Here is a 55,031-nt window from a genome sequence, read left to right on the forward strand (position 1 = left end):
CGGAGGCGACGAGCGCGGCGGCGGATGCGCCGGGTATCGCGCGGTCGGCGGGGAGCGTGGCGAGCCACAGGACCGTCTCGCCCCGCGCCTCGGCGCGGGCGGCCGCGGCGACGGCGACCTCGGTCTTGCCGACGCCGGCCGGGCCGGTCAGCAGCGCACGGCCCCTGGTCTGGAGAACGCGTTCGAGCCGGGCCAGGAGCTCCTCCCGGCCCACTGGCGCAGGCCGGAGCGGCGCTGTCGTCATGTGTCCACCACCCCTCCGGCGCTCGGGCCCTGCCCGTGAGCCCGTTGCGCAGAGAATACGGAGCACGGCGCCCCAGTCCAGGGGTCTTGTCCGGCATACGGACGGCGAGCCCCGGTCAGCCGCCGGGGGGACGGGTGTCCCCAACTGCCGGAAGCGCCCGTGGTGTAGACCACGGGCGCTTCGCTGACCAGCGGTGATGCTGGTGTGTGGGGGGTGATCAGGAGGCGATTCGCGAGCGAATCAGCCGGTTCAGAAGGTCAGGCTCCACGAGTCGATGTAGCCGGTGTCACCCCGGTACGCGTCGCGGACCCGGAGCCGCCAGGTGCCGTTGGCGACCTCGCTGGACGCGTCCACCGTGTAGGTGGCGAGCACGTTGTCGGCGCCGTCGGAGCCGGAGGAGGCCTTCAGGTTGCGCACGGTGCCGTCGGGGGCGATCAGGTCGATGACCAGGTCGCCGCGGTAGGTGTGCTTGATGTCCACGTCGACCTTGAGGGCGGCGGGGGCGTTGCCGGTGCGGCCGGTGACGTTGATCGAGGAGGACACGGTGGCGTTGTCCGCGATCGTCACGTTGTTCGCGTTGGTGAAGACCGTGCCGGTCGGCGGCGTGGTGGTGCCGGTGACCGCCTCGACCGTCTTCGCGGCGTCCGCGATGCCGGTGCCGCAGCCGCCGGTGCAGGTGCCGGGCAGCGGGCGGGCGTTGGTCTTGATGGCCGACTCGATCTCGGCCGGGGTCAGGGTGGACTTGGCCGACTTCAGGAGCGCGGCGAGACCGGCGATGTGCGGGGCCGCCATCGACGTGCCCTGGTAGGGCTTGTAGTTCTCGAGCGACTGGACCGTCGCGCCGGAGTTCAGCGTGGAGTAGATGCCGTTCTCGGGCGTGGTCACGGTGCCGGGCGTGTCGGTCGCGCGGCGGGTCTCGCCGCCCGGGGCCGCCACGTCCACGATGGAGCCGTAGTTGGAGTAGTACGACCGGTTGCCCTCGCGGCTGGTCGACGCCACGGTGATGACGTTCGAGCAGTTCGCGGGCGTGAAGCCGGAGGTGTTGGCGTTGCTGTTGCCCGCGGCGACGACGACGGTGGTACCGCGCGAGACGGCGCCGTTGATCGCGTTCTGGTAGACGCTCGGGCAGGTGGAGCTGGCGCCGCCCAGGCTGAGGTTGATGACCTTGGCCGGGGTGGGGTTCGCCGGGACGCCCGGCACGGAGCCGCCGGAGGCCCAGGTGATCGCGTCGGCGATGTCGGCGGAGGAACCGCCGCACTTGCCGAGCACGCGCACGGGCTGGATCTTCGCGTTGTACGCGATGCCCGCGATGCCCTTGGTGTTGTTCGTGACCGCGGCGATGGTGCCGGCCACGTGGGTGCCGTGCCAGGAGGAGTTGGAGGCCCTGGAGCCGGTGCCGCACTCGCCGTCGGTGGCGTTCCAGTCGCCCTCGTCCTTGGCGTCGGCGTCGCGGCCGTTGCCGTCACGGGCGTCGGCGGAGGTGGAGATGAAGTCGTAACCGGAGACGACGTTGGTCGCCAGGTCCGAGTGGGCGGCGTAGCCGGTGTCGATGACGGCGACGGTGACGCCGGAACCGGTCGTCTTGTCCCAGGCGGCGGGGACGTTCATGCCGCCGGTGGGCTCGAAGAGGTCCCACTGCTTGGCGTAGTCGGTGTCGTTCGGCGCGACCGCCATGGCGTACGCGCGGATGTCGGGCTCGACGGAGGTGACCTGCGGGTCGGCCTTGAACGCGGCCATGACCTCGGCGACGTCCTGCTTCGAGGCGGAATCGCCCAGGTCGACCAGCGCGGCACCGCCGGCCAGACGGCGCTCGAAGGAGAGCTTCTCGCCGGTCTTGGCGGCCTTCTCGGCGGCGTCGCTCTTCGCGGCGGTGTTGGAGGCGGCCTCGGCGGACGAGGACTTGTAGGTGACGATGACCTTCTCGACCGGGGCGCTGGGCAGCGCGGTCATGGCCTGGGAAGCCGGAGCCGGCTTCGGGGAGGGTGCGGCCGGGGCGGCGGCGAACGCCCCGGAGGTGGTGGCAGCGGCACCGAGGATCGCGGCGCTCGCGACCACCACGGATATGACTCTCCGCCTGGAACCGTTCAAGGTGTGGCCCTTTCGAGTACGACGTGAGTGGAGCAGTGGCGGCGGCGCGGGAGACCGCGGGGCGAAGTGGGGTCACGATCCGCCGTTCCCTGGGCGTGGGGGCCCGTGCGCCGCCACCGGCGCGACGGCCCGGGTCAAGGCCGTCCCCGGCGGACACCACCCACCCGTCCTCATGGACCTGACAGGTTGAGATGGGGGAAAGGATCCGCCGGTGCGGCAGACAGTAGGGAACGCCGAGGTGAACTCGATACGGGGAAAACCCTTGTCACCCTCACAGGGAGGGAGGGGGAGGGAAGGGGGAGGGCGTAAGCCCTGGTGACAGGGGTGGCGGGACCACCCGGACCGGGTGCCGCCCGCACCCCGCGCACGCCTTCGCGCGGCCGCCGCGCTCAGTCGATTGGCGAAGAACGCACCGTTCAGCCGAGTTCGAGGGTCGTCACGCCGAAGACCCGGTCCTGGGCGAGGGGCCGGATCGGACCCGTGTACATGCGGGCCGTCTCGAAGGTGGGCTCCAGACCCCGCGACAGGGCGAGCCGGGCCGCGGCCGGATTGGCCTCGGGCATGTCGACGGCGATGCGCGGAGCGCCGAACGCACGGGCCTCGGCGGCGAGGGCGTCGAGCAGCGCGGAGGCGTCGGCGGGCGTGTCCGCGAACAACGGCCCGATCCTGGCCTCCTGCTCGGCCGGCCGCACCACGCCGTAGCCGCTGAGACGTCCGTCGGTGAGCCGTGCCAGGGCACGATGACCCGGCGTGCCCAGCCAGGCGGCGAGGAAGCGGGGCCGGTCGGCCGGATGACAGGAGCTGTCGTACGCCGCGAGCTCGGCCGGATCCACCCGTTCCGCCGCCACCACACCCGTCACCGGACGGTCCGGAAGCGGCACTTCGCCCACGTAGCGAGCCGTGCGGTAGGCCGGCGCGAAGCCCGAGCGCCGGTAGTTGTCCTGCTGGGCGGGCACCCCGTCGAGCCCCACCGTCCGCCCGCCGGCGTGCGCGAGCGCCGCCCGCCAGGTCGCCAGGCCGTGCCCGCGACCGCGCAGATCGGGGCGAACCAGATAGAACCCCAGGAACGCGTAGTCGTCGTCGTAGTTGACCACCGAGACCGCGGACACCGGATCTCCGTCGATCCGTCCCAGGAAGAACCCCTCGGGATCCTGCGCGAAGAACGCCGCCGCGTCCGCCGCTCCCGGATTCCAGCCCTCCGCCGCGCACCACTCGCGCACCAGCGACCAGTCCCGGAGGGAGGCGCGGGAGACGTGGAGGGTCATGGAGCTCCCTTCGACGACACCGGAGCGCCCGAGCATAGCCCCGCGACGGCGACCTCCCGTCCCGCTGCGTCGCTTTCCGGCCGCGTGCGCGCGGGGGACACCGTACGGACCGGGCCCGCCTTCCTCCCGGCTCACCCCACGAGCCGCAGGCCCACCCCGGCGACCCCCACCCGGACCGACCGCCCCCACGTCAACTCCAGCGCGTCCGACTCCATCCCGTCCCCGAACGCCACGAGCCGGTCCGACTCCACCACCAGCCCCAGCGCGTCCCCCGCCGCCAACAGCCCCTCCACGCACGACGCCCCCGTCACCGGCGAGGGCCACGCCTCCCGGACCGTCCAGGCCAGCCGTGGCGAGGTCGGCGCGGGCAGCGGCAGGGCGCTGCCGCGCTGGAGCCACAGCGAGCGGAGCCAGCCCGTGGCCCCCGTGCCCGTACCGACGAGCACCCCCGACGAGGCCTGCGCCTCGGGCTCCGCGGCCGGGGGCCGCAGCGTGTAGCGGGCGGTCTGGTGGCCGGGCGGGCCGATGTAGATCTCGTTGAGGGCGAGCAGCCGCTGCGCGTCGTCCGTGACGGCCTCGACCATGGTGAGGAGCTCCGCCGTCGCGTCCGCGGCCGACGGCAGGAGCCGGCGCGCGTCCGCCGGCCGGTGGCGCACGAGGACGCCCGGATTGCGCCCCGGAGCGTCGTCGATCCCGACCACCGGCTGCCCCGACAGGTACTTGGCGACATTGGCCACGAGACCGTCCTGTCCGACGACCACGACGACGTCCTCGGGACCGAACAGAAAGCGGTCGAGGTCCGCGCGCTCGACCCGGGCCCGCCGCCAGCGCAGCGGCACCGCCGCGGTCACCTCGGCGAGGGCCCGCAGGTTCCGCTCGTGCCGCTCCCGGATCTCCGCCACGGAGCGCCCCCGGGCGGCCAGGTGGAACGCGGCCTGGCCGTGGGTCCCGTACCGGGCGAGCAACTCCTCGTACTCGGTGGTCCGATGGACCACGACGGCCCGTGGTGCGAGGCTCACGTACCCGTACCCGTACCCGTATCCGTGCCGCCGCCGAGCTTGGCCAGCAGTCCGGTCACGACGTCGGGGGAGAGCGTCAGGTGCTGGATGCGCGGGAGCTGTTCGGCGGCGCGGGTCGCGGCGAGCGCGTGCAGCGTCGCCGGGGCGACCTCGGCGTGGGCCCGCAGCCATGCGCTCTGCGCCTCCGCGCGCGCCGCGCCCACCTCGCGTGCGGCTTCCGCCTCGGCGTGGGCGAGCCGTACCGTACGGGTGGCCTCGGCCTCCGCGCGTACGGCGTCGGCGGCGGCGCTCTCCTCGGCCTCGCGGCGGGAGTTGATGCCGCGCTGCTCGACCAGACGCTCCTCCTGCCGGGCGAGTTCGATCTGGCTGGCCAGCTCGTTCTCGGCGATGGCACGCTCCCGTTCGACGGCGACGGCGCGCCGTTCGTACGTCGCCCGGTCCGCCTCCTGCTGTATCTGCTCGCGCGCGGGAGTGCGCAGGGCACGCTCGACCTCGGGCTCCGGACGTACGGCAACGACGCGTACCGCCACGACCTCGATCCCGGTGTCGGGCAGCCGGGGCTCGGCCGCGAGCCCGGCCGCGATCCGGTCCCGTACGGTTCCTACGCCGTCGACGAGCGCCTCGGCGAGCGGGATCCGGGCGAGCACGGCGAGGGCGTGCTGCTGGGCGGTCTCGGTGAGCAGGGTGCCGATCTGCTCGAGCGGGGTCCCGCGCCAGGCGCCGGTGTCCGGGTCGACGGAGAAGTCGAGCCGCGTGGCCGCGGCGGCCGGGTCGCCGATCCGGTACGTGACGGTCGACTGGACGCTCACGTCCTGGAAGTCGGCGGTGCGGGCATGGAAGGCCATCGCCAACTCCCGGTCATCGACCGGTACTTCGCTCAGCGCCGCGGAGAGCGGGCGGAACCAGAAGCTCAGTCCCACGCCCTCGTGCACGAGCTGCCCGCGCCGCTGGTGGCGGATGTGCGCGGTGGGCGCGGAGCGCAGGTGCCGCCAGCCGGCGCGGCGGGTGATGTCGGCCATGAAGCCTCCTTGTCGTCAGTTTGACGATAGGTGGCCAAGGGGGTTGTCGTCAAGGTGACGAATTTGAAGGGGGTGGTGGTCGGGGGGTGCCCCTATGTCGTCGGTCAAGGTGGTCGGGTGGCAGTGTGGCTGTCATGAGTGATGACGTGCCTGCACGGGAGTCGGCGGGCGAGAGCATGCGGCCGTGCGACTTTTGCGGTCATCCGGTTGTGTTGGACTCGGTCGACGAGCGGGACTGTCCCGTGTGCGGTGAGGCCTCTGACGATCAGCCGGCCGAGGCTGGCCGGGGTTCGTAGAAGGTGCCGTCGCGGAGCATGGCGAAGAGGACGTCGGCCCGGCGTCTGGCGAGGCAGAGCAGGGCCTGGGTGTGGTGCTTGCCCTGGGCGATCTTCTTGTCGTAGTAGGTCCGCGATGCGGGGTCGGCCAAGGCTGCAAACGCGGAGAGGAAGAAGGCCCGTTTGAGCTGACCCTGGTCGCCTCGCCGGCCAGGTCGTCGTCGAATCCGACGATCATCTCCAGCTCGGCGATGGTCTCGTCCTCGCCGTCGATCGCCCGCAGCGTGTGGGGCATCACGCGGGCGGCGTCCGCGATGATGAACGCGTCCTTCGCGTCCGTCTTGGCCTCGCCCGGGTAGAGGTCGGCGATCCGCCGCATCGTCAGGCCCGGAAGGTAGGCGACCGGGCAGCCCATGTCCCTTGCGACCGCCGGCGGCAGGGCGCCGATCGAGGCCGGCTGGTCGACCACGACCAGCACCGTTCCGTGCTTGGCCTGCAGCTTGGCGAACAGCTCGCGGAGCTTGTGTTCGGTGTTGGGTAACCGCTTGTCGAAGGCCTTCTTCCCGGCCGGGGTGACGGCGGTGGCGTGGTGTTCGCACTTGCCGACGTCCAGGCCGAGGGAGACGTTGATGTCGCCGGTGTCGATCACGTCAGGCCCCTCCGCTCACGCTTTCGTCCGGCCTTGCCTCGGCACCGAGCTGCCACATCCCCGTTACGGAGAGCTCTTCCGGCCTGGGTGAAGCCGGTGCTCAAGCCTCTCATCAGCGGTCCGTCGATGCCTCCGGGCCGGTGACACCACCCCCCGGATCATGAACAACAAGGGGGGAAGTCATGCCGGACCCGAAGGCCGGAGGCCCCATTGCGGAGCCGACGAAGACGGTAACGGGGGGGGGAGGGAAGGGCGGCGGCAGAGTCGGGGTGCAGCGGTCCGGGTGTCCGAGCGGGGGCGCGGCAGCCCCAAGACGGTCGAGTCGACGGGCGCTACCCGGGTCGCCGGTCGAGTCGGCAAGCGCCGCCCGGGCCGCCCGGTCGGGGTGTGCCGTCACTCAGACGACCGGCAGCCGGTCCCGAAGCAGGCAGAACTCGTTGCCCTCCGGGTCGGCCAGGACGTGCCAGCTCTCGTTCCCGGTCTGGCCGACGTCGGCGGGCCTGGCGCCGAGGGCGAGCAGCCGCTCCAGCTCGGCGTCCTGGTCCCGGTCGGTGGCGTTGACGTCGACGTGCAGCCGCAGCTTTCCCGTCCGGGGGTCGCCGCTGGGGCTGAGGACGAGCGTGGGCTGCGCGCCGCCGAAGCCGACGTCCGGCGGCCCGATCTGGATGCTCCCGTCGGCCTCCCGGTCCAGCTCGGCATAGCCGAGGACCTCGCGCCAGAACGCGGCGAGCCGTTCGGGGTCGGCGCAGTCGATGACCAGCTCACTGATGCGGCATGCCATGTCCGTCACTGTACGAACGGGGCCGGCGGAGCGATCGCCGTCCGCGTCCGGCCGGGTGACGGCTCAGGCCGTCGCCGTCGGCCGTCCGCCCTCCTTCGCGCCGCCCGGCCCGCCCTCGTGCCGACGGGCGGAGGCGTCCTCGTGGGCGAGGCGGCGCAGGGCCAGGAGGATGGGTTCGTAGAGCGTCGTGTAGGCGACGGTCGCCTCGATGGCCTCCTCCAGGACCGGGTACCCGTCGATCACCGCCACCTCCTCCTCGGCGATCGGGTGCAGCGCCAGCGCGTACCGCCGGATGTCGGCCATCTCGCCGCGATAGCCGAGCGAGCGCACGCTCGTGATCGCGCGGACCAGTGCCGCGAGTGCCGGCGCCTCGTCGTAGACGCGCCAGTCGAGCTCGGTCAGCAGCGCGCGCACCTCGGCCGCGACCTCGTCCCACAGCTCCCGCTCGGGCGCGCCCTCCTCCGGCGGTTCGACGCGCGGGCCGAGCATGTACGTGGCGATGCCGACCCGCTCGTGCCATCCGAACGCCGGGTCGTCCGCGACCGCGAGCACGTCACGGGCCTGCTGCACCGTCATGCCGCCGACCGTGAGCAGAGCCCGGACCAGCCGCAGCCGGCGCAGGTGCTCCTCGCCGTAGTCGGACTGCCGGGCGGTGACGGGTGCGCCGGGCGCGAGCAGGCCCTCGCGCAGGTAGTACTTCACCGTCGCGACCGACACGCCGCTACGGGCGCTCAGCTCGGAGAGGCGCACCTGAGATCCACCGTTCCCGTTCTCGCTCGTCGCTCCCGCCGTCTCGACAGGGCTTTCGGGGAGTTCTACTCTGCGACCCAAGGATAGTCGAGCTATCCATGACTCACGCGTGACGACGGACGACCGACGACGGATGGCCGGCGGCGGTGACGGACGACGGACGACGGACGGCGGATGGCCGGCGGCGGTGACGGACGACGGACGACGGATGGGGGACGGACACATGGCACGACTCGGTCTGGGCGACGGGATGCGGCTGGTCACGGTGCCCGAGTGGTATGGCGGGAGGCCGTCCGGCGCGGCGGGCGCCTCCGGGGCGCTCGCCGGCGAGGCCGCTGGCGAGGCCGTTGGAGACGCCGCTGGGGAGGCTGCGGGAGAGGCCGGGGGCGGACTCGGCGGAGGGCAGGGCGGCCCGGGTGCCGGGGAGGCGGAGGCGGAGGTCCGCCGGCGGGGCGGGAAAGCGGGGCGCGGGAGTCATGCCGAGCGACGCCGGCCGCGGCGGGGCCGCTTCATGGCGGTCAACACCGAACCGGTCGCCGTGTTCCTGATCGGCGCCCGCATCAACCGCTGGCGCTCGGTGCGCGGTTGGCTGCCCGTCGTCATGGCGATGCCCGGCATGATCAAGGAGCTGAGCGAGGACCCGGCCAGCGGCTTCCTCGGCTACCGGATGCTCCTCGGGCCGCGCTTCGGTGAGGTGACGATCGTCCAGTACTGGCGGCGCGCGGGCGACATCCGCGCGTACGCGGGCGACACCGGCCGCCGTCACCACCCGGCCCAGAACGCCTTCTGGCGCCGCTACTTCAGCAGCAACGGCGCGGTCGGCATCTGGCACGAGATCTACTCGGTCCGCCCGGGCGCGTACCAGGCGCTCTACGGCGACATGCCCCCGACGGGCATCGGTGCGATCCACGGCCTCGAACCGGCCGTCCCGCGCGAGAAGGGCGGCTACGAGACCTCGACAGACCCGGTCTACGCGGCCCAGCTCGGCACCCACGACGGAGCGGCCGGCGCGGCGAAGCCCGCGTAGGGCCGGCGTGGAGGGCCCGGCGCCGGGCCTGCCCGCGGTTCGGGGCGGGCCGGACGCGCGACCAGCCACTGTCGGGCGGGTCAGGGCAGCCGCTCCGGAGGGTTCGGACAGCCGCTACCGGGCGGGTTCGGGCTGTGTCTGCGGAAGGGAGTGAGACACGGCGGACGGACGTGGACGCGGACGCGGAGGTGCCGGGGCCGCGGTCGGGGCTCCGGTGCCGGTCGTCGGCGACTCAGGCGCGGGTGACCGCTCCGGTTCGAGGCCCGTGGTCAACAGGACCACCCCGCGGGCCGCGACCAGCGCGGCCACACCGGCGACCGTCCAGCCCCAGACGCCCGCGCGGAAGGTCTCGCCCAGCAGGGCCACGCCGATGACCGCGGCGGCCGCCGGGTTGGCGAGGTTGACCACGGCGAGCGGGGCCGCGAGCCCGCCGCGGTACGCGGCCTGCGAGAGCAGCAGCCCGCCCACCGCGAACGCGGCGATCAGGAACGCGAGCAGCGCGGTCGCCCACCAGCCGACCGCCCCGTCCGTCGCTCCGCCCGGCAGGTCGCGGGCGAGTGCGACGGTCAGCGTCTGCGTCAGCGCCGAGCCGACGGCCGAGGCCACCCCGGAAGCCGTCGCGTGCCCGAGGCCGCTGCCCCGCCTCCCGTCCCTGCCCCGTTTCCCGTCCCTGCTCCGCCCCCGCGCGGCGAGCAGGGCGATGAGCAGCAGCGTGACCGCGGTGACGAGCAGCGTCTCGCGCAGGTCGAGCACCTCGCCCGGCGCGACCGGTCCGGTCACGGCCACGAGCCCGACCAGCCCCGCCAGGGTCCACGCCGCGCCGCGCCACTCGACCCGGCTGACCCGCCGGTGCGCCCCGTACGCACCGATCGGCAGCGCCGCGACGAGCGTCAGCGCGCCGAGTGGCTGGACCAGCGTGAGGGGCCCGTAGTGCAGGGCGGCGACGTGGGCGAGGGCGCCGGCGGCGTTCAGACCGACCGCCCACCACCACTGCGGGCGGGCGAGCAGTCGGCGCAGCGCCCCGCGTCCGCCGGCGGACGCCGAGGCGAGCCGCGACTGGGCGACGGCGGCGAGCGCGTAACCGGCGGCCGAGACGAGCGAGAGCAGGACCGCCACCGCGGTCCCGGCGACCCCGCCGACGGCGCTCATCGCAGCGCCCCCACGGTCAGGGCGGAAGCCGCCTGCTGGTCGCCGAGGGGTCCGGGCCGCCGGCCCTCCCCTTCGGCGCCGGGGTCGGCGTATGCGTCCGCGTCCGTTCCCGTTCCCGCTCGCGTCCCCGCTCGCGTCCCCGCTCCTGTTTCCGCTCCCGTCTCCGCTCGTGCCGGTGCCGGTGTGGGTTCCGGTGCCGGTGCCGGTGTGGGTGCCGGTGTGGGTGCCGGTGTGGGTTCCGGTGCCGGTGCCGGTGCGGGTGCCGGTGCGGGTGCCGGTGCGGGTGCCGGTGCGGGTGCCGGTGTGGGTTCCGGTGCGGGCGTCGACGTCGGCCCTGGTACGAGCAGCAGCGCGAGCGCCAGCAGGGCGGCGGCCACCAGTGCGTCGAACCAGTAGTGGTTGGCGGTGGCGACGATCACGAACAGGGTGAGCAGAGGGTGCAGCAGCCACAGCCACCGCCCGCGCGAGCGCGTGGCGGCGATCAGCCCGATCGCGACCATCAGCGCCCAGCCGAAGTGGAGCGAGGGCATCGCCGCGAACTGGTTGGCCATCGAGTCCGCCTCCGGCGTCGCGCCGTACACGGAGGGCCCGTACACCCGCGCGGTGTCGATCAGGCCGCTCGCGGCCAGCATCCGCGGCGGCGCGAGCGGCAGCAGCAGGTGCAGCGCGAGGGCGGCGGCGGTGAGGAGGGCGAGGACGCGGCGCGACCAGAGGTAGTAGGCCGGGCGGCGCCAGTAGAGCCAGACGAGGAAGGCGACGGTGGCCGGGAAGTGCACGGCCGCGTAGTAGGTGTTCGCGACCCTGACCAGGCCTTCGCCGTGCAGCAGCAGATCCTGCACCGCGCCTTCGCCCGGCAGGTGCACGGCGCGCTCCAGGTCCCAGACGCCGTCGGCGTTGCGGAAGGCGCGGGTCTCGTGGCCGTTCGCGAAGAGCCGGCCGAACTTGTAGACGAGGAAGAGCGCGGTGACGAGCAGCAGCTCGCGCACCAGCGGCGGGCGCATGGGGGTAGCCGTCGCCCCCGGTCCTGCAGGACGAGTTCTTCGTATCCCGCGTATCCCGGAAGCCATGGCGCGGCCCTCGTTTTCCGTCGAATTCTCCGCCAAAGCGGACAGCAAACGGAGGAACTCTAGATCCGAATCTATCGAGACGCAAGCGTCTCGATACGTTTGCGTCTCGATTGTGCGCCCCCTACTCTCGGATGTGCGGAACTCTCGGATGTGCGGAAACGGATCCGCTGGGGTACGGAGTGTCCGGGAGTCCGGAAGTCCGGGAGGAAGCCGATGTCCACGCAGGCCGCGACCGCCGCAGCCCGTCGCAGCAAGCTCACCCCCGAGCGGGAGGCCGAGCTGTACGAGGCGGTCATCTGCCTGTTGCGCGAGGGCGGCTACGACTCCGTCACCATGGAGGGCGTCGCCGCCCGCACCAAGTGCGGCAAGGCCACGCTCTACCGCCAGTGGGGGACCAAACCCCGGCTCGTCACCGCGGCCCTCGACAAGCGGCGCCGCACCGTCTTCACCGGCATCGACACCGGCTCGCTCGTCGGCGACCTGCGCGAGGCGGCCCGCATCGCCGCCTCCCGGCGCGAGCGCGACGCCGAACTGATGGAGGCGGTCAGTCAGGCGTACATCCAGCACCCGGACCTGCGGGCGGCCCTGCGCGAGACGGTCATCGAGCCGGAGGTCGCCGCCATCGACGCGATGCTCCGCCGGGCGGTCGAGCGCGGCGAGATCGCCGCCGGCAACCCGGCGATCGGCTTCGTCGCCCCCTGCTTCCTGGGCATGCTCCGCATCGAGCGCCTCTTCGAGGAGCGGTTCACCGACGAGGCGACCATGCGCACCTTCGTGGACGCGGTCCTCCTGCCGGCCCTGCGGGTGGACGCGCCCGACCGGGAGACGACCGGTGACTGAGCGTCCCCGGATGTGAAGCCCGTGCCCGTCCGGCACCCTGAAACCATGCCTCACACCGCATCGCCGTCGCCCCGGCTCCGCGTCCGGCGCGTCTACGAGCCGCCCGAGCCCGACGACGGCCTGCGGGTGCTCGTCGACCGCCTCTGGCCCCGCGGCCTCGCCAAGGCCGACGCACACGTCGACGAATGGCCCAAGGCCCTGACGCCCTCCGACGAACTGCGCCGCTGGTACCACGGGCCCGAGGGCGACTTCGAGGAGTTCCGGCACCGGTACGAGCAGGAGCTGGCCGAACCGGCCGCCGCCGACGCCCTCGCCGAACTGCGCGCCCGCGCCGCCGAGGGACCGGTCACGCTCCTCACCGCCGCCAAGGATCCGTCGGTCAGCCACACAGCGGTCCTGACCGAGCTCCTGGGAGACACGCCGTAGAGGTGGCCGGGGAACCCCCGCCCGTCCGTCGCTTTCCCGCCACCTCCCGGCACGGCCCTGTTCAGCCGCCCCGGCCCGCCCCACCATGGCCCTGACGGACCCATGGACCCACGGACGCGGCGAGCACGACGGACCCTCTCAGGACCGACCGCCCCGGCGAGGAGGCGCACATGGACCAGGCCCGACACCCGGAACAGCCCGAGCAGACGGCCGAGCAGCCGGAGGCAGGACCGGCGCGGGCGATGGCCGTGGCGCCGGGGAGCGCGCGCGACGAGACGCTCGAAGGGTCTCCTGAGGAGACGCGCGAAGGGGCCATCGAGGAGACGCTCGCAGAGGCGTCTGGAGAGGCGCACGGAGAGGCGTCCAAAGAGACGTCGACGGGGACGCCTACGGAGGCGCCTACGGGGACGCCCGTCGAGGCTGCCGCGGGGACGGCCCAGGCAGGGACGGCCCAGGCGGGGACGGCCCCGGCAAGGACGGCCCAGGCAAGGACGGCCCCGCCAGGGGCGCCCGCCGGCACACCCGCCGACGCCGCCGAACAGGCCCGCCTCGACCGCCGCGAACACCACACCCGCCGCGCTCACCACACCCCTCTCGCACACCACACCCACCTCGCTCACCACACCCCCCTCGCACACCACACCCGCCTCGACCGCCTCCAGCGCGATCCGTACCCGCTCTATGAGCAGGCCAGGCGCGCCCCCGGCCTCACGTACGTCCCGCTGCTCGACGCCTGGCTGGTCTCCCGTGACGCCGACGTCCGGGAGGTGCTGCTGCGGCCCCAGGACTTCTCCTCGGCCCAGTCGCTGCGCCCGGACGTCCGACCCTCGCCCGCCGCACTCGCCGTCCTCGGCGCCGGTTTCGCGCCCCGTCCCACCGTCGTCTCCACCGACGGCCCCGCCCACCGCCGCCACCGCGCGCCGCTCAACAGCGGCCTCTCCGCCACCCGCACCGCCGCGCTCACGGCATACGTCACCGAGCAGGCCGAGACGCTCGCCGAGGCCTTCGCCGGCGCCATGGCCGAACACGGGAGGGCGGACCTGATGGCCCACTACGCGCGCCCGCTGCCGGGCGCGGTCGTCGGACGGCTGCTCGGTCTCGACCCGGCGGACGTGCCGACCGCCGTCCACTGCTCGTACAGTGCCGAACGGCTCCTGTACCGACCGCTGTCCGAACCCGAGCAGATCGCCGCGGCCGAGGACGTCCTCGCCCTCCAGCACCTGCTCGACCGGTACGCCCGTGACCGCCGGGCCCGCCCGAGGGACGATCTGATCACCGGCCTCGTCACCGCGTTGGCGCCCGACGCGGGGCTCGGGCCGGGGCCGCGTGAGCTCACCGGCGACCAGCGCTGCGAACTGGTCGCCAACCTGCAGAACCTGCTCATCGCCGGCCACCTCACCACCACCGCAATGATCGGCACGACGGTGCTCCACCTGCTCCGCCACCGGGACCAGTGGGAACGGCTGCTCGCCCGGCCCGAACTCATACCGGCGGCCGTCGAGGAGGCCGCCCGCTACGACAGTGCCGTCCAGGGCTTCCGTCGCACCACGACCCGCCCCGTGACCCTCGCGGGCACCGAACTGCCCGCCGGCGCCACCGTCTTCGTCGCGTACGGCTCCGCCAACCGCGACCCGGCCCGCCACCCGGACCCCGAGGTCTTCGACATCACCCGCGAGCGGCCGGACGCGCGCCACCACGTCGCCTTCGGCCACGGCCCGCACGGCTGCCCCGGCTCCCAGCTGGCCCGGGCCCAACTCCGCGCCACGCTCGCGGTGTTCACCCGCCGACTGCCCGGGCTGCGGCTGGTGGACGACGGTCGGATCCGGATGCGGCCGACCTTCATCCACCGCTCGCCCGAGGAACTCCCGCTCACCTGCTGAGCCGACGCAGCCGCGGCGCCTCCGCCGCCGCGTCGACGACACCGCCCCCGCCGCCCGCCTCCACACGGGCGGCGAGGCCGCGTGCCCAGGCGACGACCCCGGCGACGTCGATCCCGTACGTCTCGGCCCCGCCCCGCGCATATTCCTCGACCCGCCCGGCCCCGCGCCGCAACAGCCGCGCCCCGCCCGCCGCGTTGCCGCGCGCGGAGTGCGTCAGCCCCACCGCCGTCTGCGCGAGCCCCTGCCACAGATCCCGCTCGCCGGCCGGGCCCGACTTCCAGGCGTCCTCGAACACCTCGTGCGCGTGGAACGGCATCCCGGCGTCCAGCAGCCGCTGCGCCTCCCGCACCGTCCCGTCCGGTGACCGCACGACCCCTTCCGGCTGCCGCGCCACACCCTCCGCCCCGTACGGCAGGGGCCGCCCGAGCCCGTCCCGCGGCCGCGCGCTCCGCGCCCGCCCCTCCGCGTCCCGGTCCCTGCCCCGCTCTCGTCCCGCGTCCGTGTCCATCGCCCCATTCTCCGCCCGGACCGCCGGTGACACCCCGTGTGGTGATCCACCCCGTGAAGTGAGGTAATGTTCTCTTGCACGCCGCCGCCGGGGCCGAACCGGGGTGGACGGGCATCGGGACGTGGCGCAGCTTGGTAGCGCACTTGACTGGGGGTCAAGGGGTCGCAGGTTCAAATCCTGTCGTCCCGACTCGAAAGAGTCGCAGGTCAGAGGCCGTTTCAGAGAAATCTGAAACGGCCTCTGACTCGTTCTCGGGGACCAGTTGGGGACCAACTCGCCTTGACCGGTCAGCGGGCGGCCACGATCGGGCTCGGCAGGGACCGCGGCGCGCGCAGCACGCTGAGGTGCGCCGAGAGCGCGGCGCCGGCAGCAGTGATCTTGTGCACGTCGGGGTGCAGGTACCGCTGAGTGGTGGTCAGCGACCCATGGCCGGCGATCTTGCGTAGGACGTGCACCTGGACCCCGGCGTCGGCGAACCAGGTGAGTCCGGTGTGACGGAGGTCGTGGCGGCGCAGGTGCTCGTAACCGAGCTTCAGGACGACGTCGTCCCAGTGTGTCGCGTCGCGCAGGACCGCGGTGGAGATACGGCCGCCCCGGGGTCCGGTGAACATGCGCGCGTCAGGATCGGGGCCGGCGGCCAGGATGCGCTGGGCGACGAGGGGGCGGATCTCCTCGATGATGGGGACCTGGCGGGCCCGCTTGCCTTTCGTCCCCTTGTCGACGAGGCCGCCGGGAGCGGGGGTGGTCTGGCGCCGGACGGTCCAGATCCAGTTGGTGGTGTCGATATCCCCGACCCGGCAGCCGGAGACCTCACCGATGCGCGCGGCCGTGCACGCGGCGAAGAGGACGACCTCGCCCCAGCCCCGGTACTCGCCGTGAGATGCGGCCACGAGGGCCTCGGCCAGCTCGACGAGTGCCTCCCAGCCGGAGAGGGCCAGTGCCCGTGGGTCGAGGAGCTCGTCTTCGGCCTGCTTGTAAAGCTTCTGCCACCCCGTCACGCGGGCCGGGTTGATCTTGATGATGCCGTCCCGGACCGCCTGTTCCATGACGCGGACGAGGACGGCGATGGTGTTCTTGACGGTCGAGCGGCCGTGCTCGTCGGCGATCCAGTTCTGCACGGTGCGGTCGACGGCGCCGTTGGTGATCATCCGGACCGGCAGGTGGCCGAGGGCCGGGACCACGCGTACTCGCCAGCCTGAGAGATAGGGGTCGCGCGTCTTCAATTCCAGGCCGCGTAGGGCGAGTTCCATGTTCGTGTCGCCGTAGTCGGCGAGCTTCATGGTGGCCACGGAGGGTGCGAGGCCCGCTTCGGCGGCCTCAATGATGGTCTGGATCCACGCCTGAGCTTCTTCTTCGCTGTCCTTCCCCTCGGACACGGATTTCCGGCGCTTGGTCGTCGGGTCGAACCAGCGGACGCGGGCGCGGTACGGGTTTGCTCTGTTGGGCCTGTACTCGACATCCGTGGAGAGGCGTACGCCGACAGGGACGGTTTCTATATGGGCCATCAAGCCGCCCGGCTGGGGGCGATGCGGCGGCTGTGCAGCCATTCCTCGATGTCGGCCGCGCTGTACATCACGACTCGCTCCGAGATGGAGACGAAGGGAGGGCCCTGGGGCGGTTGAGCTGTTCGCCATCGGCGCAGGGTCGAGGTGTCGACGCGGAGGCGAGCGGCGAGGTCCTTGGTCGAGTACCAGGCGCTGGCGAGAAGAGGTGTACGGCGGTCAGCCGGGTCGCCTTGGTAGTGGAGCGTGGGGTGCGCGGTGGCCTCCATGTCGGCATGCGGTGCGGCGAGGTTTGTGGGGGATGTGGGTTCGTGGGGCAAGGGCGAACGATCTCCGGGGGGACGGAACACTAAACGGATTCGTGCAAGAGTCCAGAGGCGGAGGGCACAGTTCGCGAACGGAGAACGAATCGTGTGCGGGCGTGAGCCTGTCGATTCGGACTTCCTTCCCGGCGCCATCCGCTAGTGCTCCGTGGATGGATGAGGGGAATCAATCGTCCTGTGAAACCCCGGTTTCCCTAGCCGGGGCTTTGCCGCTATAAACGATCGCTGCGGGCACTCTCGGGATCTCGCGGAAGTCGGTCATGCCCGTTGGCCGACGTGTCTGCGTCGCCATCGGCTGGCTATCCACTCAGCGCAGCTGGTCAGACGGCGGGGCGTGGTGCTCCCGGGCAGTGGGCCACACGGCGGGCGGCATGCCGCGGTTGCGAGCAGGCGCGCAATGGCCTGATCGGAGTGTTGGGCTGACCGAGACGCGGGGCGTGTCGCGGGCTCAGGCCGGTGGTGCCGTTCCAGCCGTACGGAGAGCGATCACACGCTGGAACTCAGGGCAGGTGACGATGTCGTCGTGGTCGCATTCAAGGGCCCCTTCGACGAGTTCGAGTTGGGCCTCGGCCTTCTTGATGACGTCACGGAGAGATGCTCGCCGGTCGAACAGGATTTGTCGGTGGCGGTCGGAGTCCCGTGTCGCGAGCATGGCGCGGATCTCTTCTAGGTTCAGGCCGGCCTCCTTGGCCCGGAGGATCATCGCCGTGCGCACCACGTCGTCGTGACCGTATCTGCGGCGCCCGTTCCCGTCTCGCTCGGGCGAGAGGAGCTCCATCGATTCCCAGTGGCGGAGCACATGAGTGGCGATCCCGAAGCGCTCGGCGAGGGCTCCGATGGGCATCGGCCGGTCGGCCCGATCGCTCTGACTTGACTTCATGCCGACATTAAGCGGCAGCCTGCCAGCCATGTCCAACACACAGGTGCAAACGGAAACGGACGGTTCGAAAGTGCGGCTCATCGCTCTGCTGGACGTGGTGGACGACATGCCGGATGTGCGGCAACTCCGCCAGGACTCGTATGAGTTGCTCAAGGTGGGTCGTGGCACGACGGTCGTCGACGTGGGTTGTGGAACAGGTCGCGCCGTCGCGGAGATGACCGATCGCGGCGCGCGGGCAATCGGGCTGGACCTGAGCGAGGAGATGATCGGAGAGGCGAGTCGGCGCCGGCCGGACGCCGACTTCAGATGCGCCGAGGCGTACCAGCTGCCCTTCGGGGACGGAGAGGTGGACGCCTACCGGGCCGAGAAGCTGTATCACGAGCTCGACGACCCGGTACGGGCACTGAGAGAGGCGCGGCGCGTCCTGGTACCTGGAGGCCGCACCGTGCTGATCGGCCAGGACTGGGACACCTTCGTCATCGACTCCGACGAAGCCGCCCTGACCCGGACGATCGTTCATGCCCGGGCCGATCTGGTGCCGGGGGCCCGTACAGCGCGGCGCTATCGGAGCCTGCTGCTTGACGGCGGCTTCCGTGACGTCGTCCTGGAGGTACGCACCGGTGTGTTCACCGGTGCCGCCATGCTGCCCATGATCATCGGCCTGGCCGAGGGAGCCAGCGCCGCCGGCGCGATCACTCGTGCGGATGCCCGGCGATGGATCGCGGAGCAGCGGAGGCGAGCGGAGGGCGACCGGCTTTTCCTGGCGATCCCGCTCCTCATCGCCTCCGCAACCCGGACATAGCCGACGGCCGCGGCCGAGCTCGGCCGCGCCGATAGCCGCCTGTCCGTCGCGGCGGTGGCCACCGTCACGAGCCTCGATCACGGATGTGGCCCTCGCACTGCTCCTTGCTCTGGGCCGTTCCGTGCCGTCATGGCCCGGGGCGGGCAGCAGAGGCATGAAGCGCGACCATCGCCGCCCGTACACTCGACGTGTGCGTATGACACCGTCCGTTCGGCTGGGTCTGCTCGTCGTGATCCTGGCAGCGGCGGCTGGTTCCCTGTTCCTGTGGAGCCCTCAGCGCGTGCTCACACAGGGACTCGCCTCCGATACTCCGCCTGTCTGGGCTGGGCTCGCCTTCGTGCTCGTGTTCGCGATCGGCACTCTGGCGTTCTTCCCGAAGCCCGTGCTCAACGTGGCCGCCGGGGTCCTCTTCGGTGCCCCAGAGGGGTTGCTGCTGGCCGTGGCGGGGACGACGCTCGGCGCGGTCCTGGCCTTCGGGCTGGGGCGGGGGCTCGGGCGCGAGGCGCTGCAACCGTTCCTGAAGGGGAAGGTACTGGCCGCGCTGGACCGGCGGCTCACCCAGCAGGGTTTTCGCAGCGTGTTCCTGCTGCGGGTCGTGCCCGGTGTTCCCTTCCCGGCCGTCAATTTTGCCGCCGCCTTCTCCGGGGTACGGCTGCGTTCCTTCGTCGCCGCCACGGCGCTGGGCGTGCTGCCCGGCACGGCCGCCTACGTCGTCGCTGGAGCCTCTGCCTCGTCGCCGACCTCGCCGGCGTTCCTGGCCTCGGTCGGCGTCATGGTGGCGCTGACGGCGCTCACCGTCGTCTCGATGTGGCGGTCCCGGCGGGCGGTCGCCACGACGACCGCCCCCGTTGTGGCCTGACGAGGCGGATCAGCGGGTCGCCGCAGCCTCCGCGAGGTCCGCTTCGAGGATCCAGCTCCGGAGGAGCCTGGTGCCTCGATGATTCCCGCTCCCACGGGGCAGTGAACCGACGTGCGCGTTCAGTCCTCGGTGAGGAGCGGCCCGAAGGTCGACGCTCCGATCGCCACAGCCTCGACCTGGCCGGTGATCCGGCCGTTGATCTCGGGGTGCTGCCGCGCCCATGCCTCGGCCGTGGACCGGTCGGCGAAGAAGTTCAGGGCGTCGCAGCACACGGCGGCCGCCGGCCCGGGTTCCGCCCGCCGGCCGACGAACACGACCGCGCTCGGTGGCTCCCACCGTGGGGCGCCACCCGTGAAGGCGATGGTGACAGGGCGCTCGTCAACCGGGTCCGAAGACGCGACCAGGACGTCCTGGCCGAGCATCGCCGCGATGCCGAGGGCGTCGATCGCGCACATCGACCACATCTCCACCCCGTTCCCGAGGCGGACCCGGTGCCGGGTCGCCACCGCGGAGAACGGGTACGCCGCCAGCACCCCGCCGTCGGCGTCGAGCGTGAGGAAGTCCTCGCGGTCCAGCTCTTCCAGGATGTCCCCAGCCGGGCGGCCCGCCTCGGCCGCGACCGCTTCGAGATCCGCCGTGCTTGGTGCCGAACCGGTAGCGGCGAAGTGGCGCAGAACCGCCTGATGGACAGCCCGCAATCCCCGATCGGCAGGGGCCCGCCGGCCACGGCCTGCCCGTCCGATCGGATCGAGGACATCGTCCGCGCAGCATTCCGCCACCTTCGTGAGGGCCTGACGCAGCGCCTCGACGCTGGGCGCCCCCTCTGCTCGGCCCTCCTCGTCCCGATACAGGCGGCAGGACACGCTCGCCGGCGCGCCGGTTACCGCGAATGGATCGACGCCGTCCAAGAGGACGGTCGGCGATCCGGTCATGCCCCAGCGCGCCGCCTCCTCTTCCCCGCTCACCTCGATCAGGTCCACCTCGGCCTCGTGGCCTTCCAGCGCGGCGGTGATTCGCTCGCGCACCACGTCGGCGTTGGGGCAGTCCGGAACCGTGAGCACAGTGATCCTCGTGACGTTCATAGGCCGAACGTAAACCTTCCAGCGCACTAGAAGGTCAAGGCGTACCCTGGCCGCATGCGCATCGGAGAGCTCGCCACCAGGGCAGGGCTGAGCACCAAGGCGATCCGCTTCTACGAAGAGTCGGGCCTGCTGCCTGAGCCCCCGCGCACCCCCGGCGGATACCGGGACTACCCGGAGCAGAGCGTGGTCCGGCTCTCGTTCGTCCGTGATGCCCAGGCTGCCGGACTCACTCTCGCGGAGATTCGCTCGGTCCTCACCCTGCGCGACAGCGGCCAGGCACCCTGCGGGCGGGTCGGGGCCCTCATCGACCAGCACCTGGCCGACATCGACCGGCGTATCGCCGAACTGGGCGAAGCCCGCTCCGCCCTGCGGGAGCTGGCCCGCCGAGCCGCGGCGACCGACCCCGACACCTGCGCAGAGGGCGACATCTGCACGATCCTCAAGACGTCGTGAGGAGCTCGCCGCGGGGCGCCTGGGAGGGGCGGAGGGGCGGTCGATGTCCTCACCGTCTCGAAGGCGGTACCGGGACAGAGGGGTCTGGTGCGTGCCCCTACCGTCCGCAACCGGCTCACGACGCCCTATGGCGCCACGAGACTCCTCTGCTGCCGGCGCTGTCCATAGCGGGTCCGTCCCTGCGGCTTGTACATCGACAGGGCGGTCGCCAGCAGGAGCACGACCAGGGCCGCGGCGGACTGGACGACGAGCTGTGTCCGCAGACCGGTCAGGGCGTCGCCGGACCAGTCGGGCGCTGCCGCCGCGCTCGCGATGTGGCTGATGGGTGGCATATGCAGGAGCAGGGCGCCGGTCGCGAGGACCGTGATCGCGAGCTTCACCGTCACCCAGTAGTAGCGCAGGAGGCCCCACGTCGTCCCGAGTGAGGACACGACTCCGGTCGCCAGCGAGGCGAAGCAGAGAGGGACGATCACGTACCAGCCGGTCACGCCCATCGTGACGTACACCGATCGCACCGTCAGCGCGTCCTTCGCGGTCAGTCCGGTCACGGCGAGGGCGAGGAAGACGGCGACCGCGCCGAACCAGCCGACGGAGGCGGTCACATGGGCGGTGAGGGCGAGCTTGCGCACGCGCGGCGACATCGCCATCAGCCGTGGCCTCGCATGCCGCCGCCCGCGAGGTGCAAAGCGAGGAAGGCCACGACGAGGATCGCCGCGCCGATCAGGAGCGCGGTCACCCAGCGGGGGCGGGGAGCGTGCGGGGTGGGGGTCTGGTCGGACATGAGGAGACTCCGATGCGTGCGGGAAGGTGACAGCCGGGTGGTGCCGGTCGCCGGCCGTCCACTTTTTCGAGACAGAGTGTCTCTGTCAAGGCATGGTGTCACGCCATCGTCATCCCGTACATTGTGGGAATGCCGAAGCTGTGGAACGAGACGATCGAGGCGCACCGCAACACCGTGCGGGACGCGACGCTCGACGCGACCGCCGCGCTCGTCGCCGAGCACGGCCTGATGTCGGTGACCATGTCGCGGATCGCCCAGGAGACCGGCATCGGACGGGCGACGCTCTATAAGTACTTCCCGGACGTCGAGTCGATCCTCGTCGCCTGGCACGAGCGGCAGGTCGCGCACCACCTCGAGCAGCTCGAAGCCGTGCGGGATCGCATCACGGACCCCGGCCGGCGGCTCCATGCCGTCCTGGAGACCTACGCGCTCATCTCCTACGAGCGCCACGAGCGTCATGGTCACCACGGAACCGACATGACCGCCCTGCTCCATCAAGGGCCGACCGTTACCCAGGCCCACGAGCGACTCCTGGGGCTCGTCCGGGACCTCGTCGCCGAGGGTGCCACGGGCGGCACGCTGCGCGCCGACGTCGCCACCGACGAGCTCGCCGCGTACTGCCTCCACGCGCTCGGCGCGGCTGCGGGGCTCCCGTCGAAGGCGGCGGTGCGGAGGCTCGTCGCTGTGACACTGGCTGGGCTGAGTGCTGAGGCTCATCCCGTCCCAGCGGCCCCGGCGGAGGCGGAGGACAGCCTGGGCCGTGGGCGCCACCATGGGCACCACCGCCACGGCTCCCACTGACGCTCCGCATACCCCCTCTCCGTATGATGAGCGGATGGTATCCGAGGTGAAGAGGCGCCCGAGGGCGGCGACGTGGTGGGGCCGGTTCGTGCTCGCCGCCGCGCTGCTCGTCGGCATCGTGCTCATGCATGTCCTCGGCCACCCCGGCGAGCACGCGGACGCCACGCACGTCTCCGGCGGGCATGTGGCCGCCGCGATGGAGCACGTGGTCGCCGATGCGGGCCACGCGACGGCCCCGGCACCCGCCCACGGGGCCGGCGTCGCAGCTGTGTGTCTGGCCGTGCTCGGCGCAGGGATCGGCATCCTGCTGGCGCTCCGTGGCGCGCTCGTACACCGACGCCAGCGAGCCGCCGAGCCTTCGGCGACACGGCTCGCCTACGCCCTCTGTGCGATTCCGCCGCCCGAGTCACCCAAGTCCCTCCTGACCCGCCTCTCGTTGTTGCGCATATAGGCAGACCGGCCGCTCCACGTCGTGAGCGGAAAGCCGCCTTGTTCATGCAACGACCACGTCAAGAGGTTCCACAGTCATGCCCCGAATCACCCGTCGTACCGTCCTCGGTGCCGGCCTCGCCGCCGCCGGCACCGGTCTGCTGACCGCCTGCTCCGGCTCCATGAGCGGCATGGACCACTCCTCCGGCGGGGGCGGCATGTCGCCGAGCGCCGACTACCTCACCCCGGACAGCAAGCAGGTCAGTGCGGCCGAAGCCCTCCGCAAGCCCGGCCCGGAACGGCGGTTCAAGCTCACCGCCGTCGAGACCCCGCTCGACCTCGGCGGCGGACGGACCGTCCGCTCCTGGGCGTACGGGGACGACCTCCCCGGCACGGAGATCAGGGTCACCGCCGGTGACACCATCGCCCTCACCCTTGCCAACAACCTCCCCGAGGCCACCAGCGTCCACTGGCACGGACTCGCCCTGCGCAACGACATGGACGGGGTCCCCGGCCTCACCCAGCGCGACATCAAGCCAGGCGGTTCCTTCGACTACCGCTTCGCCGTCTCCCACCCCGGCACGTACTGGTTCCACCCGCACTCCGGCGTCCAGCAGGACCGCGGCCTGTACGCCCCGCTCATCGTCGAGGACCCCAAGGAGCCCCTGAAGTACGACAAGGAGTGGGTGATCGTCCTGGACGACTGGGTCGACGGCGTCGACGGTTCCACCCCGGACGCCGTGCTCGCCGAGCTCAGCAAGGGCATGGGCGGCATGGACCACGGCGGCTCCGGTTCGGGCGGCATGGAGGGCCACGACATGTCGAACATGTCGATGACCACCGGGAAGTCCCCGTCCCCGAAGCCGTCCGGGCCCTCGCGGATGCTCATGGGCGCCACGAGCGATCTGCTGGGCGGCGATGCAGGAGACGTCGGCTATCCGCACTACCTGATCAACGGCCGTACCCCGGACAAGCCGCAGACCTTCGCCGCCAAGCCCGGCGACCGGATCAGGCTCCGGATCATCAACGCGGGCGGCGACACCGCCTTCCGGATCGCCCTGGGAGGCCACAAGCTCACCGTCACGCACACCGACGGCTTCCCCGTCGAGCATGCGCAGGCCGACGTGCTCCTCCTCGGCATGGGCGAGCGCCTCGACGCGCTCGTCACCGCCGGGAACGGAACCTTCCCGCTCACCGCGCTGGCCGAGGGCAAGAACCGCACCGCCCTCGCCGTCCTGCGCACCGGCGGCGGCGCCGCGCCCACCGCCTCCGTACGCCCGAAGGAGCTCGACGGCAAGGTCGTCCACGGCGGTCAGCTGAAGGCGGCCGAGTCCGTACGGCTCGAGTCGGGGCGTCCGGACCGGACGATCGAGTTCAAGCTCACCGGCTCGATGATGAAGTACGACTGGGCCATCAACGGCAAGAAGTATGACCCGGCGCAGCGCTACCCGGTCCGCTCGGGCGAGCGCGTGCGGCTGTCGTTCGTGAACAGCACGACGATGTGGCACCCCATGCACCTGCACGGCCACACCTACGCGCTCGCCGACGGTGGCGCGCGCAAGGACACCTCGATCGTGCTGCCGGGCAAACGCCTCGACGTCGACTTCGACGCCGACAACCCCGGCCTGTGGATGATCCACTGCCACAACGTGTACCACGCCGAATCCGGGATGATGACCGTCCTCGGCTACCTGAAGTAGGACGACGGCCCGGCCCGGGAATCCCGGGCCGGGCCGCCTCTTGCTCAGTCTCAGCGGACTGGCCGGGCCTCGTACTCGCCTGCCTGGCGCACCGCGGCCACCAGCGCGTCCGTGTCCACGACCGCGCCCTCCTCGAACCGGACCGTGCTGCGCCCGCTCCGTACGTCGGTCCGCGCCGAGCGCACGCCGGGAACCTCCTCCAGCTCGTCGTCGATGAGCAGCCCGCAGCTCGTGCAGTGCATCCCCTCGACTTCGAGGACCACCTCGGGCCCCACGGACTCAGGCTCCTGCTTCTTCCTGCCGCCGAACAGTCGCATGGTCACGCCTTCTCGAAGTCGATGGAACCGGTCTGCATGCCCATGGCGCAGGAGAACCGGAGCTCCCCGGCGTCACGCGTGCCGAGGTCGATCTCGGTGTCGCCGTTCTCCTTGACGATCTCCTGGACGCCGAGCTCGGGGATGGTGAACGCCCGCGCGCAGCCGCCCGAGTCCTTGCCGCGCAGGACGAGTGTGGTGGGCAGTCCTGCCTTCGCCGTGAACCGGGTGGGTGTGTAGAAATCCGTCACGGTCAGGGTGATCACCTGCCGGCCGGAGGCGTCGACCCGGACGGGAGGGTCGTTGGGGATGGGCTGCTGTGCGCCCTCCTCGCCCGCCGGGCTGTCCGACGGACCGGGCTCGATGACGAAGGCGGGAGCAGTCGCCGACGAGCTCGCACCGCCCTGGTTCAGGCTGACCCAGCCGCCCGCCTGGAGTCCGGACGCGACCGTCCAGATGGCAACCATCAGGACGACGATGCCGGTGAGCGAAGCCAGCTGGCCCGAGAGCGCCCGGCTGGTGCGGCGGAACAAGTAGCCGAGCACGGCGAACAGCGGAGCCGTACCGAGGACGAACCCCGCCATGACGGCGGCGCCGGCCACCGGGGACCCCGACGTCACGGCGATCAGCTCCACCGACAGCGTGACCCCGCACGGGACGAGGACGGTCGCCAGACCGATGAGGGCGGGCGTGGCCAGGGACTCGGTCTTGGCGCTGCGCCGGAACAGCCGGCCGAAGGAGGCAGGTGCCCGGGGCACGAAGCGGGCCACGGCCTTGACCCCGAACAGGTCGAGCGCGAACAGCACCATCAGCAGGCCGGACGCGATGACCATCACGGCCCGGGCGCGGGGGCTGGGCTGCAGGGCGTCACCGAAGACGCCGAGCAGCGCCCCGAGGAGGGTGTGGGAGACGAGTTTGCCCGCGAGGAAGGCGCCGACGGGCGCGAGCGCCTTGGGCGCGGTCGCCTTGGGCTCGGTCGCGGGAGCGGCCGGTGCGGGCTTCCCGGCCGGGCGGCGCGCCCCGGCCATGGCGGGTACGCGGGCGGGGGCTGTGGAGGCGGAGGCGCGGCGGGTCACCGCACCCGCGAGCAGACCTCCCTGGACGGCGGCACACGAGGCACCACCGGCGAGCAGACCGGTCGTGAGACCGGTGACGAGCAGGGTGATGGACGACGGCATGCGTCGGGACTCCTGAACAGGAAGAGCGGCACGAGCGCGCGCGTACGGACGCGTGCCGAGTGGACGTGAGGGCGGTTACGTCCGAGGAAGGGCTTCCGCGGACGGAGCGCCGTCACGTCCGGCTGACGCAGAGACGTGTCAGTTCAGGAGGGGAGGGCTGGGCGAGAGGGGGCGGCACACCTGAGCGCGGTGGCCCGGGCTGCATGAACGCGGGCGCCGGCCCGTCGAAGCCGTGGGCGCAGAGGGTTGGCTCGCCACCGACCGGCGAGACGGAGGGCTGCGCGCAGTCGCCCACGCTCGACATCGGGCACGGCTGCTGAAGGCTGTGGGCATCGGACACGGACGGAGCCGCGCCGGCCCCGGCCTCGTGCATCCCTGCCGGCATGTGCTCCATGCCCACGGACTGCATCGAACCGGCCATGCCCGACATCGCCATCGCCGGACGGGCCAGCCCGGTCAGGCACAGTGTGACGACACACGCCACCAGCAGCACAGGCAGGAGCCTGAGGCGGGAGGGCGCGGCAGTGATCACGAGCGGCATCGTAGTCGCAACGGATATCCCTTCGGGCACCGGCGTACAGCGGACACGCGGTCACGAAGTGACGCCGCCGCTGCACGTGGCGCCCGGCTCCGGAGTCTGCGGCCCCTGCACATACCGGTCGAGGAAGGCGGCTACCCGCGCGTCGTCGGCGCTGCTCACCCCGACCTGGTGGCCCCAGGCCGTGAGGACGATCGGCGCGGTCTGCTCGGTGCGTGGGCTCATCAGGGTGTACGGCGTCTTGGCGACCCGCTCGCCCAGCGCCTGGACGTCGGCGGCCGTCGCCTTGTTCGTGTACGTCACCCACACGGCGCCGTGCTCCAGCGCGTGCACCGCATTCTCGTCCCGCACCGGGGCCGTGTAGACGTCGCCGTCGCAGTTCTGCCAGACAGGATCGTGGTCGCCGCCGGCGGGCGGAGCCATCGGATAGGAGACGGCTGCGGTGACGTGGTTCCTGGAGAGGTCCTGCCAGGTCCGCTCGCCCGCGATCGGCGCGGTCTTGCTCTGGCCGTCGTCACCGCTGGTCGAGACGAGGTAGCCGACACCGCCGAGGGTCGCCGCCAGAATCGCCGCAGAGACGGCGAACGTGGTGACACGCCTGCGGTGCTCCCGTACGCGCTCCGCCCGGCGCAGCTCCTCTGCCCGCGCGCGGCGGGCAGCCGACTTGTCGCCCGAACCCGGGTATCCCATGAGCGGCACACCTCCCGGGGCCGCGGTCTTCCTTTTCCATCGTAGGGACGACGGAGCCGCTCACGCGATTCAGGAGACGGTGAGCGTCGCCTTCATGTTCGGGTGGATCGAGCAGAAGAAGGGGTACGTGCCCGGCTTGTCGGGGGCGGTGAAGGTGGCCGAACGGCCGCCCGCGATCTCGCCCGTGTCGAACGCGTCGCTACCTGTAGCTGTCACGGTGTGGGGCGCTGAATCCTCGTTCACAACGGTGACCGTGGCACCGGGACGTACCTTCAGGTCCGTCGGCTGGAAGGCGAAGCCGCGGATGGTGATGCGGACCTCGGCGGACGCGGTGGGGCTCGGGGGCGGGGTGGCTGGTGCACTCGGCGTACCAGGTGCGCTCGGGGCGCTTGTGGCGGGCGATGATGTGCCTCCGCCGTCGTCACCGCAGCCGGCGACGAGGAGAGCGAGACAGAGGGCGCCGGTCGTGGCAAGAGCGGCACGAGGCGTGCGGGGGAGGTACGTCATGGGGATCACCGGTGAGATGGGGGCTGCCGAATGGGTCATGGCCAGCCTCGCCCCGGCAACCTGGGCGAGCGCCGCCGACTCCGCCGTACGCGCTGGTTTGTCCACCCGCAGGGGTGCTCGGCCCCGTAACCGCCTACGGCCCCGCGCGATCCCGCTCATCCGGCTTCGGTACTCGCCCGCACTGATCCGGTCGTGCAGACGGAGCCCCGTACACCAGCGCTCGGTCGCCGCCAGGGAGGCACGGCGGCCGCGCAACCGGGCCAGGGGAGGGCAGCGGCTCTCGCCCGTGCTGATCAGGCGGACGATGTCGTACGCCAGGACGGCCACGATCAGCGCTCCCATGAGCGTCGCCAACAAAGCGACCACCACGGTCATCACCACCGCGGTAAGCGACGGACAGCTCCTACGCTCCATTGTTCCGCAATGCGGCTGCTGGTGAGCTGTGGGAATCCCGGTCCGCGGTCGCTGCACGTCGCGGCCTGATTTACATGCGCACGGCACCCTTTCGTGGCGGACTGGAGAGGGAGTTCCTCCCCGATCCGGTGAAGTCGACTTCGACCATTGCGTGTTGAACGACGACTTACCCGACGCACTCCCCCCGCGAAGGAGTGATCCGAGGTGACGGCAATCCGTTCGACCCGCCGCGCAGCCTCACACGAGAGGTTCGCGATGGCGCGCCTGACCTGCCCTTCGAGGACTTCGAGATCATCCGCTCGTCGAACTACCTGAGTATGCGCATCCGGCTCGAGCGCTGCCATGACCGCGCCCACGGGTACATCCGGGGCACGATCGGCAATGCCCACACCTCCTTCCGCGACCCGTTCGTCTTCCTGATCCACTCGAACGTGGACCGCCTCTTCGCGATGTGGCAGTACGAGGACCCGGCCTCCCGGCTCGACCCCGCCACCGTGTACGGGGACGATCCCGGCAACCCTCTGTGGTACGTGCGCAGACTCCTGCCCTGGGACGGCTCGGGGCGGACGCGGCCGTGGGTGCGGCCGGAGCTCGAGCGGCTGGTGAAGGACTACCAGCACACCAGCATCGTCAACCCGCCGCAGTACGACACGCTCCAGCCGGTGGGCGACGGTCCGCTCACCGCATATCAGCTGAACGAACTGCGCAATGCGCTCGATGGCGCCGTCGCTCTTCACGCGGCCCTGCCCCACAGCCACGATCACTAGCTAGGTGGAGAGCGAGCTGCCCAGGGCAGGGAGTACGGGCCCCGCCGCCAGCCCGAGTCCCACCGACATCACGGTGGCCGTGTAGGCGACCCCTCGTGCCGGGCGGTCTTCGGCGGCGAGCGCGGCACCATCACCCCGCGAGACCGCTGGCACGATCCAGCGCAGGTAGTAGAAGAGGGAGGCGACGGTGTTCACGGCTGCCAGGACGGCCAGCCAGGCGTATCCGCCGTCGAAGGCGGCGCTGAACGCCTCGAGTTTGCCGACGAACACGGCGGTCGGCGGGGTGCCCACGAGTCCGAGGAGGCAGATGACGAGACTCGCGGCTAGGAGTGGGCGCCGTCGGGCCAGGCCGCGGTAGTCGGTGAGCCGAGTGGCCTGGGGGAGCGCGCAGACCACGGCGAAGGCACCCAGGTTCGTCACGGCGTACGCGGCCACGTAGTACAGCAGCGCCTCCTGGGCAAGGTCCGATCGGCCGGCCGTCGCGACGGGCAGCAGCAGGTATCCGACTTGGCTGATCGTCGAGTACGCGAGGAGCCGTTTGACGTCGTCCTGGAAGAAGGCGGCCAGGTTGCCCAGCGTCATCGACGCCGCCGCCACCACGGAGATCACGGCGGCCCATGGCATTCCGCTGTCGGCGAGGACCGCCTCGCCGAGCCGAAGCAGAGCAGCCAGTGCGCCGATCTTCGGAATCGTGGTCAGGAACGCGGCGACCGGCGCCGTACTGCCCTGGATCGCGTCCGGCACCCAGAAGTGGGCCGGGACGGCTCCGGCCTTGAACAGCACGCCGGCGAGCAGCCCGACGGTGCCCGCGGCGACCAGCGCCTCGGGGGCCTGGGGGAGTGCGGGACCGAGCAGCGGGTATCCAGTCGCCCGGCCCGCCGCGTACAGGACGGTGATCCCGGCCAGCATCAGCACGCCGAGCAGCGCGCCGATCACGTAGTACTTGAGCGCGGCCTCCGTGCCGGGGCCGTCCTTGCGGAAGCCGGCCAGTGTGTACGCGGGGATGCTCGCCAGCAGGTATCCGGCGGCGAGCAGCAGCAGATCCTGGGTACCGGCCATGACGAGAGCGCCGAGGGCGGACAGCTGGAGCAGGACATACGCCTCGCTCTCGCGCGGGTGCGCGTGGAACGGCCTCGCGAAGAGGGCGAGGACGAGCAGGACGGCGCCCAGGACGACGATCCGGGACGTGCTGGTGACCGGGTCCACGGTGAACGCCTCGCCGAACGCGGTCAGGTCGGGGCGGGCCGCGGCGACAGCCGCCGCCACGATCCCCACGCCCGCCGCCATCGCCGCTAGAAGCCCCACCAGCCACTGCCGGCCGCGCGGCAGCCACGCACCGAGGAGCAGCCCGAGAACGGCCGAGGCCGCGAGCAGTACCTCGGGGAGGATGTCGAGAGGGTTCTCGTTCATGTCGGTCATCGGGCGAGCTGCTCCAGGACCGTGCGGGAAGCCGGCTCGATGAGGTCCAGGAGGAAGCGAGGTGCGATGCCGAGGACGACGGCCAGGGCCAGGAGCGGGACGACGGCCGCGCTCTCGTGGGCCCGAAGGTCGGGGAACGCGCGCGGCGTGCCGGGTGCGTCGGGCAGCCGCAGCGGTCCCATCAGGATCTGCCGCAGTGCGCGCAGGAACAGTCCGGCCGTGAGCAGGATGCCGAGGACGGCGAGTGCGGTGGCGAGCGGCCTCGGCCCGAGGGAGCCGGTGAAGATCTGGAACTCCGCGATGAAGCCGGAGAAGCCGGGGAGCCCGAGTGACGCGAAGGCGGCCACGCCGGTGAGGGCGGCGAAGACGGGCGCGGTGGCGGCGAGTCCGCCGTACGCGCTCATCTCGTAGGTCCGCCCGCGCTCGTACAGCACCCCGGCGAGGAGTAAGAGCGCGCCGGTGATCAGGCCGTGGCTGACCATCTGGGTGACTGAGCCGGTGATCGCGAGGGAGCGGGCCTGGGCCGAGGTGTCGGCGGTTGCGGCGGCGGCGCCGACGGCGAGGATGATGTAGCCCATGTGATTGACGGAGGTGTACGCGACCATCCGCTTGAAGTCGGTCTGGGCCAGCGCCACCAGGGCTCCGTGGAGGACGGACAGGACCCCGATCACGACGAGGACGAGGGCGTACCGCCGCCACGCGTCGGGCAGCAGCGGCATGGCGATGCGCAGGAAGCCGTACGTCCCCATCTTCAGGAGTACCCCGGCGAGGATCGCCGAGCCGGCGGCCGGGGCTTCGGTGTGGGCGGGTGGCAGCCAGGTGTGGAAGGGGACTGTCGGGGTCTTGACGGCGAGGCCGATGGCGACGGCAAGCAGGACGAGGGCGGCGTACGCGGAACGGCCGGCGAGGGGGTTCTGGCGGGTCAGCTCGACCATGTCGAAGGTGTGCGGGGTCGCCGCGAGGTACAGCCCGATGAAGCCGAGGAGCAGAGCGAGTGAGCCGATGAACGTGTAGAGGAAGAACGTCAGCGCGGCCCGCTTGGCGTCGCGGTGTCCCCATCCGGCGATGATGAAGTACATCGCCACGATCGACAGGTCGAAGAAGACGAAGAACAGGATCAGGTCGAGGGAGACGAACAGACCCAGGCACGTCGTCTGGAGGAAGAGGAACAGGGCGGCGAACTCGCGGAACCGGCGGCTCTCGCGCAGCGCGTACACCGCGCAGGCGAGGAAGAGCACGCAGGTGAGGGCGAGTAGCGGCAGGGACAGGCCGTCGACGCCGATGTGATAGCTCACGCCCGCGCTGGGGATCCATCGGGCCCGGACCTCGTACTGCATGCCGCCTGTCGTCTCGTACCCGGCCCAGATGGCGACGACGAGGCCGAGTTCGACGGCGGCCGTCGCCACCCAGACGGCGCGCAGCGCCTGGACGGGGATACGGGAGGGGAGCGCGAGGAGCAGGAGGGCGATCGCGGTCGGGGCGAAGACGAGGGCGGTGAGCACGGGTTACCTCACGAGGACGAGCACGACGGCGATGACGGAGAAGGTGGCGACGGCCTGGGCGAGGTACTGGTGGAGCTGTCCGGTCTGCGGCCGGCGGGCCCGTTCGCCGAGCCGCCGGGCCGCGGTGGCGACGCCCTCGACCGCGCCGTCGACCGCACCCTCGACGAACCGGTTCGTCCATCGGGCGCAGGCAAGCGCGCCCTGGGCGGAGGCGTCCACGGCGCGGTCCAGCACCCGGTCGTCGAATGCGGCTGCGGCGTGTGCGATCCGCAGAGTGGGGGCTACGAGGAGGACGTGGGCGGCGCGTTCGAGACCGAGCCACTCCCGGGCGAGACCCCAGGTCCGGGTCCCGCCCCAGGCCCAGGTGACGGCGGAGGCTGCGAGGGCGAGGGCGCCAGACAGTGCGAACTCCCAGACCTTCGGGTCTGGTTGGCCCTCCGCGCCGAGGTAGCCGGTGAGCGCGTCGCGTACGGGAGGGAAGGCGACGGGCGTCAGGGCGAGACACGCGAGGGCGAACAGCACCAGCGGCGCGACCGCTCCGCCGGGAATCCGCCGCCCGGCTGTCGCACCCGGCTCCGGGGGGCTCCACACGAAGCGGAGGATCTTCACGCTGTACACGGCGGAGAGTACGGCGGCGGCGAGCCCGGTCGCGTACAGCCACGGGCTGTCCTCCATGGCCCCCGCCAACAGCACGTCCTTCGCCGCCCAGAGGGAGAGCGGCGGCAGCCCGGCGAGCGAGAGAGCGCCCACGGTGCAGACCACGCCGACGGTCCGGTACGCCCGGGCGGCCCCGCGAAGCTCGGGGAGCTGCTGTGTACCCCACGCCGTGAGCCAGGCGCCGGCCACCAGGAAGAGCAGACTCTTCGCGGCGGCGTGCGCCATCAGTTGCAGGGCGCCTCCGGTGGTCGCCGCGGCACCGGCGGCGAGCACCATGAACCCGATCTGCGCGCAGGTGGAGGCGGCGAGCAGCTGCTTGAGATCGGTCTGCGCCACGGCGACGAGTCCCAGGGCGACGGCGGTCGCCGCGCCCACCCAGGCCGCCGTGTCCGCGCCCCAACCGGAGGCGTCCAGGAGCGGCGCGGTCCGCAGCAGCAGGTACGCGCCCGCCACGACCATCGCCGCCGAGTGCAGCAGTGCCGACACCGGGCTCGGACCCTGCATGGCCCGTGACAGCCAGAAGCTGAAGGGGAGTTGCGCGGACTTGCCGAATGTGGCGATCAGGAGACCCGCTGTCACGAAGGACAACCACGGCTCGTCGAGCCCCGCGAGTCCATCGAGCGTGAGCGGACCGGGTGCGCCCGCCAGGGCGGCCCCCGCGGCGAGATAGAGCCCGAGATCAGCGGTTCGGGTGGTGAGGAAGGCGGTGTCGGCCGCTGCTGTACGGGCGGGCTCGCGCCACCAGTAGCCGATGAGCGCCCAGGAGGTGGCGCCCATGACTTCCCAGCCCATGAGTAGCGTGGGGAGGGTGACGGCGGTGACCGTGACGAGCATGCTTCCCGCGAAGATCAGCATCAGGCCGAAGAAGCGGGCCCGCGCCTCCTCGGGGCCGAACTCCGCAAGGCTGAACAGCAGTACGGCGAGGGTGACGGCGGCGACGGTGACGACGAGCACTCCGGAGAGCCCGTCGACCGCCAGACGGACGGGCAGCCCTTCCAGGAGGGGCGCCTCGACCGCCGGCCCGCGGACCGCAGCGGTGATGGCCAGGCCCAGTGCGACTGCGGCGACGGTGACGGCCGCGCCGGGGGCCCACCGGTCCACCGCCCGCCCGGCGAGGGCGAGCAGAGCACCCGTCGCGAGCGGCACGGCGATGAGCATCCACAGGAGAAGGCTCACTCCTTCAACTCCGCGGCCATGTCCGTCATGTCGATCTCTCGGGACCGGAAGAGGGCGGTGACGACAGCGAAGCCGATCGCCATCTCCACCGCCATGGCGGTGATGGCGACCACGATCAGGACCTGTCCGTCGGCCGCGGCGGGCGCGATGTAGTGCCAGGCCGCGCCCGCGGCGAGGATCACCCCACCCAGCATCAGCTCGAGGCCCATCATCAGCATCACGATCGACTGCTGGGTCAGCGCGCCGAACAGTCCGACGCAGAACAGCGCGGCGGCGACGATCAGGAACAGCTCCAGGCTCACCGGCCCACCCCGCCTCGAACCGGGTCCGCGGGCGGGGCGGCCTGGAGCTCGTCGCCGTAGCGGTCGTACCGGCCGCGCCGGGTGGCCAGCACGACGGTCGCCACGATCGTCGCGAACAGCGCCATGCCGAGCGTCATCATGGTCAGCATCTGCGGCCCCATGAGGGACATCCCGAGGTCCATCGTCGGATCGGCGGGGGGACGTCCTTGTCGGCTGGGCCAGGGGGCGAGCAGGATGCCGGCGACGAGCAGGGCGAACGCGAGGGCGCAGATGACGGCGGCGCCGCGCTTGTTGTGGATCATCGTCATCGGCATGAGCCCGGCCGGGTTCATCATGAACATGACCATGAAGACGGCCATGATGGCCATCTCGATCGTCATCATCAGGATCGTGACGATGCCCAGGTAGTCCAGGCCCAGCACGATCAACTCCCCGCCCACGCACAGCAGTGCCGTGAGCAGCGAGAACGTCGCGCGCGCCATCGAGTCGAAGCGAAACACCATGACGCCGCTCGCGACGGCGACGACGGCCAGGAGCCAGAACGCGGCTGTACTCACCGGGCGAGCACCACCACGGCCACCACCAGCGCCTGCGCCACCGCGAGCGGTGTCAGGACCACCCAGGCCAGCTCCACGTAACGCTCCATCCGTACGGTCGGCACCCGGCGGCGAGCCCAGAGCAGGAACCCCAGCACGGCGGCCGTCTTGAGCACCGTCCACGCCCAGCCGGGCAGCAGTGGGCCGTGCCCGCCGCCCAGGAAGAGCGGGACGGCGAAGGCGGCGGCGACCACGAGCAGCAGCCACCGTCCGCCGAGGAACACCAGTCGGTCGACCCCGGAGAGCTCGCCGGCCGCGCCGCCCGCCACATCCGCGCCGGCCGGCTGGTCGAACGGCCCCCAGAAGGCCATCGCCAGCGCGCTCAGCAGGTAGATCCCGAAGGCCACCGGCATCCACACCGCGAACCAGAGCCCGGACTGGGCGTCCACCACCGCGCCGACCTGCAAGGACTCGGCGCCGAGCGCCGCCGTCGTGATGGCCAGCATGTGCGGCAGCTCGTAGGCCAGCCCTTGCGCGAGGAATCGGTAGCCGCCGATCAGCGACAGCGTGGAGTTCGGAGCCCAGCCCGTCAGCCACACGGCCGCCCAGGCCAGCGCCTCCATGGCGTTGAACCACACGACCCCGTCCGGCAGATCGGACACCGAACGGAACCCGAAGGGGAGGACGGCGGCGGCGAGTACGGCGGCGACCGGGAGTAGCGTCGTTCCCAGCCGTACGAGAGGGATGTCAGCAGCCCTCGTGATCCGGCGCTGCTGCACGAGGAGTCGCAGCACCTCGCGCCCCGGGCCGGTCGACCTCGCGTCGACGGTCGCCGTCGCCCACGCGGCGAGGACCAGCACGGCAGGAAGGGCGGCTACCGCCCACGGCGGAGTGGAATCAACCATGGTTCCGGCCCACTGGCAGCTGCTGAGGGGCCAGTTCGTCGAGGTCAGGGTCCAGGCTCGCCACGATGAGCCGGGCGCAGGCGAACTCGGCGCCTTCGAGGAGTTCGGGTAGCGCGTCCAGGAGGGACTGCGAGGGGGGTGTCTCGGTGTCGACTCGACCCCGGGGGCCGCGCAGTGGGCGGGCCGGAAGGCGTTCGCGGCCGTCGATGGCGTCGAGGGCGTGCTCGATCGCGTCCAGCCATGCGATGAGCCTGCTGTGCACGTCTCCGCCGACCGGCCCTCGGGCCTGCGCGCCGACACCCGCCAGGAGCCACCGCAGAGTCCACGATCGGCGCAGGCGCCGCACCAAGGGGCGGATGCGCGGTACGAGTTCGTCGCGTCCCGCACCGCCCAGCAGGCTGTCCCGAGCGTCGCGCGCCCTTCCCGCCGCATCGATCCATCCGGCGACGCCGAGGAGCCTGCCGAGACTGTCGAGGTGTGCCGCGCACTGCCGCCGGGCGGCCTCGCCGACCGTCACCGGCTCACCTGTCATGGCCCTGAGCCACGGCTCGTTCCAGAACGCGGGCCCGGAAGCGGAAGGCGTGGGCACCGGGTCGACCTCCGCGCGCTGCACCACGTCGCCCTGGAGCTCCAGACGCAGCACGAGGCCCGCCGGCCAGTCCGGCAGTGCGGGCCCGAGCGGCACGTGCAGCCGGTCGAGCCTCAACTCGTCCCGGTCGGCGGCCCGTTCGGCCATGGGGAGCCCGGCGACGGCGCCCATGTGGTGCTGGTGCCCTCCGTGGCCCATGGCGCCGTGGTCCATCCCGCCGTGATCCATGTGACCGTGTCCCTGGTGTGCGGCGTGCTCGCCGTTCGGGCGATGGCCTTCGTGCCCACCGTGTCCTTCGTGCCCGCCGTGATCGGCTTGTTCCTCGTGGCCACCGTGTTCTTCGTGCGCGCCGCCATGCTCACCGTGCCCGGATTCGTGCTCATGATCCGCGCCGTGGCCCTGATGATTCATGTGGCCCTGGTGCCCGGCGTGCTGGGTGCCCGGCTTCAGCAGCGTCGCGTGCCCGTGGTCCAGCGCGTGCGCCGCGTGCACGGCATCCGTGACCGTCACCCGCGCCCTCGGAGCCGGTACGCCCTGCCACACCCGTTCCGCCCAGTCGTCCTCCCGTACGGGAAGCGGCGTGCCCGCGAAGACCACCAGGTCCGCGGAAGCCGGACCGGCGGCCTGGGGCCAGTCCCTGCGCTCGAGTTCGGCCTCGACGGCCAGTCGCTCGCGCGTCGCTCCCGGACTGGTCACGAGCAGAACGGCCGGCTGGGCCAGTGCCACCCTGGTGAGGCGCGTCCTCAGGTCCACCGGAACGCTCCCTCGCGCCAGGCATACCCGACGCCAGCGAGCAGGATGCCGAGGAACAGGAACATCTCGACGACCGCCGGGGTGCCGACCTCCGGGACGACCTTCGTCCACGGATACATGAAGAGCATTTCCATATCGAACGCAAGGAAGATCATCGTGACCGGGTACCAGCGCACGTGGAACCGGGACACCGGGTGCTCCCGCGGTTCGAGCCCACCGCTGAACGGCCCCGTGTGCAGCGGCTCCCGGACTGTGCGGACGGCGGCCGCGACGCCACGGAGCAGGAAGACCCCTGCCACGGTGACCGCGAACAGGAGGGCGACCGGCTCCCAGGCCGCGGCTTCCACGTGATCCCCTTCCCGGCGGCCCGACCGCTACCGGCCGCCATCGGCAGGCAGCATCTCAGCGGCTTTGCCGGGATGAACGGACCAACACGGGTAAATCGCATCCTTCTTCACTTTGGTGCGGGTGACTCGCACGTGGTGTCCGGGCTGCAGGATTCGGACGGCTCCTGACCCACGTCGGCGGCTTCCCTGCATGGCCGGGCCATGGGCAATACGGGCAGCGGGGTTTCGACGGCCGGCCAAGTGAAGCTGATCACACTCTGTGGGGAACCCGGATCACCGTGCATGGTTCCGCCGTTGATCAAACGGTGGGGCTGGCCGAGCTGGCGGAATCCACCGCAAACTCACACGGCCGCCGTGCAGGGAGCCGGTCCCGGGCCGATCCGCCGGACGCCGCGGCCGACGATCCAGGGAGACCCTTGTCATGCGTCTGCCGCGCGCCGCACTCCGGCCACACCGGGTTCTCCAGAGGCTACGGGGCCTGAGTCGACCGCGGTTGCCGCGTACTCGTGCAGGGCGGCGAAGGGCCGCGCAAGCGGTGATGTTGCTGAGCGTGCTGGCGCTCTTGCCTGCAACGTGGACCTTCACGACGGCGGACGACCGGCTGCGGACCGCCGATGGCGTGCCGCGTACCGAGGTGGCTGTGGTGTTCGGCGCGGGGCTGCGGGACGGCGAGCCAGGCTCCTACCTCGTCCATCGTCTGGACACGGCGGCGGAGCTGTACAGGGCGGGACGTGTCGAGGTCATCCTGGTGACCGGTGACAACAGCCGGCACGACTACGATGAACCACATGCCATGAGCATGTACTTGACCAAGCGTGGTGTTCCCCACGGGCGCATCGTCAGTGACTTCGCCGGCTTCGACACCTGGGATTCGTGCGTGCGCGCCAAGAAGGTCTTCGGCGTCGACCGGGCGGTTCTCATCAGCCAGGGCTTCCACATCCGCCGAGCGGTTGCCCTGTGTCAGGCGGCGGGGGTCCGGTCTTACGGCATCGGAGTGGCCGGCTCACACAACGCCACCTGGTACTACAGCGGCGTCCGGGAGATCATGGCGGCGGGCAAGGCCGGCCTGGACGCGGCGTTCCAGCCGGACCCCCGGTTCCTGGGGCCGAAGGAACCGGGCGTGGAGCGGGCGCTGGCGACCGAGCGATGAAATGTGATCCCCGCCCCATGCCCGTGAGAGCTCACCTGTCGGGGATGGTGGTCCGGTCGGCTCGGCTGTCGCTCGGGCTCTCGGGCCGTGACACGTCCTCGACGCCCGGGCGCAGGCGTGCTGAGACGACGAGGTAGGTGACCGCGCCGAGGAACACCACCACGGAGGTCCAGTTGTTGAGGCGAAGCCCGAGGAAGACCTGTGCCTCGTCGATGCGCAGGTACTCGATCCAGAAGCGCCCGACGGTGTAGGCCGCGACGTACAGGGCGAACGTCCTTCCGTGACCGAGAGCGAACCGACGGCCCGCCCAGATGACCAGCACCGCCACGCCGATGTTCCAGAGCGACTCGTAGAGGAACGTGGGGTGGTACGTCGCCACGTCGAGCATGTCGGCCGGCCGGTTGTCGCGGTCGATCTCCAGGCCCCAGGGGAGCGTGCTGGGGCGGCCGTACAGCTCCTGGTTGAACCAGTTGCCCCAGCGACCGATCGCTTGGGCCAGCGCGATGCCGGGGGCGACCGTGTCCGCGAAGGCCGGGAAGGAGATGCCGTACCGCCGGCAGCCGATCCATGCGCCGACACCGCCCAGGGCGATGGCGCCCCAGATGCCGAGTCCGCCCTCCCAGACGTACAGGGCGCGGATCGGCTCGCCGCCCTCGCCGAAGTACGCGGCGGGGCTCGTGATCACGTGGTACAGCCGTCCGCCGACGATGCCGAAGGGCACCGCCCAGACGGCGACGTCCGCGATGACGCCCTTCTCGCCGCCGCGGGCCACCCAGCGCCGGTTGCCGAGCCAGACGGCGAGGAAGACGCCGAGGATGATGCAGAAGGCGTACGCCCTCAGGGGAAGCGCGCCGAGGTAGAGGACACCAGTCGACGGGCTGGGTAGGTAGGCAAAATCCATGTTCTCACCACAAAAGTTTCATCTAAGGAGATTAGTAAGGGTGGGGTCATGAGCCTCCAGAGGCCCCGGAGGGGAATCGGGTCGCCTCCCGGCTCGCGGACGAAATAGCGCCAGCAACGCCGGGGCGCCCAGCAGGGCCTCCGGCCACGCGCCCAGGCTTGCGGCGATCGTCCGCCCGTCCAGGAGTGGAACCCGCTCCATCAGGTAGCCCCCACGCCATGTGCCGAGCCGGTCCGAGACCGTCCCGTCCGGCCTCACGATGGCGCTGACCCCGCTCGTCGAGGCGAGGGCGACGGCTCGGCCGTACTCGATGGCCCGGATGCGCGCCATCGCCAACTGCTGCTCCGACTGTCCTCCCTGGAAGCCGCGCTCGTAGGTCGCATTGTTCGTCTGGACGACGAGGAGATTCGCGCCAGCCCGCACCGTGTCCCGCACCCGTCCGTCGTACGCGATCTCGTAGCAGATCACGTCGCCGAGCCACACGGGGCCGGCCGCCAGGGGTGCCTGGGACACACCCGGGATGAAGTCCCGGGGGATGAGCTGTAGGGCGCCGAGCCCGCCCAGGGCGGAGCGGGCCGGGATGTACTCGCCGAAGGGGACGAGTTGCCGCTTCGCGTACGAGGCCACGGGGCCCCGCCCGGGAAGCCAGAGCTGTCCGGCGTTGTACGACCGGCCTCCGGGCCCGTCCAGGATCGCGCCGATCAACAGCGGCGCGTCGAGCTCGCGGACCGAGTCCGCGACGAGCGCGCCCAGCTCGGGGTCGGCAAGCGGGTCGCTGTCGAGTGAGTTCTCCGGCCACAGCACCACATCGGGTCGGGGGGCCTTGCCCGCCCGGACGTCGTCGGCCAGCTTCCTGGTCTCACGCGCGTGGTTCTCGGCGACGCCGCGCACCCGCGCCTGCTCCTCCAGGGTCCGCTCGCGCTCCACATTGCCCTGGACGACCGCCACGACGGCGCTCCGTCCACTCGTCGCCGGAATGGTGACCAGGGATCCGTACGAGACCAGGGCGACCGCTCCGCACACGGCGATCGCCCCCACGCGAACGCGGGCGGTGCGCGGGGAGGTGATGCCGTAGACCAGCAGCGAGCCGAGGAGTGCCGTAACGAAGGTGAGCGCGGGAGCGCCGCCCACGGCCGCCCAGCCTGCCCACGGTGCATCGGCCTGACCGAAGGCGAGGCGTCCCCAGGGGAAGCCGCCGAGCGGAGTCCGTCCGCGTACGGCCTCGACGGCCACCCACCAGGCTGCGGTGAGCAGCGGCCATCCGGGCAGCCGCAGCAGGCGGGGCAACAGCATGGCGGCCAGCGCCACAACCACGGCCTGCGTCGCTGTCAGGGCGAGCCACGGGACCAGTCCGAGGTTGGCGAGCCAGGCGATCAGGGGGCCGATGAAGGAGGCGCCGAAGACGGCTCCGACGGCGAAGGCGGACCGGGCGGACCGCCCCCGGATCGCGATCAGCAGGAGCGCTGGTCCGAGCGGTGCGAGAAACCACAGGCCGATCGGCGGGAAGGAGGCGTAGAGCGCGATGCCCGCGAGGCCGGCCATGCCCCAGGCCCTCGTGCGGGGGAGCTGCCCAGACCGCGCACCGCCCAGTTCGTCGAGCGTCACGTGGGTACGGGGCAGTTCTCGGCGGTACGGAGTCGGCGGATCACTGCGTACGTGAGCAGGCCCACCGAGGCGAGCGCCAGTACGGGCTGCAGCGGGGCCCAGAAGGACAGGGCTCCGCTCACGCCGATCGCGAGCACCACCAGCTTGTTGCAGATGGGGCAGCCGACGGCGAAGGCGGAGAGCAGACCGGCCCCCAAGGCGCGGGCAGTCTGGGGGCGATCATGCGCGGGCTCCTCGACGGCCGGGCGCGGGCCCACGCGGACGTACGACGCGACCAGCAGCCCCTCAAGAGCCGAGCTGACGATCCACACCGGGTAGTTCCACCAAAGGACGGGTGTCATCCGGGTGTAGAAGGGCGACGGGACGACGCCTGTGGGCACACCGATCACAACTGCGGCGAGCAGGGCCACCGCCGCGGCGACGGCCCATCTCCGGAGGGGCCAGTTGCCCATGCACGTACTCCTTGGGAGAGGGGTGCCGTCGGCCGGTTGGCGGGCCACTGCGGGGGAGCCTGCTCGGGTCGTCCGGCCGACGGTGAAACCGATCGTAGTCTACGAATCTACTTAGAAGAACAGAGGGGATTCTTGTCACACTCCGGGCAGGAGGTGCGGGCGTCCCCGTCCAGACCGGGAGGTCAGGAGGAGCAGTGCTCCCGACAGGCCGTACAGCGCGACAGCGGCGGCGGTCCTGCCCGCTCCCGCCTGTTCCGGTGCGGCAGGCAGGTAGAGGTCTCGGGTCTCCCGTACGGTCCCGCCCGCCGACAGGTCGACGGGGATCCAGGACTCGACGGCGCGACCGGACGGGTCCCGGAGGACGGCGTACACGAACCAGCGCCCGGCATCGTGCAGGGTTACCGCACCCCTGAATCCCCCAGCGCCATCGGGGGCCAGCGTGCCGGTGACCTCGCCACCCGCGCGCCGAGCGACCAGCGAGGGCGTGCCCGGCCCGGTCGGCGTCAAGGCGACCGCGACTTCTACGACAGAGCCCCGCACGGAGGCGTCCCAGCGCACCTCGCCCACGACGACCCCCTGGCCCGGATCGTGCGCGACGGCTCGTTCCGGGCTCGCCAGGGACTGGAGGGCCAGGATGCCGGCGACCGCGGTGATCGCCGCCACCCGGGTGATCCATGCCCGGGGCCGGCCCTCTGCGGCCAGGACGGCCACGGCGGAACCGGCCAATGACAGCAGCAGGGAAGGGATCGCCAGGCCGAGTGGTACGGCCGTCGCGTGAGGCAGGAGGGGGAGCAGGGGTAGGGAAAGCAGGTGTGTCATCACCGGCACGACGGCCGCGAGTGCCCACGGCGACGCGACCCGTCTCCGGACCAGGTCCGCTGCCACCGCCACGCCCAGGACGAGTGGCACCATCGGCGTCGAGTACCCCAGGAGGGCGAGTACCGGAACGACCAGCAGCCGTACAGCGGTTACCAGCAGTGCCGCCCGCGTGAAGGCCCACGGCTGCGGATCGAAACGGCGGATCAGTAGGGCGGCGAGGGTGACGCCGACGGCGACGGCCGGAAGGAACCACACCTCCGAGAACTGCGGCACGTCCGACTCGTACTCCATGACCGGAGCGAGCGACGCGGCCAGGACGAGCGCCGAGCCGAGCGCGATCGACCTTCCTCCGCCCTCCCCTGCGATCGCCCGCAGCAGGACCACCGAGAGCGTGAAGGTCGCCGTGATCGCCAGGAGATGCGGCGGGCTCCAGAGGACCGAGTCACGGCCGAACGCCGTGTGCCAGGCGGCGTCCGCCGGCGCCGCGATCCCGATGGCCCCGCCCGCTGCGGCGGCCCACCGCAGCAGCGGGTCGGCGACCGCCGCGCGGAGCCCCTGGTCGCGGGCCTGGCTCAGCACCCATCCCGCGACCATGACCAGCGTTCCCGTCAGGGAGCCGTACAACAGGACATGAGGGGCGCTCCAGAAGGTGTCCCGGCCTTCGTCGGTGTGCAACGAGTCGTCCCAGTACATGCTGAACAAGGCCAGCAGGCCGCCGATCGTGGCAGTGACGAGCCATCTCAACGCGTCCCCCTCGGGTGGTGTTGTCGGGTGGGTGCCGGCCGGGTGATCAGGAGAGCGCGCTGCCCTTCTTCCAGGTCTCCCAGTCGACGTTCCAGGCGCCGTAGCCGTTGTTGACGGCGACCGTGTCCGTGGAGTTCACGACGGTGACGGGGTCACCGAAGCGCACCTGGTCGTAGAACCACTTCGCGTCCGCCGTGCTCATTCCGATGCAGCCGTGGCTGGCGTTGACGCGGCCGAACTTGCCCTCGTTCCAGGGTGCAGCGTGCGCGTACGTGCCGGACGGGGTGAGTTGGACGTCCCACTTGACGTCCTCCATGTCGTACGCTTCGGGGCCGAAGATGCCGACGGTGGAGGAGTTCATCCGGATCGAGGGGACCTTGCCGAGGACGACCATGGTGCCGTTCCAGGTCTCGAAGGTCTCTTTACCGGTGGAGACCTTCAGGGTCCGTAGGGCTTTCCCGTTCCTGGAGACCGTCATGGTCTTCTTCACGACGTCAACGGTGCTGGTCACGGCTTCGCCGATGCGGAAGTTCACGACGCGTTTCTGTGTGCCGTAGACGCCGCTGCCCGCGTCCACTCCGGCGAGGTCCATGCGCAGGGTGACATCGGTGCCCGGCTTCCAGTACTCCTTCGGCCGGTAGTCGATCCGGTCCTTGCCGTCCCGGTCCTTCATCCAGCTCCAGGCGCCCTCGACCGCTGGGGACGAGGTGACCGTGAGCTTCCGCTCGACAGCGGCCTTGTCGTGGATGGGCTTGTTGAAGGTGATCGAGACCGGCAGGGCGACGCCGACGGTCGACTCCTTGTCGACGTTGTACGTGCCGACGAAGGTGCTCTTGGCCGCCGGGGTCGTGAAGTTCGACGATTTACTCAGAGGAGCGCCGTCACCGCCCGTGCCCTGGGCGGAGATCGTGTATGTGGCGCCGGGGGAGAGCGGCGTCGTCGAGGTCCACACGGATTTGTCGGCGGAGAGTGATCCTTCCACCTTGCCGGGCCCGGGCGCGCTCACGTCCACGGAGGTCAGTACCCCGCCCTGGGCTTTGACCGTGATCTTCCCGGTAGTCCCGGTGTCGACGGCTATCGCGGACGGCCCTCCACTCGTCGTCGCGTCCCTCGCCGGCTTTCCGGTCGCTCCCGTCCCGGAGTCCGTCGCTCCCGCGGAGCTGCAGCCGGCCACGAGGAGGCCGGCCGCCGAGGTGAGCGCGAGCATGCGCACGGCGCTGTGCCGGTTCCGTGCTCTCGTGTGCTTCATAGTGCCCCTTCCGTCTAACTCTCTAAGCAAATTAGAAGACGAGTTCCCGAGTCGGGTAGTTCCCGCTCTCCTCGCTTACTTGAGTGGGGAGTTCAGTGCGCGTGGCCGTCGTCCGTGCCTTCGTCCGCGTGCTCCGGCTCGGCGCTCGTGGGCGCCGAACTGGGCTCTGCGGACTTGTCGGCCGAGGTCGACGGTTCCGGTTCGGCGCCGTGCTCGTCCGTCTCCGGCTCCCCGCCGCCGTGGCTGTGCCCGCCTCCCTCCGACGACTCGCTGCCCATCCCGGCCGCCAGCGTGCTCAGGCCGAAGTAGCTCCCGCCGGCAACGAGCAGGACGACCAGCCCGAGGGGGCTGAAGATGCGGCGCGAGGGGGTCTCCGCGTCCTTGAGGACGAAGGCGACGAACGAGACCACGATGCCGAGCGGCACGAGGACCGCTCCGCGTGCGGGGAAGTCCTCGAAGTGCTGGAGTCCGCCGCTGAGCATGCCGATGCCGAACGAGAGCAGCAGCGAGGCGCCGATCACCACGAGCGCGCGGGCGAACGGCGGCCGGTCCTGGGCCAGCATGAACTCGTTGACCAACGTGGCGAGGAGGAAGACGAAGACACCGATGATCGCCACCACTGTGTAGCGGGCGGGGTCGAGCGGGTGGTGGACCACGGCACCGCTGATCAGACCGGCGCCGACGAAGTACAGCACGTAACCGATGTAGCGACCGGACAGGGGCGTGCTGCGCTTGCGTCGGCGCGACCGGGCGGAGCGGCGACCGGCGGCACGGCCTCCGGGCTCGGGCTGCGGTGCGAGGTGGTGAGGTGCGGTCTGGTCGGTGAGAAGGGACACGAAAGCCTCCAGGAAACTGAGGGCACACGGCGGCGGCCTACCTGCGGCCTTGCGGGCGGAGGCGGGCGGCGTCGAACCGTGCAAGGGAGTGGAACCGAAGCGTGGCCTGTCGGCGGGACGGCGCTCCGGGCATGAAATGGGGACAGCCCAGCGACCGCTGGGTGAGGGACCCAAGGACGCAAGGTGTCGCGCGTCGCCTCGGGTGCCTGCTAAATGCGCAGTACGACCGATGACGGACAGAGAGCCGCCATCGGCCGCGCAGCGGCGGCACCGGCACCGGTGCGTGCGACGCCGGCGAGAGCGTGCTTCGTATCGAGGATCGACACGGCAGGCGGAATGATGTCGACGCCTGTGGTGGGCTGTCCGGTCGCGCAGTCCTGTACGGCGTGCGCCGACTCCTCGCCGCCGTCGTGTTCGTAGCCGGACTCCGGGTGCTGCTCATGGGCGTGAGCGGTGGGGGCTGCGGCGACGCTTCCCGGTGCGATGTGCCCCGCGCTGCTGTCGCCGTGGAGGCCATGCGCGTACAAGAGCCCGAAGAGTAGTGCTCCGAGCCACAGCAGACGCGACCACGGGGGAACCAAGGAGGGGGTGCGGGGCTTCCTCGCCGCCTTGAGTTCCGTGACCACGGCGCGATCATAACCAGCCTGGGTTACACGCTCGGTACGGGGTGCGGCATGCGCCGGGAGCGACGTTCGGGCGGAGAACCACGGCAGCGACGTCGGTCACCACGTCGGCCGGTGGGAGCTGTGGGCGGACGGTTAGACGCCGGGCGGGCAGGCGACCAGCAACGGAAGCAGCGGGACGGCGAGGGCGACGGAGGCCACCGAGCCCCAGAGCGCCGGGTGAGGGGCTCGGCGCGGGCCGAGGATGCGCTTCATGCGGAGGACGGCCGCCGAGCCCCCCGCGCCGAACGCGCCCTTCGGGGCCCGGCCGGCGGCCATCTCGTACATCGCAGTCGCCAGGGCCTCGTGCGAGTGGCTTCGCAGAGCGCGGTCGTCCGCGATCATCTCCAGCAGCACGGCCATCTCCGCCCGTGCCCGGCGTGCGAGTGGCAACCAGGGGAAGACGGTGGCGAACGCCTCCGCGGCCGCGATCAGCAGATGGTGGCGGCCGGCGACGTGCGCCCGCTCGTGCTCGAGGACGGCGTCGAGCTGCTCTTCCGTGAGCAGTCGCACGGCGGCGTCGCTCACCACGATGCGGGAGCGGAGCCCCGGTAGGCAGTACGCCGCGGGCGTGCCGTGCATCAGGACGGTGGCCCGCAGACGGTCGGAGCGCACTCCCACCTTGTCGAGCCGGTCACGGTGTCGAGCGCGCGTCAGCCCTGCCCGGGCGAGGTGGAAGAGAAAGGCGCCGACGATCGCGGTGACGACGGCAAGGGGCATCGCCAGGGCCAGTCGGTCGGCGGTGGTCGGGTTGGGCGCCACAGGGGCCCCCGTACCGAGGCCGCAGGCGTGCAGCAACCCTACGAGTCCGGCGTGCAGATGCTCGGTGGGCGTGGCCAGCTGGGAGGCGGCGAGCGCGGTCGCGAGCGTGAACGACACCATGAGGGCGAGCCATATGGCTGCTCCGAGGGCCGGTGCCCGGTGGGGCCAGGCGCTGCGCACCATCAGGCGTGGGGCGGCGATGCCCACCACGGCCGCGTACCCCAGAAGGGCGGGGGCCGCGTTCACTGCTTCGCCCGTCGTCCGACGTCCCGCAGGGCCTTCCGGAGCGCCGCGATCTCGTCGTCGTCGAGGTTCTCCACGAACTGCACGAGAGCGGCGGGCCTATCCTCGCTGACTTCCAGGCCGTCCTCCATGAGCGCGGCCGAGTACGCCTCACGTGAGCCGACGGCCTTGTACAGCCAGATCCGGCCGTTCCTGGCCCGTGTGAGGTGGCCCTTGTGGAAGAGGATGGTCGTGACCGTGGTCACGGTCGTGTAGGCGGCGTCTCGATGCAGATTGATGTCGTCGACGACCTCACGCACGGTGGCGGGGCGGTTCCATCTCCAGAAGCGGTCCATGATCTCCGCTTCAAGTTCCCCCAGCCGGCGCATGGCCCGTTCCTCTCCGCTGATCAGCACTCGGTTTCATAGTAGACGGGCGTACACGTGGGGTTCCGCGCTCGACGGACATGCGGTGCCTAGGATGGGCTCATGGCCATGTTCGAGAAGCCCCTTGAGGCGCAGCGGGCGCTGCGCCTCAAGGGGCTTCTCGTGGTGGCCGTGCTCGTCGGGCTGCTGGGCATGCATGCCATGGGGCCTGGGCCGATGACGGCGCAGGCGAGCGGCGCCACGGCTTCCGTCACCGCCGTCGCGTCGACGTTCGTCGAGGCCGATCGCGAGGGGCACTGCGATCACGATTGCTCAGGACACGGCGGGAGCGGTGAGCACGCCGATCCGACATGTGCCTCAGCCGGGGTAGCGGGCCCCGTCGTTCTCCCCGCGCTTGGGCCGAGCCTCGTCGGCCCGGTTGTGACCGCCGACGGGCTCGTCAGTACGCAGACGGTCGCTGCCGAGCGAGGCCGTGCCCCACCATCCCTGTACGAACTCCAACTCCTGCGGATCTAGGAAGCGCCTGCGGCGCCGTACGCCATGTGGCCCGTCCAACGGGCATGGCGGGCGCCTACCGGCTTACCTTCCAGAACAAACGCAGGAGTCACGCATGAACACGCACCGCAAGCTGATCCGTCGTACCGCCCTCGTCGCCGCCACCGGCGTCGCCGCCCTGGTGCTCGCCGCCTGCGGCGGCAACGGCTCCAGCGGCCACGACATGGGCTCCATGGGAACCGAGTCCTCCGCGCCCGCCACGAGCGCGCCGGCGCAGACCGGTGACCACAACGCGGCGGACGTCTCCTTCGCCAAGGAGATGATCCAGCACCACCGCCAGGCCGTGGAGATGGCCGACCTGGCGCCGACGCGGGCCTCGTCCGCGGAGACGAAGGAGCTGGCCGCGAAGATCAAGGGCGCCCAGGACCCTGAGATCAAGACCATGTCCGGTTGGCTCACGTCGTGGGGCGAGGAGGTCCCCGCCGACATGTCCGGCATGGGCCACGACATGGCGAACGGCATGCCCGGCATGATGAGCAAGGCGGACATGGACGAGCTCATGCAGGCCAAGGGCGCCGAGTTCGACAAGATGTTCGCCGAGATGATGATCAAGCATCACGAGGGCGCCATCGAGATGGCCACGACGGAGAAGGCGGAGGGCAAGTACGGCCCCGCCCTCAAGCTGGCCGATGAGGTGATCAAGGCCCAGACGGCAGAGATCGAGCAGATGAACAAGATGCTCGGCGAGAGCTGACCGCAGCTCGGTCCGTGTGTGCGGGGCACGGCAGGTAGGCACCGGCCGTGCCCCGCTGCTGTGCCTAGGTGCGCGGCAGGATCCGCATCACGAGCCCGGCGGCAGGTTTCGGGCCGAACGAGGTGGACTTGCGGGGCAGCAGAACGCCCTGCTCAGCGAGGTCTCGTATCCCGTCTTCGGTGGGAGTCGGCAGGAGCACGGCGGTGCCCGTGCCCTGGGAGGTCACGGCTGCGACGGCCCGGCCGGCGTCATGCATGTGGACGACGGCGCCGGGGAGGTCGGGTATGGACCAGCAGCTCGCGATGAGGAGACGGTCGGTGACGGCTGCGGGCTGATCGTGCCATTGGGTCGGCAGTCCGGCCAGCGCTTCGGACAGGGCCGATGCCTGCGGTTCCGTCACGCTCCAGGCACTTCCATCTCCGGCGAGCACCAGTTCGCCGGGCCGGGGGAGCCGAGGCCCGTCCCGAAGCGGCCGGACGCGGGCGACGCCCGATGACGCACGCGCGGCCTTCTCCGCGTCCAGACCCGGCAGGACCCGGTGGATCGCCCTCAGCCGAAGCGGGGTGGTGGCCGAGTCGACGAGCAGCGCCAGGCTGCGTTGCCAGGGGAGGGCGTCACGTCGGCGGCTGAGCCGTTGGGCGGCTGCGAGGCGGTGGTGGCCGTCGGCGACGAGCGGGACCCGCGTTCCACCGAGCTCGGAGGTGAGGAGGTCCTGATCGGCGGGGTCGGTGCATCGCCATAGGTAGTGCGTGACGCCACCCAGCTGGGCGCCGGCGATGCGAGGGTGTTCGGCGACCCACTCCGCCAGGCGGCGGCCGGTCCCCTCGGTGGAGCGGTGGGTGAGCAGCAGCGGCTCCAACTGGGCCCGCAGGCCGGACATGTGGGCGGCGCGCTGCCGTACGACGTGTTCCTGTACGTCCTCGTGGGGGATGACGGAACCGGCATGGGGGCCGGCGATGCTGAGCTCGCCGATCAGGCCGCGCTGGAGGAGGCGAGGACCGAGTCGTTGCTCGTAGACGTAGAGGGAGGGCTCGGGGTCGGGGCGCAGGATTCCGCGGTCCAGCCAGCGTTCGAGTTGACCAGCCGCGTCCTGGGGATTGGTGGCGTACAGCAGTCGGGCTATGTGGTGGGGCCGGGCGCGCTGGGCCCGGGCGTGGGCGGGGCTCATGTCGTCGTGCGGGGGACTGAGCACGGCGGACAGCTGGCCGGCCTGCGCCGAGTCGTATCGGACGGCGCGGAACGGAAGGAGCCGCACGGTGGTGCGTGCCTTCCGCGACGGGACGGTCGTCAAGGTTCACTCCCGAATGTGGGCACGGCGGTACGGGGGCGGGCGCTTTGTGGGCGCCCGCCCCCTGCCGCGGGTGTCAGGTCAGACGGTCGCAGGCTCCGGGCGGGCCTCGGCCTGGGGCTCGGCGAGTCGGCCCGTGCGGTGCAGCCCGTACAGGGCGGCGGTGCATGCCAGGCCGAGCGCGGTGAGCGCTAGCCAGGGGAGCGCGGACAGGCCGGCCTTCCGGGCGGCGTCGAGAGCCGCTCCGGTCAGCAGGTTCCCCACGGTGATGCCGATTCCGCAGACGGTGTTGTAGAGGCCGTAGTGCGTGGCAACGAGGCGGTCGCCCGAGAGTCGGACGATCGTGTCCATCTCGAAGGGATACGCGATCATCGTGCCCATGGCCAGGAGCAGCGCGGCGAGTGTCGGCGGTACGGAGGCCAGCAGCCACAGGCCGATGCCTTCGCCCGGTACGGGAACCGCCGAGGCGATGAGCAGGGGCACGAAGGCCACGCCCATGGTGAGCAGACCCCAGGTGAGAGCCCGTCCCGGCTCCATGCGGGCCTTGCACCAGGCGGTCACCTTCGTCTGGAGGAGGATCGTACTCAGCCCGGACACGGCGAACAGGACAGCCACGGCTGCCGTGCCGAACGTGCCCTCGCCGCCGAGACGTCGGACTTCCAGGGGAAGCGCCAGGTAGACCTGGAAGGACATGACGTACGAGCCGATCATGGCCACGGAGAAGAGCAGGAACGGGCGGTTGGCGAGAATGCCGCGCCACTCGGCCAGCACGCTCTGCCCCTCCTTCCCCTTCGTCTCCTTGGCCCGGCGCGCCGGGAGGGCGCGGATCTGCACCACGCTCAGGACGGCGAAGGTGCCCGCCGCGACCAGGCACGTGATGCGGAAGTCGACCCCGGTCAGCACCATGCCCACGAGCGGCCCGAGCAGGATGCCCGCCTGGTAGAAGACGTTGAACAGGGCGAACGCCTCCACCCTGCGCTCACCCGAATCGGCGGCGAGGTAGGCGCGGGTGGCCGGGTTGAACAGCGCGCCGGCCAGGCCGGTCGCCGCGGAGGCGGCGATCAGCGCGGGCACGGAGTCCACCAGGCCCAGGGTCGCGAAGCCGACGGTGCGCAGGACGAGACCGGCGATGATCATCGGCTTGTAGCCGAGCCGGTCCGCGAGCGTGCCGCCGACCAGGAACATGCCCTGCTGGCTGAAGTTGCGGACACCGAGGATGAGTCCGACCAGCCAGCCGGCGAGCCCGAGGGGACCGGCCAGGTGGGCGGCGAGGTACGGCATCAGCATGTAGAAGCCGAGGTTGATGGTGAACTGATTCACCATCAGCAGTCGAACGCTGCGTTCGTACGAACGGAACTGGGAGAGAGTGCCCTTCATCAGGCCCGCTCCTCCGCAGCGTCCGTGAGCTCGTCGTCGGCGACGTCGTCGGCGGCCGAGTCCTCATCGGTGAGCGTGAGGGGGTCGACCACGGTGGCGCAGCGGGTCCAGCGGGTGACCTCCTTCTCGTCCAGACGGCCGATGACGTCCGGCTCGATCGCGGGCGGGCCGTCGAGCAAGCCGTGGGCGGCGCAGTAGTCGTCGTCGTACACGGTGCCGAGATAGCGCTGCGGGCCGTCGGGGAAGATCGCGGCGATCCGCGTCTCCTTGGGCAGGGAGCGGGCGAGCCAGCCCGCGACCAGTGCGACCGCGCCGACGCTCCAACCGCCGGTCGCGTAGTGGGAGGTGGCGAGCTGACGGCAGCTCCACACCGCCTCGCTCGGCGCCACCCAATGGACCTCGCTGAACTGTTCGTACGCGACGTTGCGCGGGTAGATGCTCGATCCGAGCCCGCGCATGAGCCGGGTGCGGGCCGGCTGGCCGAAGATCGTGGAGCCGATGGTGTCGACGCCGACCAGGGTCAGGTCCGGGTAGAGCTGGCGCAGGACACGGGAAACGCCCGCCGAGTGTCCGCCGGTGCCTACGCTGCACACCAGGACGTCGATGTGGCCGAGCTCGGTGGCGAGTTCGAGGGCGAGCGGGGTGTACGCGGTGGTGTTGTCCGGGTTGTTGTACTGGTCCGGGCACCAGGATCCGGGGTGCTGTGCGAGGAGCTGGGTGACCCGGTCCCGGCGGGCCTGCTGCCAGCCGCCGGTGGGGTGCGGTTCGGAGACCACGTTGACCTGGGCTCCGTACGCGGTCAGCAGTCGCGTCATGGACATCTCCAGGCCCGGGTCGGTGACCAGGGTGACGGGGTGTCCGTAGACCATGCCGGCGAGGGCGAGGCCGAGTCCGAGAGTGCCACTGGTGGACTCGATGATCCGTGCGCCGGGGCGCAGGTCGCCACGGGCGCGGGCCCGCTCGACCATGTGGAGACCCGGGCGGTCCTTGATGCCGCCGGGGTTGAAGCCCTCCAGCTTGGCCCAGAAGCCGCGGCCCGCCGGGGCGAGCGGCTCCGAGACGTGGAGGAGAGGAGTGTTGCCTACCAGCCCGGACAGGGCGGAGCGGGTGGGGGGTGTGACGTCGGTGGTCGAGGAGTGCATGTTCCGCTCTCATTTCGGTGGTGCGCGTCAAGTACTCGTTCGGGAGACGGCCACGTCATGCACGGCCGGGAGCCGAACGGTCTAGATGCGCCACCGGCAGACGCGGATCTGCGTCGAGCGGCCTGACCGGGCTATCGGCACTCGGTCGCCGGGCGGGTTCCGGACCTGGGTGGCTGGCGCGGTCGGGATGTCGCCGAAGGGCGCAGCGAGCGCGATGACATCGGGCACGTGCCGCGTCGCGAGGTGGGTGTGGGATGCGAGGCCCGGCGAAGCGCAGTCGGCGCCGTGGTTGTGGTGCCGCTGCTGCGGGGGCCGGTCTTCCGTCCGCTCGGCATCGAGGCTGAGTGCCGTGGTGGTGACGGCGCCGCTGTCTACGGAGTGGTGGTGCCCGGCTTCGCCGAGAGGCGTGAAGCAGAGGAATGCCGACAGCAGCAGAGCGCCGACTACGGTGGCGATTAAGGGCGTGTTGGGATGGCGAGGCACAGTTCCTCCGGGCGGGGCCGTACCGTCTCGGTCCCTATGCGACAGGAGGGAGCGGTACCCGCGAGAGATCAGGGGCATGGGGGGCAGAACGCGCTGCTCGGCTCGCCGCCCGGGGGCGCGGTCGCGCGGGGGCAGCAGGGAGTGTGAGCGGCGGGGCGTTCTACACCTGAAGGACTGTTGAGGCTCTCGGGGCAGTCGACGGCGTTGTGCGCGCCTCGACCGCATGGGTGTTGGCCCGGATACAGGGCCCGGCAGAGCACGGCGCATCGGGCTGTCGCGAGGAACACGGCGTATTGGGTGCCGGTGTTCCCTCCGGCGGCCTTGGCGTGCATTCGTGTGCCGGGTGCGCCGGACCGTGGTCGCCGGAGTTTCCATCAATGCTGTGGGAAGCGCTGGTCATCGCGGGCGACGCGACAACCGCGGCCCCGTCCACGTCCACTCCGTGCCCGACCATCAGGCCGAACAGGAGCGCGGCCAGGCCGAGTAGACGTCGCAACCCCGCTGAAGAGCGGGAGTGCGGCGCACGCGAGCGCGACCGGGCTGTAATCACGCCGTTATCTTAACCATCTCTTCGGGGTGGTTCGGAATTCCATCCGAAACGTGGCGTGAATAAGTCGTGCAGGTGCTCGGTCGATTGTCTGATTTGGAGGGGTCGGTCAGGGTCTCTACTAAGCAACTAAGAAATAAATTTACGCCTCAACAATGCCCCCGTGGCGAGGCCGGCGTCGACCCCAGGCAGTGTTCGGTGCGCGGATCGGTGTGCGTCGGGTCGGCGCTGTGCCCCGCGCCCAGTGCCAACACGGCGACGCGGTGATCCGACTGGACGAGCGTGACTCGTAGCGGCGCTCCCGAGTCGCCGGCCAAGGCGTAGTCGTACACGACCGGCAAGTCCTGGCCGTGGCCCTCTCCGGTGGTCTGGGCGCCGTGCCATCCACACCGCCGCAGGGCCTCGGCCACTTCGCCGATGCTCCGCCGGGCCTCGCCTTCGGTGGGGAAGTCGACGATCCGGTGCTGCGCAGTGGCGTGACCCTGGCCGCTGTACGTGCGGACGATCTGGTCCCTTGCACTCGATCCGGAGAACCAGACGAGGCTGCACGGGTGGGTTCCCCCGCTCGGCAGGGCCGCGGTCGACCCGTCCCCGGTCGTGACCGCCTGCCATCGGTACGTCGCGTTCCAGGGCAGAGCCGCGGGTGAGAGCAGGGCCCTGGGTGCCAACCCGCGATCCGCGCTGGGCGAGGGCAGGATCGAGGCGGCCGCGACCAGTTGGCCGGTTGCCGGGTCGGGTTGCGCCGAGAGTGGCGCGTCCGTGGGGCGGGGGAGGACCCACCAGCCGGACGTGATCGCCACGGCGGCGACGACGGCCGTGGCCCCCGTACGGCGGCGAGTACGACGCCGGACAGCCCGGAGACGTACGTCCGCGACTCCGCCGGCGGGGGCGACGAGGGCATCGACCTCGGCCGCGAACTCCCGGAGCCTCGAATCCAGTGCGCTGCCGTGCGGCATGGGCCTGTGGTCATTCATGGGGATACGCCTCCTGTCGAGGCCGGTACGGCGCGACCGCTCGTGGGCGGACGCGCGCCGGAGCCTCCGACGCGGCGGTGTCGGAGAGATGGCTGTTCAGGATGCGGCGGGCGCGCATGAGGCGCGAGCGTACCGCCGTGCTGGTCGAACCGGTCTGTCGGGCCACCTCGTCCACGGGGAGGTCGACCAGATGATGCAGGACGACGGCTCGGCGCTGCTCGGGGGCGAGGTGCCGGAGCGCCGCGACCAGGGCCACGTGGTCCGGGTCGAGACCGGGAATGTCCGCAGGCGGCCCGTGCCGGAAGTGTGCCCTGACGCGGTTGCGGGCCCTACGCCACGAACTCACCGCCAGCCGCAGGGCGACCGTCCGCACCCAGGGGGTGGGGTCTCCCTGCTCGGCCAACTCGTTCCAGCGTGGCCAGGCTCGCGCGTATGCCTCCTGCACGGCGTCCTCCGCCTCGCCGATGTCGCCGGTGACCGCGTACACGACGACGACCATGCGCCGCACGCTCTCCGCGTAGAATCTCTCGAAGTCCCGCTCGGTGGGGTCATGCGCGGGATCGTTCACAGGCCACCTCCGCGTCCTTCCGCACGGTGGCGGCCGCGTTTCCCCAGCCGCCGCACCAGCGGTGCCAGAAGGGCATCCACCTCCGGCACGCCAAGCGGCCTGGCGAGCAGCAGCACGGACAGACCGATGAACCCCGCGCCGATCAGCAGGGCACCGCCGTCGGCGAGTGGCCCGTCGCCCAGCACCCTGCCGGCCAGCCGGTCGACGGCGAGCGCCGCGCCGGCCCCGGGCAGGCAGGCGACCGCGAGCCGTACGTGGGTACCGAGTGCGCTGTCGAATCCCCGCCCCAGACGGCGTCGTAGCACCGTCGCGGTACACGCGAGACCGGCCGTGCACGCCAACGCGTACGTCCCCGCGATGCCGGCGACGGCCCAGTGAGCGGGCAGCAGGGCGTACGCGGCCAGTGACAGGCCCGCGTTGAG

General features: G+C 71.4%; 58 protein-coding genes, 1 tRNA gene and 2 pseudogenes (2 of these 61 cut by a window edge). 15 read left to right on the forward strand and 46 right to left on the reverse strand.

The window, feature by feature from the left end; genetic code table 11:
- The 8 genes and pseudogenes from ESG85_RS23890 to ESG85_RS23930 all read right to left on the reverse strand — a co-directional run.
- Window positions 1-244: the beginning of a helix-turn-helix transcriptional regulator gene (locus ESG85_RS23890; protein ID WP_128982578.1), read on the reverse strand. 3,005 nt of this gene lie to the left of the window's left edge; the window shows 244 of its 3,249 coding nt (coding positions 1-244); it begins with the start codon at window positions 242-244; its stop codon lies beyond the left edge, outside the window.
- 249 nt (window positions 245-493) lie between these two features.
- Window positions 494-2,194: a S8 family peptidase gene (locus tag ESG85_RS23895; protein ID WP_128982580.1), complete on the reverse strand. Its 1,701-nt coding sequence runs from the start codon at window positions 2,192-2,194 to the stop codon at window positions 494-496.
- A 554-nt stretch (window positions 2,195-2,748) separates the two neighbouring features.
- The gene (locus ESG85_RS23905; RefSeq protein WP_128982582.1) at window positions 2,749-3,597 is read right to left on the reverse strand and encodes a GNAT family N-acetyltransferase; all 849 of its coding nucleotides are present in this window, start codon (window positions 3,595-3,597) and stop codon (window positions 2,749-2,751) included.
- Window positions 3,598-3,728: 131 nt separating this feature from the next.
- A complete protein-coding gene (locus ESG85_RS23910) occupies window positions 3,729-4,616 on the reverse strand; it encodes a hypothetical protein (protein ID WP_128982584.1) in 888 nt (295 codons plus the stop codon).
- Window positions 4,613-5,635, reverse strand: coding sequence for an SPFH domain-containing protein (locus ESG85_RS23915; RefSeq protein ID WP_128982586.1), 1,023 nt, complete (start codon window positions 5,633-5,635; stop codon window positions 4,613-4,615). The genes ESG85_RS23910 and ESG85_RS23915 overlap by 4 nt, the downstream gene beginning before the upstream one ends.
- Window positions 5,636-5,900: 265 nt before the next feature.
- Window positions 5,901-6,559 (reverse strand): annotated as a pseudogene (locus tag ESG85_RS23920) (IS110 family transposase).
- Between the two features lie 397 nt (window positions 6,560-6,956).
- Window positions 6,957-7,340 carry a VOC family protein gene (locus tag ESG85_RS23925; protein ID WP_128982588.1) on the reverse strand — a complete coding sequence of 128 codons (384 nt, stop codon included), beginning with the start codon at window positions 7,338-7,340 and terminating at the stop codon, window positions 6,957-6,959.
- Window positions 7,341-7,403: 63 nt separating this feature from the next.
- A complete protein-coding gene (locus ESG85_RS23930; protein ID WP_128982589.1) occupies window positions 7,404-8,090 on the reverse strand; it encodes a MerR family transcriptional regulator in 687 nt (228 codons plus the stop codon).
- 511 nt (window positions 8,091-8,601) lie between these two features.
- On the opposite strand from ESG85_RS23930, the gene ESG85_RS23935 reads away from it, so the two are divergent.
- Window positions 8,602-9,117: a DUF4188 domain-containing protein gene (locus ESG85_RS23935; protein WP_128982591.1), complete on the forward strand. Its 516-nt coding sequence runs from the start codon at window positions 8,602-8,604 to the stop codon at window positions 9,115-9,117.
- Between the two features lie 114 nt (window positions 9,118-9,231).
- On the opposite strand, the gene ESG85_RS23940 is transcribed toward ESG85_RS23935, so the two are convergent.
- Both ESG85_RS23940 and ESG85_RS23945 read right to left on the reverse strand, forming a co-directional pair.
- A complete protein-coding gene (locus ESG85_RS23940; RefSeq protein WP_181019093.1) occupies window positions 9,232-10,266 on the reverse strand; it encodes a DMT family transporter in 1,035 nt (344 codons plus the stop codon).
- Entirely contained in the window at window positions 10,263-11,267 is a 1,005-nt protein-coding gene (locus ESG85_RS23945) for a phosphatase PAP2 family protein (protein WP_128982593.1), read from the reverse strand. The genes ESG85_RS23940 and ESG85_RS23945 overlap by 4 nt, the downstream gene beginning before the upstream one ends.
- 279 nt (window positions 11,268-11,546) lie before the next feature.
- Here ESG85_RS23945 and ESG85_RS23950 point away from each other — a divergent pair, with 279 nt between their 5' ends.
- The 3 genes and pseudogenes from ESG85_RS23950 to ESG85_RS23960 form a co-directional block, all read left to right on the forward strand.
- Window positions 11,547-12,173 (forward strand): TetR/AcrR family transcriptional regulator, encoded by a 627-nt coding sequence (locus ESG85_RS23950; protein ID WP_128982595.1) that lies wholly within the window; start codon window positions 11,547-11,549, stop codon window positions 12,171-12,173.
- 45 nt (window positions 12,174-12,218) lie between these two features.
- Entirely contained in the window at window positions 12,219-12,599 is a 381-nt protein-coding gene (locus tag ESG85_RS23955; RefSeq protein ID WP_128982597.1) for a DUF488 domain-containing protein, read from the forward strand.
- Between the two features lie 638 nt (window positions 12,600-13,237).
- A pseudogene (locus ESG85_RS23960) lies at window positions 13,238-14,479 on the forward strand (cytochrome P450); the annotation flags it as partial.
- Here the strand turns inward: ESG85_RS23960 and ESG85_RS23965 are convergent.
- Window positions 14,469-14,987, reverse strand: a complete 519-nt coding sequence (locus tag ESG85_RS23965; protein ID WP_128982611.1) for a DUF309 domain-containing protein — start codon at window positions 14,985-14,987, stop codon at window positions 14,469-14,471. The pseudogene ESG85_RS23960 and the gene ESG85_RS23965 sit on opposite strands and share 11 nt — an antisense overlap.
- 115 nt (window positions 14,988-15,102) lie before the next feature.
- Between ESG85_RS23965 and ESG85_RS23970 the strand changes: the two genes are divergently transcribed.
- A tRNA-Pro gene (locus ESG85_RS23970) sits at window positions 15,103-15,176 on the forward strand.
- 98 nt (window positions 15,177-15,274) lie between these two features.
- Here the strand turns inward: ESG85_RS23970 and ESG85_RS23975 are convergent.
- The 3 genes from ESG85_RS23975 to ESG85_RS23985 all read right to left on the reverse strand — a co-directional run bounded on the left by ESG85_RS23975 (window position 15,275) and on the right by ESG85_RS23985 (window position 17,722).
- Window positions 15,275-16,492 carry a tyrosine-type recombinase/integrase gene (locus tag ESG85_RS23975; RefSeq protein WP_128982613.1) on the reverse strand — a complete coding sequence of 406 codons (1,218 nt, stop codon included), beginning with the start codon at window positions 16,490-16,492 and terminating at the stop codon, window positions 15,275-15,277.
- Entirely contained in the window at window positions 16,492-16,947 is a 456-nt protein-coding gene (locus ESG85_RS36785; protein WP_342781378.1) for a helix-turn-helix transcriptional regulator, read from the reverse strand. The genes ESG85_RS23975 and ESG85_RS36785 overlap by 1 nt, the downstream gene beginning before the upstream one ends.
- 313 nt (window positions 16,948-17,260) lie before the next feature.
- Window positions 17,261-17,722, reverse strand: a complete 462-nt coding sequence (locus ESG85_RS23985) for a MerR family transcriptional regulator (RefSeq protein ID WP_246095247.1) — start codon at window positions 17,720-17,722, stop codon at window positions 17,261-17,263.
- On the opposite strand from ESG85_RS23985, the gene ESG85_RS23990 reads away from it, so the two are divergent.
- Window positions 17,721-18,494, forward strand: coding sequence for a methyltransferase domain-containing protein (locus tag ESG85_RS23990; protein ID WP_128982615.1), 774 nt, complete (start codon window positions 17,721-17,723; stop codon window positions 18,492-18,494). The genes ESG85_RS23985 and ESG85_RS23990 overlap by 2 nt on opposite strands.
- Window positions 18,495-18,648: 154 nt before the next feature.
- Window positions 18,649-19,353 (forward strand): TVP38/TMEM64 family protein, encoded by a 705-nt coding sequence (locus ESG85_RS23995; RefSeq protein ID WP_128982617.1) that lies wholly within the window; start codon window positions 18,649-18,651, stop codon window positions 19,351-19,353.
- Between the two features lie 119 nt (window positions 19,354-19,472).
- On the opposite strand, the gene ESG85_RS24000 is transcribed toward ESG85_RS23995, so the two are convergent.
- Entirely contained in the window at window positions 19,473-20,435 is a 963-nt protein-coding gene (locus tag ESG85_RS24000) for an alkylmercury lyase family protein (RefSeq protein ID WP_128982619.1), read from the reverse strand.
- Window positions 20,436-20,489: 54 nt separating this feature from the next.
- Between ESG85_RS24000 and ESG85_RS24005 the strand changes: the two genes are divergently transcribed.
- Window positions 20,490-20,888, forward strand: coding sequence for a heavy metal-responsive transcriptional regulator (locus ESG85_RS24005; RefSeq protein ID WP_128982621.1), 399 nt, complete (start codon window positions 20,490-20,492; stop codon window positions 20,886-20,888).
- 125 nt (window positions 20,889-21,013) lie between these two features.
- On the opposite strand, the gene ESG85_RS24010 is transcribed toward ESG85_RS24005, so the two are convergent.
- Window positions 21,014-21,535, reverse strand: coding sequence for a hypothetical protein (locus tag ESG85_RS24010; RefSeq protein ID WP_128982623.1), 522 nt, complete (start codon window positions 21,533-21,535; stop codon window positions 21,014-21,016).
- Window positions 21,535-21,669 (reverse strand): hypothetical protein, encoded by a 135-nt coding sequence (locus tag ESG85_RS36690; RefSeq protein WP_281288076.1) that lies wholly within the window; start codon window positions 21,667-21,669, stop codon window positions 21,535-21,537. Before ESG85_RS36690 ends, ESG85_RS24010 begins: the two co-directional genes overlap by 1 nt.
- Before the next feature lie 129 nt (window positions 21,670-21,798).
- On the opposite strand from ESG85_RS36690, the gene ESG85_RS24015 reads away from it, so the two are divergent.
- From ESG85_RS24015 to ESG85_RS24025, 3 genes are all read left to right on the forward strand, one after another.
- Entirely contained in the window at window positions 21,799-22,470 is a 672-nt protein-coding gene (locus ESG85_RS24015) for a TetR/AcrR family transcriptional regulator (protein ID WP_128982625.1), read from the forward strand.
- A gap of 34 nt (window positions 22,471-22,504) precedes the next feature.
- On the forward strand, window positions 22,505-22,921 hold the full coding sequence (locus ESG85_RS24020; protein ID WP_128982627.1) for a DUF6153 family protein: 417 nt from the start codon (window positions 22,505-22,507) through the stop codon (window positions 22,919-22,921).
- A 76-nt stretch (window positions 22,922-22,997) separates the two neighbouring features.
- Window positions 22,998-24,599, forward strand: a complete 1,602-nt coding sequence (locus ESG85_RS24025) for a multicopper oxidase family protein (protein WP_128982629.1) — start codon at window positions 22,998-23,000, stop codon at window positions 24,597-24,599.
- Between the two features lie 50 nt (window positions 24,600-24,649).
- Here the strand turns inward: ESG85_RS24025 and ESG85_RS24030 are convergent, their stop codons facing one another.
- From ESG85_RS24030 to ESG85_RS36790, 5 genes are all read right to left on the reverse strand, one after another.
- Window positions 24,650-24,916: a heavy-metal-associated domain-containing protein gene (locus tag ESG85_RS24030; protein ID WP_246095265.1), complete on the reverse strand. Its 267-nt coding sequence runs from the start codon at window positions 24,914-24,916 to the stop codon at window positions 24,650-24,652.
- A gap of 2 nt (window positions 24,917-24,918) precedes the next feature.
- Window positions 24,919-26,091 (reverse strand): urease accessory protein UreH domain-containing protein, encoded by a 1,173-nt coding sequence (locus ESG85_RS24035; protein ID WP_128982631.1) that lies wholly within the window; start codon window positions 26,089-26,091, stop codon window positions 24,919-24,921.
- Window positions 26,092-26,203: 112 nt separating this feature from the next.
- The gene (locus ESG85_RS24040; RefSeq protein WP_128982633.1) at window positions 26,204-26,623 is read right to left on the reverse strand and encodes a hypothetical protein; all 420 of its coding nucleotides are present in this window, start codon (window positions 26,621-26,623) and stop codon (window positions 26,204-26,206) included.
- 60 nt (window positions 26,624-26,683) lie between these two features.
- A complete protein-coding gene (locus ESG85_RS24045) occupies window positions 26,684-27,319 on the reverse strand; it encodes a thioredoxin-like domain-containing protein (RefSeq protein ID WP_128982635.1) in 636 nt (211 codons plus the stop codon).
- 69 nt (window positions 27,320-27,388) lie between these two features.
- The gene (locus ESG85_RS36790) at window positions 27,389-28,240 is read right to left on the reverse strand and encodes a cupredoxin domain-containing protein (RefSeq protein ID WP_342781379.1); all 852 of its coding nucleotides are present in this window, start codon (window positions 28,238-28,240) and stop codon (window positions 27,389-27,391) included.
- Window positions 28,241-28,434: 194 nt separating this feature from the next.
- Between ESG85_RS36790 and ESG85_RS24060 the strand changes: the two genes are divergently transcribed.
- Window positions 28,435-29,007, forward strand: coding sequence for a tyrosinase family protein (locus ESG85_RS24060; protein ID WP_128982637.1), 573 nt, complete (start codon window positions 28,435-28,437; stop codon window positions 29,005-29,007).
- Here the strand turns inward: ESG85_RS24060 and ESG85_RS24065 are convergent, their stop codons facing one another.
- Genes ESG85_RS24065 through ESG85_RS24100 form a run of 8 tightly spaced genes read right to left on the reverse strand, consistent with a single transcriptional unit; the run spans window position 29,008 to window position 37,193 of the window.
- On the reverse strand, window positions 29,008-30,426 hold the full coding sequence (locus tag ESG85_RS24065; RefSeq protein WP_128982639.1) for an NADH-quinone oxidoreductase subunit N: 1,419 nt from the start codon (window positions 30,424-30,426) through the stop codon (window positions 29,008-29,010).
- A complete protein-coding gene (locus tag ESG85_RS24070) occupies window positions 30,423-31,928 on the reverse strand; it encodes a complex I subunit 4 family protein (protein WP_128982641.1) in 1,506 nt (501 codons plus the stop codon). Before ESG85_RS24070 ends, ESG85_RS24065 begins: the two co-directional genes overlap by 4 nt.
- Window positions 31,929-31,931: 3 nt before the next feature.
- Window positions 31,932-33,761, reverse strand: a complete 1,830-nt coding sequence (locus tag ESG85_RS24075) for an NADH-quinone oxidoreductase subunit 5 family protein (protein ID WP_128982643.1) — start codon at window positions 33,759-33,761, stop codon at window positions 31,932-31,934.
- Window positions 33,758-34,063, reverse strand: a complete 306-nt coding sequence (locus tag ESG85_RS24080; protein ID WP_128982646.1) for an NADH-quinone oxidoreductase subunit NuoK — start codon at window positions 34,061-34,063, stop codon at window positions 33,758-33,760. The genes ESG85_RS24075 and ESG85_RS24080 overlap by 4 nt, the downstream gene beginning before the upstream one ends.
- The gene (locus ESG85_RS24085; RefSeq protein ID WP_128982894.1) at window positions 34,060-34,566 is read right to left on the reverse strand and encodes an NADH-quinone oxidoreductase subunit J; all 507 of its coding nucleotides are present in this window, start codon (window positions 34,564-34,566) and stop codon (window positions 34,060-34,062) included. The genes ESG85_RS24080 and ESG85_RS24085 overlap by 4 nt, the downstream gene beginning before the upstream one ends.
- Window positions 34,567-34,616: 50 nt before the next feature.
- Entirely contained in the window at window positions 34,617-35,504 is an 888-nt protein-coding gene (locus ESG85_RS24090; protein ID WP_128982648.1) for an NADH-quinone oxidoreductase subunit H, read from the reverse strand.
- Window positions 35,497-36,846, reverse strand: coding sequence for a hypothetical protein (locus tag ESG85_RS24095; protein ID WP_128982650.1), 1,350 nt, complete (start codon window positions 36,844-36,846; stop codon window positions 35,497-35,499). The genes ESG85_RS24090 and ESG85_RS24095 overlap by 8 nt, the downstream gene beginning before the upstream one ends.
- On the reverse strand, window positions 36,837-37,193 hold the full coding sequence (locus ESG85_RS24100; RefSeq protein WP_128982652.1) for an NADH-quinone oxidoreductase subunit A: 357 nt from the start codon (window positions 37,191-37,193) through the stop codon (window positions 36,837-36,839). Before ESG85_RS24100 ends, ESG85_RS24095 begins: the two co-directional genes overlap by 10 nt.
- A gap of 421 nt (window positions 37,194-37,614) precedes the next feature.
- On the opposite strand from ESG85_RS24100, the gene ESG85_RS24105 reads away from it, so the two are divergent.
- The gene (locus ESG85_RS24105; RefSeq protein ID WP_128982654.1) at window positions 37,615-38,343 is read left to right on the forward strand and encodes a SanA/YdcF family protein; all 729 of its coding nucleotides are present in this window, start codon (window positions 37,615-37,617) and stop codon (window positions 38,341-38,343) included.
- Window positions 38,344-38,374: 31 nt separating this feature from the next.
- Here the strand turns inward: ESG85_RS24105 and lgt are convergent, their stop codons facing one another.
- The 9 genes from lgt to ESG85_RS24150 form a co-directional block, all read right to left on the reverse strand.
- Complete coding sequence (gene lgt, locus ESG85_RS24110) at window positions 38,375-39,244, reverse strand: prolipoprotein diacylglyceryl transferase (protein ID WP_128982656.1); 870 nt, start codon at window positions 39,242-39,244, stop codon at window positions 38,375-38,377.
- Between the two features lie 18 nt (window positions 39,245-39,262).
- Entirely contained in the window at window positions 39,263-40,849 is a 1,587-nt protein-coding gene (gene lnt / locus ESG85_RS24115; protein WP_128982658.1) for an apolipoprotein N-acyltransferase, read from the reverse strand.
- Entirely contained in the window at window positions 40,846-41,301 is a 456-nt protein-coding gene (locus ESG85_RS24120) for a hypothetical protein (RefSeq protein WP_128982660.1), read from the reverse strand. The genes lnt and ESG85_RS24120 overlap by 4 nt, the downstream gene beginning before the upstream one ends.
- 135 nt (window positions 41,302-41,436) lie before the next feature.
- Complete coding sequence (locus ESG85_RS24125) at window positions 41,437-42,864, reverse strand: hypothetical protein (protein ID WP_128982662.1); 1,428 nt, start codon at window positions 42,862-42,864, stop codon at window positions 41,437-41,439.
- A 46-nt stretch (window positions 42,865-42,910) separates the two neighbouring features.
- Entirely contained in the window at window positions 42,911-44,113 is a 1,203-nt protein-coding gene (locus ESG85_RS24130) for a L,D-transpeptidase (RefSeq protein WP_128982664.1), read from the reverse strand.
- Between the two features lie 92 nt (window positions 44,114-44,205).
- Window positions 44,206-44,949, reverse strand: coding sequence for a hypothetical protein (locus ESG85_RS24135; protein ID WP_128982666.1), 744 nt, complete (start codon window positions 44,947-44,949; stop codon window positions 44,206-44,208).
- A gap of 209 nt (window positions 44,950-45,158) precedes the next feature.
- Window positions 45,159-45,575, reverse strand: coding sequence for a hypothetical protein (locus ESG85_RS24140; protein ID WP_128982668.1), 417 nt, complete (start codon window positions 45,573-45,575; stop codon window positions 45,159-45,161).
- A gap of 132 nt (window positions 45,576-45,707) precedes the next feature.
- A complete protein-coding gene (locus ESG85_RS24145) occupies window positions 45,708-46,619 on the reverse strand; it encodes a M56 family metallopeptidase (RefSeq protein WP_128982670.1) in 912 nt (303 codons plus the stop codon).
- A complete protein-coding gene (locus ESG85_RS24150) occupies window positions 46,616-46,984 on the reverse strand; it encodes a BlaI/MecI/CopY family transcriptional regulator (protein WP_128982896.1) in 369 nt (122 codons plus the stop codon). Before ESG85_RS24150 ends, ESG85_RS24145 begins: the two co-directional genes overlap by 4 nt.
- Before the next feature lie 99 nt (window positions 46,985-47,083).
- On the opposite strand from ESG85_RS24150, the gene ESG85_RS24155 reads away from it, so the two are divergent.
- Both ESG85_RS24155 and ESG85_RS24160 read left to right on the forward strand, forming a co-directional pair.
- Window positions 47,084-47,497, forward strand: a complete 414-nt coding sequence (locus ESG85_RS24155) for a DUF6153 family protein (RefSeq protein WP_246095248.1) — start codon at window positions 47,084-47,086, stop codon at window positions 47,495-47,497.
- Between the two features lie 94 nt (window positions 47,498-47,591).
- A complete protein-coding gene (locus ESG85_RS24160) occupies window positions 47,592-48,230 on the forward strand; it encodes a DUF305 domain-containing protein (RefSeq protein ID WP_128982672.1) in 639 nt (212 codons plus the stop codon).
- 64 nt (window positions 48,231-48,294) lie between these two features.
- Here the strand turns inward: ESG85_RS24160 and ESG85_RS24165 are convergent, their stop codons facing one another.
- From ESG85_RS24165 to murJ, 7 genes are all read right to left on the reverse strand, one after another.
- Entirely contained in the window at window positions 48,295-49,521 is a 1,227-nt protein-coding gene (locus ESG85_RS24165; protein WP_128982674.1) for a DUF1015 domain-containing protein, read from the reverse strand.
- Between the two features lie 78 nt (window positions 49,522-49,599).
- Complete coding sequence (locus tag ESG85_RS24170; protein WP_128982676.1) at window positions 49,600-50,895, reverse strand: MDR family MFS transporter; 1,296 nt, start codon at window positions 50,893-50,895, stop codon at window positions 49,600-49,602.
- The gene (locus ESG85_RS24175) at window positions 50,895-52,037 is read right to left on the reverse strand and encodes a PLP-dependent cysteine synthase family protein (protein WP_128982678.1); all 1,143 of its coding nucleotides are present in this window, start codon (window positions 52,035-52,037) and stop codon (window positions 50,895-50,897) included. Before ESG85_RS24175 ends, ESG85_RS24170 begins: the two co-directional genes overlap by 1 nt.
- Window positions 52,038-52,118: 81 nt before the next feature.
- Window positions 52,119-52,520 (reverse strand): hypothetical protein, encoded by a 402-nt coding sequence (locus tag ESG85_RS24180; protein ID WP_128982680.1) that lies wholly within the window; start codon window positions 52,518-52,520, stop codon window positions 52,119-52,121.
- 696 nt (window positions 52,521-53,216) lie between these two features.
- A complete protein-coding gene (locus ESG85_RS24185) occupies window positions 53,217-54,041 on the reverse strand; it encodes a hypothetical protein (RefSeq protein WP_128982682.1) in 825 nt (274 codons plus the stop codon).
- A complete protein-coding gene (locus tag ESG85_RS24190) occupies window positions 54,034-54,609 on the reverse strand; it encodes a SigE family RNA polymerase sigma factor (RefSeq protein ID WP_246095249.1) in 576 nt (191 codons plus the stop codon). Before ESG85_RS24190 ends, ESG85_RS24185 begins: the two co-directional genes overlap by 8 nt.
- Window positions 54,606-55,031 carry the end of a murein biosynthesis integral membrane protein MurJ gene (gene murJ / locus ESG85_RS24195; protein WP_386478845.1) on the reverse strand. 1,278 nt of this gene lie beyond the right edge of the window, so 426 of the gene's 1,704 nt are visible here — the last part of the coding sequence; the start codon falls outside the window, past its right edge; its stop codon occupies window positions 54,606-54,608. The genes ESG85_RS24190 and murJ overlap by 4 nt, the downstream gene beginning before the upstream one ends.

Origin of the sequence: Streptomyces roseicoloratus, from assembly GCF_004117935.1 — a bacterium.
Classification (GTDB): Bacteria; Actinomycetota; Actinomycetes; order Streptomycetales; family Streptomycetaceae; genus Streptomyces; species Streptomyces roseicoloratus.

Excerpts from the sequence above, each read along its gene's own strand:
- ESG85_RS24020 (WP_128982627.1), top strand. The coding sequence starts at position 22,505 with ATGGTATCCGAGGTGAAGAGGCGCCCGAGGGCGGCGACGTGGTGGGGC.
- ESG85_RS36690 (WP_281288076.1), bottom strand. The coding sequence starts at position 21,669 with ATGTCCGACCAGACCCCCACCCCGCACGCTCCCCGCCCCCGCTGGGTG.
- ESG85_RS23935 (WP_128982591.1), top strand. The coding sequence starts at position 8,602 with ATGGCGGTCAACACCGAACCGGTCGCCGTGTTCCTGATCGGCGCCCGC.
- ESG85_RS24185 (WP_128982682.1), bottom strand. The coding sequence starts at position 54,041 with ATGAATGACCACAGGCCCATGCCGCACGGCAGCGCACTGGATTCGAGG.
- ESG85_RS36790 (WP_342781379.1), bottom strand. The coding sequence starts at position 28,240 with ATGGAGCGTAGGAGCTGTCCGTCGCTTACCGCGGTGGTGATGACCGTG.
- ESG85_RS24175 (WP_128982678.1), bottom strand. The coding sequence starts at position 52,037 with ATGCACTCCTCGACCACCGACGTCACACCCCCCACCCGCTCCGCCCTG.
- ESG85_RS24065 (WP_128982639.1), bottom strand. The coding sequence starts at position 30,426 with ATGACCGACATGAACGAGAACCCTCTCGACATCCTCCCCGAGGTACTG.
- ESG85_RS24035 (WP_128982631.1), bottom strand. The coding sequence starts at position 26,091 with ATGCCGTCGTCCATCACCCTGCTCGTCACCGGTCTCACGACCGGTCTG.
- ESG85_RS24045 (WP_128982635.1), bottom strand. The coding sequence starts at position 27,319 with ATGGGATACCCGGGTTCGGGCGACAAGTCGGCTGCCCGCCGCGCGCGG.
- ESG85_RS24010 (WP_128982623.1), bottom strand. The coding sequence starts at position 21,535 with ATGGCGATGTCGCCGCGCGTGCGCAAGCTCGCCCTCACCGCCCATGTG.
- ESG85_RS23905 (WP_128982582.1), bottom strand. The coding sequence starts at position 3,597 with ATGACCCTCCACGTCTCCCGCGCCTCCCTCCGGGACTGGTCGCTGGTG.
- ESG85_RS23940 (WP_181019093.1), bottom strand. The coding sequence starts at position 10,266 with ATGAGCGCCGTCGGCGGGGTCGCCGGGACCGCGGTGGCGGTCCTGCTC.
- ESG85_RS23945 (WP_128982593.1), bottom strand. The coding sequence starts at position 11,267 with ATGCGCCCGCCGCTGGTGCGCGAGCTGCTGCTCGTCACCGCGCTCTTC.
- ESG85_RS23975 (WP_128982613.1), bottom strand. The coding sequence starts at position 16,492 with ATGGCCCATATAGAAACCGTCCCTGTCGGCGTACGCCTCTCCACGGAT.
- ESG85_RS23965 (WP_128982611.1), bottom strand. The coding sequence starts at position 14,987 with ATGGACACGGACGCGGGACGAGAGCGGGGCAGGGACCGGGACGCGGAG.
- ESG85_RS24130 (WP_128982664.1), bottom strand. The coding sequence starts at position 44,113 with ATGAAGCACACGAGAGCACGGAACCGGCACAGCGCCGTGCGCATGCTC.
- ESG85_RS24155 (WP_246095248.1), top strand. The coding sequence starts at position 47,084 with ATGGCCATGTTCGAGAAGCCCCTTGAGGCGCAGCGGGCGCTGCGCCTC.
- ESG85_RS24120 (WP_128982660.1), bottom strand. The coding sequence starts at position 41,301 with ATGGGCAACTGGCCCCTCCGGAGATGGGCCGTCGCCGCGGCGGTGGCC.
- lgt (WP_128982656.1), bottom strand. The coding sequence starts at position 39,244 with ATGGATTTTGCCTACCTACCCAGCCCGTCGACTGGTGTCCTCTACCTC.
- ESG85_RS23990 (WP_128982615.1), top strand. The coding sequence starts at position 17,721 with ATGTCCAACACACAGGTGCAAACGGAAACGGACGGTTCGAAAGTGCGG.
- ESG85_RS24090 (WP_128982648.1), bottom strand. The coding sequence starts at position 35,504 with ATGGTTGATTCCACTCCGCCGTGGGCGGTAGCCGCCCTTCCTGCCGTG.
- ESG85_RS24160 (WP_128982672.1), top strand. The coding sequence starts at position 47,592 with ATGAACACGCACCGCAAGCTGATCCGTCGTACCGCCCTCGTCGCCGCC.
- ESG85_RS24150 (WP_128982896.1), bottom strand. The coding sequence starts at position 46,984 with ATGCGCCGGCTGGGGGAACTTGAAGCGGAGATCATGGACCGCTTCTGG.
- ESG85_RS23995 (WP_128982617.1), top strand. The coding sequence starts at position 18,649 with ATGAAGCGCGACCATCGCCGCCCGTACACTCGACGTGTGCGTATGACA.
- ESG85_RS23950 (WP_128982595.1), top strand. The coding sequence starts at position 11,547 with ATGTCCACGCAGGCCGCGACCGCCGCAGCCCGTCGCAGCAAGCTCACC.
- ESG85_RS23915 (WP_128982586.1), bottom strand. The coding sequence starts at position 5,635 with ATGGCCGACATCACCCGCCGCGCCGGCTGGCGGCACCTGCGCTCCGCG.
- ESG85_RS24000 (WP_128982619.1), bottom strand. The coding sequence starts at position 20,435 with ATGAACGTCACGAGGATCACTGTGCTCACGGTTCCGGACTGCCCCAAC.
- ESG85_RS24005 (WP_128982621.1), top strand. The coding sequence starts at position 20,490 with ATGCGCATCGGAGAGCTCGCCACCAGGGCAGGGCTGAGCACCAAGGCG.
- ESG85_RS23985 (WP_246095247.1), bottom strand. The coding sequence starts at position 17,722 with ATGGCTGGCAGGCTGCCGCTTAATGTCGGCATGAAGTCAAGTCAGAGC.
- ESG85_RS23925 (WP_128982588.1), bottom strand. The coding sequence starts at position 7,340 with ATGGCATGCCGCATCAGTGAGCTGGTCATCGACTGCGCCGACCCCGAA.
- ESG85_RS23895 (WP_128982580.1), bottom strand. The coding sequence starts at position 2,194 with ATGACCGCGCTGCCCAGCGCCCCGGTCGAGAAGGTCATCGTCACCTAC.
- ESG85_RS36785 (WP_342781378.1), bottom strand. The coding sequence starts at position 16,947 with ATGGCGCCGGGAAGGAAGTCCGAATCGACAGGCTCACGCCCGCACACG.
- ESG85_RS23955 (WP_128982597.1), top strand. The coding sequence starts at position 12,219 with ATGCCTCACACCGCATCGCCGTCGCCCCGGCTCCGCGTCCGGCGCGTC.
- ESG85_RS24030 (WP_246095265.1), bottom strand. The coding sequence starts at position 24,916 with ATGCGACTGTTCGGCGGCAGGAAGAAGCAGGAGCCTGAGTCCGTGGGG.
- ESG85_RS24085 (WP_128982894.1), bottom strand. The coding sequence starts at position 34,566 with ATGGTGTTTCGCTTCGACTCGATGGCGCGCGCGACGTTCTCGCTGCTC.
- ESG85_RS24015 (WP_128982625.1), top strand. The coding sequence starts at position 21,799 with ATGCCGAAGCTGTGGAACGAGACGATCGAGGCGCACCGCAACACCGTG.
- ESG85_RS24170 (WP_128982676.1), bottom strand. The coding sequence starts at position 50,895 with ATGAAGGGCACTCTCTCCCAGTTCCGTTCGTACGAACGCAGCGTTCGA.
- ESG85_RS24025 (WP_128982629.1), top strand. The coding sequence starts at position 22,998 with ATGCCCCGAATCACCCGTCGTACCGTCCTCGGTGCCGGCCTCGCCGCC.
- ESG85_RS24105 (WP_128982654.1), top strand. The coding sequence starts at position 37,615 with ATGCGTCTGCCGCGCGCCGCACTCCGGCCACACCGGGTTCTCCAGAGG.